This window comes from Streptomyces noursei, assembly GCF_001646665.1.
Taxonomy (GTDB): Bacteria; Actinomycetota; Actinomycetes; order Streptomycetales; family Streptomycetaceae; genus Streptomyces; species Streptomyces lavendulocolor.
In genome coordinates, this window is sequence record NZ_LWBU01000395.1 from 1 (window position 1) to 57,671 (window position 57,671).

Here is a 57,671-nt window from a genome sequence, read left to right on the forward strand (position 1 = left end):
CATGGTGACCGACGACAACGCCGCGAGCGCGCGTGCAGGGCGCCGCGGGCCAGGCGAGACTTTGCGGACACGACCTAGGACCCGGGGGCAGCTTCCCCGTCCCGGGCGAGCGGCTGGGTGAGCTGGACGAGGTTGCCGACGGTGTCGTCCAGCACCGCCGACAGCACCGGCCCGTGCTCCGTGGGCGGCTGGGTGAACCGCACACCCAGCCCGCTCAGCCGCTCGTGCTCGGCCCGCAGGTCGTCCACCCCCAGCACGATGCACGGCAGCCCGGCCTCCCGCAGCCCCCGGCGGTACTGCTCCGCCAGGGGGCTGTCCCCGGGCTCCAGCAGCAGCTCCACGTCCTGGCCGGGGGCGACCACCGTGATGAAGCGCGCCCCGCCGAGATCGAGGTTCGTCCGGGTCTCGAACCCCAGCACGTCCCCGTAGAAGGCGTGAGCCCTCTCCTCGTCGTCGACGTACACGCTGGTCATCGCAATTCTGATCATGGTGCTCCTCCTGCCCGGCCGAGCGCCGCGCACAACCCCGTACGACCGCCGCTCATGACCGTGCACGAGCCGGACGAGCCGCACGGGCCGCGTACGTCCGATGATGCCCGCCGCCACCGGCAGCGGGCGCGCCGGACGGCGCCGGGAGCACCGGGGTCCGGGCCGCCGGGGCCCTAGGGGGTGTCTCGCCGATCATGCCGGGAGCCCGGCACGATCGGCGAGACGCCCCCTAGATACCCAGCTGCTTCGTGCCGTGCAGCCGCTCCACGGCGTCCTTGTCCCCCTCCACCTCGACGTCCGCCGCGTCCTGGCGGCCGAACACGAACATCGTCAGCTCACCCGGCTCGCCCGTCACCGTCACCACCGGCGTGCCCCGGTGCGCGACCGTGGTCTGGCCGTTGGGACGGCGCAGCACCAGGCCCACCGGCACCTTGCGGCACAGCATGCGCGCCGCCTTCTCCAGACGGACCCACAGGGCCTCCGCGAACACAGGGTCCAGCTCACGCGCCGTCCAGCCACGCTGCGCCCGGCGGACGTCCTCGGCGTGGACGTAGAACTCGACCGTGTTGGCGCCCTCGTCCACCTGCTTGATCGAGTACGGGGACATCCGCGGCGGACCCGTCCGGATCAGCTGGACCAGTTCGTCGTACGGCTTCGACGCGTACTCCGCCTGCACCTGCTCCAGGCGGTTGCGCAGGGGCGCCAGCAGTATCCCGGCGGCGGCGTCCGGCCGGCGCTCGCGCACCACCACATGGGCCGCCAGGTCCCGCGTCTTCCACCCCTCGCACAGGGTCAGGGCATCGGGGCCCGCCGCCTCCAAGAGGTCGGCGAGCAGGAGCCGTTCACGCTTGGCATGGGTCGACATGGGGGCCAGGGTACGGCCGGACCCCGTGGTCCGCCCAGTGGACGCACCACCGGGAAGCCCCCGCCGTCACGGCACAATGGCCACATGACCAGCAACCTTGACCCGGCCATCGCCGCCCGTCTCAAGCGCAGCCCCGACGGGCTGGTCCCGGCCATCGCCCAGCAGTACGACACCGGCGAGGTGCTCATGCTGGGCTGGATGGACGACGAGGCCCTGCACCGCACCCTCACCACCGGCCGCTGCACCTACTGGTCCCGCAGCCGCCAGGAGTACTGGGTCAAGGGCGACACCTCCGGGCACGTGCAGCACGTCAAGTCCGTCGCCCTCGACTGCGACGCCGACACCGTCCTGGTCAAGGTCGACCAGGTCGGGGCCGCCTGCCACACCGGCGCCCGGACCTGCTTCGACGCCGACGTCCTCCCGCTGGGAAGGTAGCGCCATGGATCTCGAGACCTTCCGCAAGCTGGCGGCCGACCGCCGCGTCATCCCCGTCAGCCGCCGCCTCCTCGCGGACGGCGACACGCCGGTCGGCCTCTACCGCAAGCTCGCCGCCGAACGCCCCGGCACCTTCCTCCTGGAGTCCGCCGAGAACGGCCGCTCCTGGTCCCGCTACTCCTTCATCGGCGTACGCAGCTCCGCGACCCTCACCGCCCGCGACGGCAGGGCCCACTGGCTCGGCACCCCGCCCGTCGGCGTCCCGGTGGACGGCGACCCGCTCCAGGCGCTGCGCGCCACCGTGGAGGCCCTCCACACCCCACGCGACCTCGCCTCCGGGATGCCGCCCTTCACCGGCGGCATGGTCGGGTACCTGGGCTACGACATCGTGCGCCGTCTGGAGCGCATCGGCGATCACGGCCGTGACGACCTGCGGCTGCCCGAGCTGACCATGCTGCTCACCTCGGACCTCGCCGTGCTCGACCACTGGGACGGCACGGTGATCCTGATCGCCAACGCCATCAACCACAACGACCTCGACACCGGCGTCGACGAGGCGTACGCGGACGCCGTCGCCCGCCTCGACGCCATGGCCGCCGACCTCGCCGAGCCGCTGCGCACCGAGCCCGCCGCCCTCCCGCCCTCCGAACTGCCGCCGTACACCGCCCTGTGGGGCGGCACGGCCTACCAGGAGGCCGTCGAGGACGTCAAGGAGCGCATCCGGGCCGGCGAGGCCTTCCAGGTCGTGCCCTCGCAGCGCTTCGAGACCCCCTGCGCGGCGAGCGCCCTGGACGTCTACCGGGTGCTGCGGGCCACCAACCCGTCCCCGTACATGTACCTCTTCCGCTTCGACGGCTTCGACGTCGTCGGGTCCAGCCCCGAAGCCCTGGTAAAGGTCGAGGACGGGCACGCCATGGTGCACCCGATCGCCGGCACACGCCCGCGCGGGGCCACCCCCCAGGAGGACCAGGCCCTCGCCGACGAGCTGATCGCCGACCCCAAGGAGCGGGCCGAGCACCTGATGCTCGTCGACCTCGGGCGCAACGACCTCGGCCGCGTCTGCGAACCCGGCTCCGTCGAGGTCGTCGACTTCATGTCGATCGAGCGGTACTCGCACGTCATGCACATCGTCTCCACCGTCACCGGCCGCGTCGCCGAGGGCCGCACCGCCTTCGACGTCCTCACCGCCTGCTTCCCCGCCGGCACCCTCTCCGGCGCGCCCAAGCCGCGCGCCATGCAGATCATCGAGGAACTGGAGCCCACCCGGCGCGGGCTGTACGGCGGCTGCGTCGGCTACCTGGACTTCGCGGGCGACTCCGACACCGCCATCGCCATCCGCACCGCCCTGCTGCGCGACGGCACGGCCTACGTCCAGGCGGGCGCCGGTGTCGTCGCCGACTCCGACCCGGTCGCCGAGGACACCGAGTGCCGCAACAAGGCGGCGGCGGTCCTGCGGGCCGTCCACACCGCCAACCGGATGAAGGACGCATGACGGCATAAGGGATAGTGGGTCACGTGAGTGCCGCATCCGTACCCCAGCCCCGTGCCACCCGCGCGGACGAGACGGCGGCCGCTTCGGGCGGCCGCCGCAGCCTCGCCGCCGCCCTGCTCCTCGGCGCCGTGGGCGCGGCCGTCGTGCTGCTCGCCTCGGGCCAGACCTGGGCCGAGGGCACCGTCGCCGTCGGCGGCGGCACCGTGCCGCTCGACGCCGCCGGCGGCGACATCACCGGCGTGCCGACCGCCCTCGCCATCGTGGGACTCGCCGCCCTCGTCGCCGTCTTCGCGGTACGCCGCGCCGGCCGGTTCCTCGTCTCGCTGCTGCTCACCCTGAGCGGAGCCGGCGCGGCCGTCGCCGCGTACCTGGGCGCCTCCGACCGCTCCGCGCTCGACGAGAAGGCCGCCTCGACCACCGGGGACGCCGCCGCCCGCATCGGCACCCTCACGCACACCGCCTGGCCCTACGCCACGGCCGCCGCCGCGCTGCTGATCCTCGCCGCCGGACTGCTCGCCCTCCGCTACGGCCGCGGCTGGCCCGCCATGTCCGGGCGGTACGAGCGCGAGGCCGGCCCGCGCGCGGCCCGAGGCGGCCGCCGGCCCGCCCCCGCCGACTCCGAGCGGCCCGAGGACCTGTGGAAGGCCCTGGACCGCGGCGAGGACCCCACACGCGAGTCCTGACGCCCCCGCACTGGGTGACCCCCGGATCACCCCGCACGCGCGCGTACGGGACAATGACGCTGAGCGTCCGCACCCGGCGGGGCCGTACACAGAGCAACAGCAACGAGGAGCAATTCATGGCGGGCAGCGACCACGGACACACCCCGGCCGCCTGGACCGGAGTCACCATCTCCTTCATCGGCTTCTGCGTCGCCGGTGCCTTCATGGTGGCGGCCAACCCGCTCGGCTTCTGGGCGGGCATGGCCCTCATCCTGCTCGGCGGTGTCGTCGGATTCGCGATGAAGCTCGCCGGCCTGGGTCAGAAGCCGACGCCGGAGCTCGACCGGGCCCGTGCAGAGGCCGCCCGCAAGGACCACACCCCGGAGACCGGCCGCGCGGACGTCCACGCCTGAGCCGTACGGGTGCATCCCGGCACGAGGCGCGGTCCGGCACCAGCCGGGCTGCGCCTTCGCGCATGAGCGGCGACAATCACCCGGTGGACCCCAAGCCGTCGCCCGCCGCCCCCGCCCCGCCGCCGCCCACCGTTCCCGCCGCGTCCCCGCCGGCTCCCGCCGCTCCGGCCGCGGCCGCGTCGCCGGCTGCCCCCGATGCCGTCCCGGAGCCGGGCCGTGCGCCGCTCCCGCAGCCCGTGCCGGGCCCGCACGGGTCGCGGCGGCCTTCGCTCGTCCGGCGGATCGCACCGCCCCTGGGTGTGCTCACCGGAGTCGTCGCCGCCTTCGCGTACGTCGGCGCGGTCGACCCCAACGAACCCGGGCACTACCCCGTCTGCCCGCTCTTCCGCCTCACCGGCATCCTCTGCCCCGGCTGCGGCGGCCTGCGCAGCGCCCACGCCTTCGCGCACGGGGACCTCGTCACCGCCCTCGGCGCCAACGCGGTCGCCGTCGCCGGGTACCTGCTCTTCGCGGTGGCCATGGTGTTCTGGCTGGTGGGAGCCGTACGGGGGGTGTCCGTGCGCCTCACCGCCGGGCCGGTGTGGTGGTGGTCCGCCGGAGTGGTGGTGGCACTCTTCTCCGTCGTCCGGAACCTGCCGTTCGGTGCGGCGCTCGCCCCGTGAAACCGCAGCTCACAGCGGTGCGCTCGGCCGGATGAGGACTCTGGGCCCCGGTACGGATACCATCGAGGTGACTGATCCTGATCCGACATGACCGTCCCGGAAGGGGGCCTCTCGCGTGAGTGTGCTCGACGAGATCATCGACGGCGTTCGCGCCGACCTCGCAGAGCGACAGGCGCGGGTATCCCTCGACGAGCTCAAGGAGCGGGCGGCCAAGGCGCCCCAGGCCAAGGACGGTGCCGCCGCGCTGCGCGGCGACGGCGTCAAGGTCATCTGCGAGGTCAAGCGCTCCAGCCCCTCCAAGGGCGCGCTCGCCGCGATCGCCGACCCCGCCGGGCTCGCCGCGGACTACGAGGCGGGCGGCGCCGCCGTCATCTCCGTCCTGACCGAGCAGCGGCGCTTCGGCGGCTCCCTGGCCGACCTGGAGGCCGTGCGCGCCAAGGTCGACATCCCGGTCCTGCGCAAGGACTTCATCGTCACGGCCTACCAGCTGTGGGAGGCCCGGGCGTACGGCGCCGACCTCGCCCTGCTGATCGTCGCCGCCCTGGAGCAGCCCGCCCTGGAGTCGCTGATCGAGCGGGCCGAGTCCATCGGGCTCACCCCGCTGGTCGAGGTGCACGACGAGGACGAGGTCGAGCGGGCCGTCGACGCGGGCGCCCGGGTCATCGGCGTCAACGCGCGCAACCTGAAGACCCTCAAGGTGGACCGCACCACCTTCGAGCGGGTCGGCCCCGAGATCCCCTCCGGCATCGTGAAGATCGCCGAGTCGGGCATCCGCGGCCCGCACGACCTGATCGCGTACGCCAACGCGGGCGCGGACGCCGTGCTCGTCGGCGAGTCCCTGGTCACCGGCCGCGACCCCAAGTCCGCGGTGGCCGACCTGGTCGCCGCCGGCGCCCACCCGGCCCTCCGGCACGGACGGGGCTGAGCCCTCCCCATGACCGCCGCCGCCCGCCCCGTCGCCGCCGCGACGCCGCACCGGACGCCCTCGCGCCCGGCGCAGGCGCCGGCCGCCGCGCACGGGTGCCCGGCGGACGGCACCACGCCCGCGTACCCGGGCCACGGCACGGACGGCACCACCCGGGCGTACCCGGGCCACGGCACGGACGGCCCCACGCGCGCGTACCCGGGCCGTGACACGGACGGCGCCCCGCGCGCGTGCCCCGGCTCCGCGGCCAGCCTCGGCGCGCGTGCCCTCGACCGGCCCGGCACGGCCACCCCGCCCGCGTACCTCACGGTCCCGGCGGACGCCACCGCCTCGCGCGACCCCTATGCCCGGCTGGCCCGTGGCTGCCGCCCGCGCGGCTGCCGCGCCCCGGCCCGCCGCGTGCACGGGCGCCGCGTCCGCTACGTCATCGGCGACGAGCCCGGCCAGGTCAACGGCATGCGATGGCGGGCGCGCACCGCGCGCCACCCCCACCGCTGACCCACAGCCCTCCGTCCCGCGGCACCACGCGGCCGCACGGACGGGCCGTCGGCGGTCGACGGGCGGTGCCGGCGCACACCGTGACCACCGTCAAGCCAAGACGTCCGGGGGCGCGACCGCCCCCGCAGAGGAGCATGTCGCATGCCCAGCGAGTTCTTCATTCCCGACCCCGAGGGACAGGTCCCCAGCGCCGAGGGCTACTTCGGTGCCTACGGCGGCAAGTTCATCCCCGAGGCGCTCGTCGCCGCGGTCGACGAGGTCGCCGTCGAGTACGACAAGGCCAAGAACGACCCCGCGTTCGCCGCCGAACTCGACGACCTGCTGGCCAACTACACCGGCCGCCCCAGCGCCCTCACCGAGGTGCCCCGGTTCGCCGAGCACGCGGGCGGCGCCCGCGTCTTCCTCAAGCGTGAGGACCTCAACCACACCGGCTCGCACAAGATCAACAACGTGCTGGGCCAGGCCCTGCTCACCAAGCGCATGGGCAAGACCCGGGTCATCGCCGAGACCGGAGCCGGTCAGCACGGCGTCGCCACCGCCACCGCCTGCGCCCTGTTCGGCCTCGAATGCACCATCTACATGGGCGAGATCGACACCCAGCGCCAGGCGCTGAACGTCGCCCGGATGCGGATGCTCGGCGCCGAGGTCGTCCCGGTCAAGTCCGGCAGCCGCACCCTCAAGGACGCCATCAACGAGGCGTTCCGCGACTGGGTCGCCAACGTCGACCGCACGCACTACCTGTTCGGCACGGTCGCCGGGCCGCACCCCTTCCCCGCCATGGTCCGCGACTTCCACCGCGTCATCGGCGTCGAGGCCCGCCGCCAGATCCTCCAGCGGGCCGGCCGGCTGCCCGACGCGGCCGTCGCCTGCGTCGGCGGCGGCTCCAACGCCATCGGCCTCTTCCACGCCTTCGTCCAGGACACCGACGTGCGCCTGGTCGGCTGCGAACCCGCCGGCCACGGCGTGGAGACCGGCGAGCACGCCGCCACCCTCACCGCCGGGGAGCCCGGCATCCTGCACGGCTCCCGCTCCTACGTCCTCCAGGACGACGAGGGCCAGATCACCGAGCCGTACTCCATCTCCGCCGGGCTCGACTACCCGGGCATCGGCCCGGAGCACTCGTACCTCAAGGACAGCGGCCGCGGCGAGTACCGCGCGGTGACCGACGACGCGGCCATGCAGGCGCTGCGCCTGCTGTCCCGCACCGAGGGCATCATCCCGGCCATCGAGTCGGCCCACGCCCTCGCCGGCGCCCTGGAGCTGGGCCGGGAGCTCGGCGAGGACGGGCTCATCGTGGTCAACCTCTCCGGCCGCGGCGACAAGGACATGGACACCGCCGCCCGCTACTTCGGCCTGTACGGCACCGATGCCGCCCCGGTCGAGGCCGACGCCTCCGCCGACGACGGCGCCGCCGAGATCCAGACGGACACCACGATCCAGGGGGGAACCAAGTGAGCGGCAACATCCACCTCCTCAGCGAGACCCTGGAGCAGGCCAAGGCCGAGAACCGGGCCGCGCTCATCGCGTACCTCCCGGCGGGCTTCCCCACCGTCGACGGTGGCATCGAGGCCGTCAAGGCGGTCCTCGACGGCGGCGCCGACGTGGTGGAGATCGGCCTGCCGCACAGCGACCCGGTCCTGGACGGCCCCGTCATCCAGACCGCCGACGACATCGCCCTGCGCGGCGGCGTGCGGATCGCCGACGTCATGCGCACCGTCCGCGAGGCGCACGAGGCCACCGGAAAGCCGGTCCTCGTCATGACGTACTGGAACCCCATCGACCGGTACGGCGTCGAGCGCTTCACCGCCGAACTCGCCGACGCGGGCGGTGCCGGCTGCATCCTCCCCGACCTGCCGGTCCAGGAGTCCGCGCTCTGGCGCGAGCACGCCGACAAGCACGGCCTGGCGACCGTCTTCGTCGTCGCGCCCAGCAGCAGGGACGAGCGGCTCGCCACCATCACCGAGGCCGGCTCCGGCTTCGTCTACGCCGCCTCCCTGATGGGTGTCACCGGCACCCGCGAGTCCGTCGGCGAGGAGGCGGCCGACCTGGTGCGCCGCACCCGCGCCACCTCCGGCCTGCCGGTCTGCGTGGGCCTCGGCGTCTCCAACGCCGCCCAGGCCGCCGAGGTCGCCGGCTTCGCCGACGGGGTCATCGTCGGGTCCGCGTTCGTCAAGCGGATGCTCGACGCCGACGACCACGCCGCGGGCATCGCCGCCGTACGGGAACTGGCGGGCGAACTCGCCCGCGGAGTACGGCGAGTTCCGTAGCTCGTACGGGTGGAAGTGGACCGGGGAGGCGCGCGGGCGCCTCCCCGGTTCGTTGCTGTGGGCGTGAGCGAGAAGAACAGTGCAGGCAAGCGGAGCGCGCGGACGCGGCTCCAGGAGGAACGCGAGCGCCAGAAGGCCCGCGACAAGCGCAGGCGCACGCTGATCGTCTCGGCGGCCGTCGTCGGTGTGCTCGGGCTGGCCGCGGTCGTCGGGCTCATCGCCGCCAACACCGGCGACAAGGGTGACGGCTCCGGCTCCGGTCCCGTCGCCGCCCCCACCGGCGCGACCGGGAAGGACCAGCTGGCCATCCCGGTGGGCGCCACCGACGCCCCCTCCACGCTCACGATCTGGGAGGACTTCCGCTGCCCGGCCTGCGCCCAGTTCGAGAACGCCGCCCGGGCCACCATCCACCAGCTGACCGACTCCGGCCAGATCAAGGTCGAGTACCACCTCGCCACGATCATCGACGGCAACATGGGCGGCAGCGGCTCCCTCAACGCGGCGAACGCGGCGGCCTGCGCGCAGGACTCCGGGAAGTTCGTCGCCTACCACGACGTGCTGTACCAGAACCAGCCCCCCGAGCCGGACGACGCCTTCGCCCGGGACGCCAAGCTCTTCGAGCTGGCGGCGAAGGTGCCCGGCCTCGACACCCCCGCCTTCCGCTCCTGCGTCAGCGGCGGCACGCACGACGGCTGGGTGAACAAGTCCAATGAGGCGTTCCGCAGCGGTGACTTCCGCGGCACGCCGACGGTGCTGCTCAACGGGGAGTCGATCTTCCCGAGCAAGGGCGACGAACAGATCTCCATCGAGAACCTGAAGAAGTGGGTCGCCGAGGCGAACAAGGGCAAGAAGCCCGGCACGGCGTTCCCGTCCCCTGCCGCCCCCGCCTCGCCGGGGACGCCCGCGTCCCCCACCTCCGGCTGAGCCCGGCGGGCCCGCCGCTGTTATCCACTCTTTGCCGGGCGGGTTGCCCCGTCTCCCGCCCGGCAGGGTAGCGTCGGACCTGCCATGGACCTTGCCTACATTCCCAGCCCGTCTACCGGTGTGATCCATCTCGGACCGGTACCGCTGCGCGGCTATGCCTTCTGCATCATCATCGGTGTCTTCGTCGCCGTCTGGTACGGCAACAGGCGCTGGCTCGCCCGGGGCGGCAAAGCCGGCACCGTGGCCGACATCGCCGTGTGGGCCGTGCCCTTCGGTCTCGTCGGCGGCCGGCTCTACCACGTCATCACCGACTACCAGCTGTACTTCAGCGAGGGTGAGAACTGGGTCGACGCCTTCAAGATCTGGGAGGGCGGCCTCGGCATCTGGGGCGCCATCGCGCTCGGTGCCGTGGGCGCCTGGATCGGCTGCCGCCGCCGCGGCATCCCGCTGCCGGCGTACGCGGACGCCATCGCGCCCGGCATCGCCCTCGCCCAGGCGATCGGGCGCTGGGGCAACTGGTTCAACCAGGAGCTGTACGGCCGGCCCACCGACCTGCCGTGGGCGCTGAAGATCAGCGAGGGCCCGAACCGCGAGGCCGGGCTCTACCATCCGACCTTCCTGTACGAGTCGCTGTGGTGCGTCGGCGTCGCGCTGCTGGTCGTCTGGGCGGACCGCCGCTTCCGGCTGGGCCACGGCCGGGCGTTCGCCCTGTACGTCGCCGCCTACTGCGCCGGGCGCGGGTGGATCGAGTACATGCGCGTCGACGAGGCGCACCACGTCCTGGGCCTGCGGCTGAACGTGTGGACCGCGATCGTGGTCTTCGTGCTGGCCGTGACGTACATCGTTCTGTCGTCGCGGCTGCGGCCGGGCCGCGAGGAGGTCGTGGAGCCGGGGGCGCTCGCGGACCTGGCGAAGGCCGACGCCGCGAAGGCGGAAGGTGCCGCGAAGACGGCCGACGCCGCGAAGACGGACGGTACGGCGAAGGCCGGCGCCGCCGCGGCCGACGCCGTGACGACCGACGCGGCGGAGGCGGACCCCGGGACGCCGGCCGGCCCGGCGGGGCGGAAGGGGACCGGCGCGAAGCCGGAGTCGGCCGAGAAGGGCTGACCAGTTCATGGTGCGGGGCGGCCGCCGGGACCCGAGGGTTCCGGCGGCCGCCCCCTTTCATGCGCGGTGCGCCCTGGCCAGGGACAGGGTGCGGTGGGCGGCGGCGGCGACCGCCGCGTCGACGAAGCGGCCGTCGGGCAGGGCGAGGGCGCCCGCGTCGGCGGCGCCCGCCTTGACGATCTCCTCCGCCGCCGCGACCTCCTCGGCGGTCGGCAGGTAGGCCCGCTCGATGACCGGCAGCTGCCGGGGGTGGATCGCCGCACGCCCCAGGAAGCCGAGCGCCCGGCCGTGGGCGCAGGACGCGGCGAGGCCGTCGAGGTCGCCGATGTCGGGGTGGACGGACTGGGCGGGCGGTGGCAGGTTTGCCGCCCGGGCGGCGACCACGACGCGGCTGCGCGGCCAGTCGAGGCCCCGGTCGTCGCGTACGCCCAGGTCGGCGCGGAGGTCCGCCTCGCCGAGGGCGATGCCGCGGACGGCCGGGTGGGCGGTGGCGATGGCGTGGGCGTGCTCGATCGCCAGGGCGGATTCGAGCAGGGCGTGCAGCGGGACGCCGGGGGCGAGGTCCGCGATCCGCCGGATGTCAGTGCCGTGTGTCACCTTGGGAACACGCAGTGCGGCGAGGCCGGGCAGGGGGGCCAGCGCCGTGATGGCCGTGGTGTCGTGTGCGCTGGGGAGGCGGACGTGGACCGGTACGGGGTGGGGCGAGGAGAGCAGGTCGGCCGTGGCGGCGAGGGCGTAGCCCCTGCGGTCCGCGGGGACCGCGTCCTCCAGGTCGACGATCACGACGTCGGCGCCCGAGGCGAGGGCCTTGCCGACGACCTCCGGCCGGTCGCCGGGGGCGTACAACCAGGTCAGTGGCCACGTCTCGGGGGCGGAGGCCGGGCCGCTCACAGCGCGCCCTCGGAGCGGAGGCGGGCGATCTCGGACTCGGTCAGGCCGAGGTCGGTGAGGACGGCGTCGGTGTCGGCGCCGTGGGGCCGGCCGGTCCAGCGGATAGAGCCGGGGGTCTCGGAGAGGCGGAAGAGGACGTTCTGCATACGGACCGGGCCGAGATCGGGGTCGGCGACCTCGGTGACCGTGTCGAGCGCCTGGTACTGGGGGTCGGCCAGCACGTCGCGGACGTCGTAGATCGGGGCGATCGCCGCCTCTGCCTTCTCGAACGCGGCCATGGCCTCGTCGCGGGTGTGCCGGGCGATCCAGCTGCCGACCGCCTCGTCGAGGACGTCCGCGTGCTGGGCGCGGGTGGTGCCCTCGGCGAACCAGGGCTCGGCGATCAGTTCGGGCCGGCCGACCAGGCGCATCACGCGCTCCGCGACGGACTGGGCGGAGGTGGAGACGGCGAGCCAGGAGCCGTCGGCGGTGCGGTAGGTGTTGCGGGGGGCGTTGTTCCGGGAGCGGTTGCCGGTCCGGGGCTGGACGTAGCCGAGCTGGTCGTACCAGAGGGGCTGGGGGCCGAGGACCATGAGGATCGGTTCGATGATCGCCATGTCGACGACCTGGCCGTGGCCGGTGGTGGCGCGGGCCTGGAGGGCGGTCATCACGGCGTACGCGGTGGCCAGGGCCGCGATGGAGTCGGCGAGGCCGAAGGGCGGGAGCGTCGGCGGGCCGTCGGGTTCGCCGGTGATCGCGGCGAAGCCGCTCATGGCCTCGGCGAGCGTGCCGAAGCCGGGACGGCGGGCGTACGGGCCGTACTGCCCGAAGCCGGTGACCCGGGCCAGCACCAGCCGCTCGTTGGCGGCGGAGAGTTCGGGCCAGCCGAGGCCCCACTTCTCCAGGGTCCCGGGGCGGAAGTTCTCGACGACCACGTCGGCGGTGGCGGCGAGGCGGAGCAGGGTGGCCCGGCCGCCGGGGGTGGACAGGTCGAGGGTGATGGTGCGCTTGTTGCGGCCGAGGAGCTTCCACCAGAGCCCGACGCCGTTCTTGGCGGGACCGTGGCCCCGGGACGGGTCGGGTCTGCGGGGGTGCTCGACCTTGATGACGTCGGCACCGAAGTCGCCGAGCATGGTCGCCGCCAGCGGGCCGGCGAAGAGGGTGGCGAGGTCGAGGACCCGCAGCCCCTGGAGCGGGGGCGCGGCCGGGGAGGAGGTGGTGGTGGTCATGCGGTGTCGATCTCCGTGCGGTACGGCATCGAGGACGAGGCGCCGGGACGCTGGACGGACAGGGCGGCGGCGGACGAGGCCCAGGCGAGGGCGTCGGGGACGGGGGTCCCCTCGCCGAGCGCGACGGCCAGGGCGCCGACGAAGGTGTCGCCCGCCGCGGTGGTGTCGACGGCCCGGACCCGGGGGGCGGGGACGGTGACCGGGTCGGCGCCGCGGGCCGCGTACAGGCTGCCGGCGGCGCCGAGGGTGATGACGACCTCCGGGACGTGGCGGAGCAGCGCCTCGGCGGCCGCGTGCGGGTCGGCGTGGCCGGTGAGGGTCGCCGCCTCGTGCTCGTTGGGCACCAGCAGGTCGGTGGCGGCGAGCAGTTCGGGGGGCAGCGGCTGGGCGGGGGCGGGGGTGAGGATCGTGCGGACGCCGTGGCGGCGGGCGGCCTCGGCGCCGGCGACGACGGCGGAGAGGGGGAGTTCCAGTTGGAGGAGCAGGGCGGTGCCGGTGGCGATGAGGGTCTCGTCGCCGGGGGCCAGCGAGGTGACGGTGCCGTTGGCGCCGGGGACGACGACGATGGCGTTGCTGCCCTCGTCGTCGACGACGATGTGGGCGGTGCCGGAGGGGCCGTCGACGGTGCGGAGCAGGTCGGTGTCGACACCGGCGCCGGTGAGCCCGGCCCGCAGCCGGGTGCCGAACTCGTCGGAGCCGACGGCGCCGATCATCGACACCTCCGCCCCGGCGCGGGCGGCGGCGACCGCCTGGTTGGCGCCCTTGCCGCCGGGGACCGTGCGGAACTCGCGTCCCGTGACGGTCTCGCCGAGCTTGGGGGCGCGGCTCACATAGGCGACGAGGTCCATGTTGGTGCTGCCGAGCACCACGATGTGGGTCATGTGCGGTGTGCCTCCTGGCGGGTGAGCCGGTGGGTGAGGGTGGCGAGGGTGTCGAATCCGGTGCCGTCGAACGGGGGGACGGAGGTGGCGAGGCGGTTCTTGAGGGGAGCGGTCCAGCGGTCGGGGATCCTTTCGGGCCGGCCGGCCAGGAGACCGGCGACGGAGCCTGCGGTGGCACCGTTGGAGTCGGTGTCCCACCCCCCGGAGACGGCACGGCAGACGGAGAGGCTGAAGTCGCCGTCGGCGTGGGTGAGCGCGGCGGCGAGGAGGGCGGCGTTCGGCACGACGTGTACCCAGTGGTAGGAGCCGTAGGCGGTGTGGAGCCGGTCGGCGACGGTGTCGAAGTCGGGGTGCGCGCGGGCCGTCGCGATGCCGAAGCGGACCGCGCGGGACAGCCGTGAGTCGGGTGGGACGACCGTCAGCCCGGTGGCGAGCGCCCGGTGGACGTCGGCGGTGCCGGAGGCGGCGGTGGCGATGACGGCCGCGGTGAACATGGCGCCGTACACGCCGTTGGCGGTGTGGGTCAGGGTGGCGTCCCGGTGCGCCTGTTCGGCGGCGGCGGCCGGGTCGCCCGGGTGGGTCCAGCCGTGGACGTCCGCGCGGATCTGGGCGCCGATCCACTCGCGGAACGGGTTGCGGTGGCTGGCGGTGAACGGCGGTTCCAGGCCGCACAGGAGGTTGCGGTAGGCGACGCGCTCGGCTGTGAAGGTGCGGCCGGCCGGAAGTTCGTCCAGCCAGAGGCGGCCGACGTCGGCGGTGCGGAAGCCGGGGCCGTACCGCTGGAGGAGCAGGAGATTGAGGAGGGGGTAGTTGAGGTCGTCGTCCTCCGGCATGCCGTCGATGTTCTCGGCGAGGGAGGTGGTGGCGGAGCGGCGGTTCCAGGGGTGGGCGGCGGCGAGCGCCGGGGGGAGGCCCTTGGCGGTGAACCACGTGGTGAGCGGCCAGTTGCCGGTGGCGCGGGCGAGGGCCCGGATGGCGGGGAGCGGAAGCTTCTCGACCGGCTTGCCGAGCAGGCACCCGGCGGCCCGCCCCAGCCAGGCGGCGTGCAGCCGCGCGGTCGCGTCGGCCGGCGGTCCGGGTTCCGGTGCGGGTGGGGCGTGGGGTGCCACCGGTGCGTCCGGTCCCGGTGGTGCTTGTGGTGCTTGTGGTGCTTGTGGTGCTGGTGGTGCGGTGGGTGCGGGTGGTGGTCCGGGCGGAGGGGATGCGGCGGACGCCGGCGCGGGGGGTGCCGCGGGGGTGGCGGGCCAGTCCCGGCAGAGGCGCCTGATGTGCGGAAGGGAGGTGGGTTCGGCCGGGGACAGGGGGACGGGCAGAGCGGCCAGTTCGTCGAGGAGGCGTTCCGCGAGGGCCCTGAGGTGCGGGGGCGCGGGGACCGCAGAGGCGCCCGCCGCCGCGGGGGCGGGGGAGCCGCCGGCCGCGCGCCAGCGGGCGGCGACGGCCGAGGCGTCCCGGCCGTCCTCGGCGGCCTGGCGCAGTTCGTGACCGACCAGGTCCTCGGGCTGCACCCAGGTGAGACGGACGTTCACCGGGGCACCCCGGGCACGGGGGAGAGCGCGACGAACGCCCGCTCGTGGGCCCGGCGCCGGGCCGTGTCGCGCATGAAGACCTCGTGGGCCACCTCGGCCAGCACCGCGGCCGGGGCGTGCAGGTCGAGCCGGCTGGCCTCCGCGACCTGTTTCGCCCAGACGGCGGGGACGGCCGCCTCCCCGTGCAGCGCGCCCGCGATCGCCCCCGCCATGGTGGCGATCGAGTCGCAGTCCCGGCCGTAGTTGACGGCGCCCAGCACCGTGCGGCGGTAGTCGCCCTCGCCGACCAGCAGCATCCCGAGGGCGACGGGGAGTTCTTCGACGGCGTGCAGCCGGGAGGGGCGGCGGGCGCCGAGGGACGGCGAACGGTAGTCCGGGCCGACCGTGTCGAAGGGGGCGACCGCCTCGCGCAGCGGGCGCAGGGCCGACTCGAAGTCGGTGTGTCCGGCGGCGGCTTCCGCCACCGCCTCGATCGCCGAGCGGGTGCCGTCCTTGGCCAGGCCCAGCGCCGTGCCGACGACGGAGGCCGGATCCGCGCCGGGCGCGCAGGCCGCGGCGACCGCCGCCGCGAACACTCCGGCGGCCTCACGGCCGTAGGAGGACTGGTGGGCACCGGCGATGTCGAGGGCCTCGGCGTACGCCCGCTCCGGGTTGGCCGCGTTGACCAGGCCGACGGGTGCCATGTACATCGCCGCACCGCAGTTGACGATGTTCCCGGTGCCTGCCTCGCGCGGATCGACGTGACCGTAGTGGAGCCGCGCGACCAGCCACTTCTCGGCGAGGAAGATCCGCTGGAGGGGCAGTGCCTCGGCCTCCAGCTCCGGGATCCAGCGCGGGGTGGAGATCAGGTCGGGTACGAGGTGGTCGGCCACCGCGTAGGCGTCGAGATGGTCGCGGACGGTGTCGTAGACCCGGACCAGCGCGTGGGTCATGAGGGTGTCGTCGGTGACGTGTCCGTCGCCCTTGTGGTACGGGGCGATGGGGCGGGCGGTGCGCCACGCGTCGCCGTTCCAGGGGCCGACGATGCCGGTGACGCGGCCTCCGTGGCGCTCGGCGATCCGGTCGGGGCTGTAGCCCTCGACCGCCCCGCCGAGCGCGTCACCGACGGCTGCTCCGACGAGGCTGCCGGTGATCCTGTCCTCGAGTGTGGGTTTCGGCGTCATGTCGGAATTGTCCACCCGGGGTGGCGAGTTCCGTGTGTGCGAGCTGCCCGGCGAGTTCCACCAGGTCCGTGCCCCTGAGCCGGGGCAGGGCGCAGCCCGCGAGCGTGCGGCAGGCGTCGCGCCAGGTCGCGGGCACCGCGTCGCCGCCGCTGAGCGCTCCGGTCAGGGCGCCCGCGAGGGCCGGCGCGGAGTCGGCGACCCGGGACAGGCAGGCGGCCGCCGGCACCGCCGCGGTGACCTCGCCGCGGGCCGCGGTGGTCAGGGCGAGGGCGACCGGGACGGTCTCGGCGGCGGCGATCCCGTAGCTGTAGACGTGGTCGACGATCTGGTGCTCCAGCAGCGGGACGAGCGCGAAGGCGCCGTCGGCGGTGCGGGCGAGCCCGGTGGCGTGCCGGGCGTTGCGGCCGATCTCGGTGGCGGGCGGCAGCTGGGCGAGGGCGGCGTCCACGGCGTCGTCGGCCGTCGCCCCGCCGAGCGCCGCGGCGACGGCGGCGGCCATGGCGCGGGCGCCGTGCACGCCGTCGCCGTCCTGGGTGTAGCGGGCGTCGAACTCGGCCAGTTCGGCGGCGGCGCGGGGGTCCCCCGGGTGGGCGACCGCCAGGACGGCGGCGCGCACGCAGGCCGCGTCGTCGAAGTAGTGCGGGTTGTCGTGGCCGGTCGCGGGCGGGCGCAGACCGGTGGCGAGGTTGCCGAGGCCGGCGCGTACGGAGATGCGGGCACGCAGGGGCAGGACGGCCGACTCGACCTCGGGCGCGCGGTCGGACGCCGCGGCGATCTCGGCGGCCAGGGAGTTCCAGGCGAGGTCGACCGCCGCGCACAGGCGGCGGGCGGGCGGCAGGGAGCGGAACAGCTCCCCGGCCGCGGTGAGCAGGGTCTCGGCGGTGAACACCGCCCACTCGGCGTCGTCGGAGGGGCCGAGGCGCAGCGGCTCGGGCGGCTGGTTGAGGGCGATCGGGACGGGGAGGGTGGTGGTGGCGTTCTGCTCGGCGAAGGTGTCGAGTTCCCGGGTGAGGCGCCGGGTCCACTCGGGCATGCGGGCGGCGCGGTGCCGGGCGGCGGGCCACCCCGCGGCGTCCCCGGAGGCGAGGCCGAGCAGGAGGCCCTCGATGCGGCGGGGTGCGGACGCCGGGGTGGTGCGGGCCGTGCCCCTCGTGCCGGCGGGGCCGGTACGCCGTCCCTTGCGGGCGGGGAGGCCGCGGTCCTCGGCGGCGGGCGCGGCGCCCGGGGCGGCGGTGACGGGTGCGGTTGCCGGGGCGGGCGTGAGGCGGGGGGAGGGGGCGGGGGCGGTGCGCGGAGCGGTGGCGGCGGATGACGCGGGGTCCGGGGCGGGGTCCGGGGCGGTGGCCGGGGCGGGGCCCGGGGCGGCGGCGTGCTGCGCGGGCGGGCGGCCGGAGCCCCGCGTGCCGTCGCCGGCGGGGCCGTCCACCGGGCCGGGCGGGGCGGTGGCGCGGGCGGTACGACCGCTCCCGGCCGGGTGCGTCCCTCCCGGCGGGGGCGGGCCCTCCCGTCCGTGCGGTGCCTCGTCGGCGGGGGCTCCGGTCGGCGGGGCTTGCGGGGGCGTGGGCGGCATCAGGGGGCCTCCGTCTCGTCGTACGGGGTGAGCAGCTCCGCGACGTCCAGCACGTGGTAGCCGCGCATCGAGGGCAGGCAGCTGCCGCGTACGGGGCCGATGGCGGCCGCCCAGTCCGCGGGGATCGCCGTGGCGCCGGACATCGCGCCGGCCAGGGCGCCCGCCACGGCGGCGGTGGTGTCGGCGTCCCGCCCCATGTTGACCGCCGTCAGGACCGAGGTGACGAAGTCGCCGCGGGCCGCCGCGAACGCGCCGAACGCCAGCCCCACGGCCTCCGGCGCCAGGTCCGTCCAGGGGTAGCCGCCGATGACCACGGCCGAACGGACCGCCCGCTCCCGCGCCAGCGGGTCGGGCTGGACGCGCTGCGCCGCCACCACCGCGCGGCGCATGGAGCGGGCCGTCCAGGAGTCCATCGGCACCACCGACAGCGCGGCCGCGATCACCGAGGCGGGTCCGGCGCCCGACATGGCCGCCGCCACGCCCGCCGCGACGGCCTGGCCCCCGTAGATGCCCTCGCCCTCGTGGCTGACCGTGCCGTCGATCGCGACCAGCCGCGCCGCCTCCGCCGGGCGGCCCGCCGCGAAGACGCCGAAGGGCGCCGCCCGCATGGCCAGCCCGTCGCTCCAGGCGTGCCGGTGCTGGGCCGAGATGGGGGCGGCCAGTCCGCGCCGGAGGTTCTCCAGCGTGCCGCGCTCGCTGAACCCGGCGCCGCGGAACGGGCCCTCGTCGAGGTCGGCGATCCACCGGTGCCAGGCCTTCTCGACCTGCGGGACGGTCAGCGCCGACCCGTGCCGGGCGAGCAGCAGCCCCGAGAAGATCGCGTACTCGGTGTCGTCCGTGCCTGCCGGGTCCTCGCTGACGAAGCCCTCGATGCGGCCCCAGCGGCGGCGGATCTCCGAGGGCCGCATGTTCTCGGCCGGGGCCCCGAGCGCGTCACCGACGGCCAGCCCCAGCAGCGCCCCCCGCGCGCGGTCGAGCACTGTCGCCGCGTCGGCGCGAGCAGCGGGATCGCGGACGATCGGCTCCGTCGGCTCCATCGGCGTGGCCCTTCCGTGCGCACCGATCCGATTCCTGGATGTGTGCCACGCCCGGCGTGCGGGTTGTCGGTGCGCACCGCGGTGTCACCCGCCTGCCGCAGCCGCCCGGCGCGCATGTCCGGGGGCAGCCGGGGAGTTCCGCGAGCCGCCGGTGGGCGGGCCGGGCAGCGCTCCGGGCAGCGGGCGGGGAAGCAGGCGGCGAACCGGGCTCGGGACCACCCGGACGGAGCGGCCCAGGAGCGCCGGGGGAGTCCCCGTGGAACCGGATCGCGCCCCCGGAGGACAGGCCGGGATCCGCCGGGCCGGAGCGCCGGGTAAGTAAAGCCTGCCTTGCTGGCGCGCCCCTTACATGGCGCGTATTTTCGAAGGTGTCGGGGGGAGCGGGGTCATCCGGACCCGCTGCCGACACAAGGCGACAAGGGGATAGTTGTGTCCATCATCGAGACCGGGGCGACGCTTCACGAGGCGCACCGCGACAACCACACCCACCGCGACGTGAACGGCGGCTGGCTCCGCCCCGCCGTGTTCGGCGCGATGGACGGTCTCGTCTCCAACCTCGCCCTGATGACCGGTGTGGCGGGCGGCGCGGTGTCCCAGCAGACCATCGTGATCACCGGCCTGGCGGGGCTCGCGGCCGGCGCGTTCTCCATGGCCGCCGGCGAGTACACCTCCGTGGCCTCGCAGCGCGAGCTGGTGCAGGCGGAACTGGACGTGGAGCGGCACCAGTTGCGCAAGCACCCGGTGGACGAGATGGAGGAGCTGGCGGCGCTGTACGTGGCGCGCGGCGTCGAGCCGGCGCTCGCCCGCGAGGTCGCCATGCAGCTGTCGAGGGACCCGGAGCAGGCGCTGGAGATCCACGCCCGCGAGGAGCTGGGCATCGACCCCGACGACCTGCCCTCGCCGGCGGTCGCGGCCCTGTCGTCCTTCGGGTCGTTCGCGCTGGGCGCGCTGCTGCCCGTCCTGCCCTACCTGCTGGGCGCCACCGCCCTGTGGCCGGCGGTGCTGCTCGCGCTGCTCGGGCTGTTCGCGTGCGGCGCCCTGGTGGCGCGGGTGACCGCACGCAGCTGGTGGTACAGCGGTCTGCGCCAGCTGGCCCTCGGCGGTGCGGCGGCGGCCGTCACCTACGGGCTGGGCGCCCTGTTCGGCGCGGCCGTCTGATCCGTACCGGATCGTCGCCGCTCAGCCCCCTCGACAGGCGATCGAGGGGGCTTCGCCGTACCGTTGCCGTACCGTTGAGGAACCGACGAAGGTGTTGTGACGAACGTCCAATAGCTCTATCCGCCCTCCGATGAGACACTATGCAGCGCGGCACATAAGTAGCCGTAAACCGGCGGTTTCGAAGCCCTCACCACAGGGCATGAGCCGTAGACGCTGCGGGCAACGAAGCCCGGGCACCCCCACAGGTCACTGCGTGTCGATCTCCCGACGGTCCGTCCGCCTGTCAGGCTTGTGAAACCCCGCCGCCATCAGCGGTGTCCGCATGTTGGAACGAGCTTTCCGCTTTTCGAGAAGCACTCCATCATGTAACCTGCACGAAATTTTGCGGAGGGCCAACGTCGTCCCTCTGGTACTCGCACTCCCGGACCTCCTCCGGGAGATGCCCCCAGCCACGACGACGACGGGAGAGCCGATGCGTTCCGACGCCTGGTCGCCCATGGACGGTCGCCCCGCCCCGCAGGGTATGTACGACCCCCGCAACGAGCACGACGCCTGCGGTGTCGGCTTCGTTGCCACCCTCACCGGTGTCGCCAGCCACGCGCTGGTGGAGCAGGCGCTGACCGTTCTGCGCAACCTGGAGCACCGGGGCGCCACCGGCTCCGAGCCCGACTCCGGCGACGGCGCGGGCATCCTGTTCCAGGTGCCGGACGCGTTCCTCCGCGAGGTCACCGACTTCGCCCTCCCGGCAGCCGGCGAGTACGCCGTCGGCATCGCCTTCCTCCCCGCGGACGACGCCGCACAGGCCGTCTCGCGGATCGAGACGATCGCCGCCGAGGAGAACCTCACCGTCCTCGGCTGGCGCGAGGTCCCCGTCGCCCCCGAGCTGCTCGGCGCCACCGCCCGCTCCACCATGCCCGCCTTCCGCCAGCTCTTCGTGAGCGACGGCGGTACGAGCACCGGCATCGACCTGGACCGCAAGGCGTTCGTGCTGCGCAAGCGCGCCGAGCGCGAGGCCGGGGTGTACTTCCCCTCGCTCTCCGCCCGCACCATCGTCTACAAGGGCATGCTCACCACCGGGCAGCTGGAGCCGTTCTTCCCGGACCTGTCGGACCGCCGCTGCGCCACCGCCGTGGCGCTCGTCCACTCCCGGTTCTCCACCAACACCTTCCCGAGCTGGCCGCTGGCCCACCCGTACCGCTTCGTCGCCCACAACGGCGAGATCAACACGGTCAAGGGCAACCGCAACTGGATGCGGGCCCGTGAGTCGCAGCTCGTCTCGAACCTCTTCGGGGCCGAGAAGCTGGACCGGATCTTCCCGGTCTGCACGCCGGACGCCTCCGACTCCGCCTCCTTCGACGAGGTGCTGGAGCTGCTCCACCTCGGCGGCCGTTCGCTGCCGCACAGCGTCCTGATGATGGTCCCCGAGGCGTGGGAGAACCACGACTCCATGGACCCGGCCCGGCGCGCCTTCTACCAGTACCACTCCACGATGATGGAGCCCTGGGACGGCCCGGCGTGTGTCACCTTCACCGACGGCGTCCAGGTCGGCGCGGTTCTCGACCGCAACGGTCTGCGCCCCGGCCGCTACTGGGTCACCGACGAGGGCCTCGTCGTGCTGTCCTCCGAGGTCGGCGTCCTCGACATCGACCCGGCCAAGGTCGTCCGCAAGGGCCGCCTCCAGCCCGGCAAGATGTTCCTCGTCGACACCGCCGAGCACCGCATCATCGAGGACGACGAGATCAAGGCCGCCCTGGCCGCCGAGCACCCCTACCAGGAGTGGCTGGAGAGCGGGATCATCGAGCTCGAGGACCTCCCCGAGCGCGAGCACATCGTCCACACCCACGCCTCGGTCACCCGCCGCCAGCAGACTTTCGGCTACACCGAGGAAGAGCTGCGCGTCATCCTCGCGCCGATGGCCCGCACCGGCGGTGAGCCCCTGGGCTCCATGGGTACGGACTCGCCGATCGCCGCGCTCTCCGAGCGCCCGCGCCTGCTGTTCGACTACTTCACCCAGCTGTTCGCGCAGGTCACCAACCCGCCGCTGGACGCCATCCGCGAGGAGCTCGTCACCTCGCTGCACTCGTCGCTCGGCCCCCAGGGCAACCTGCTGGAGCCGACCGCCGCGTCCTGCCGCAGCGTCACCCTGCCGTTCCCGGTGATCGACAACGACGAGCTGGCCAAGCTCATCCACATCAACGCCGACGGCGACATGCCCGGCATGACGGCCGCCACGCTCTCCGGCCTCTACCGGGTCTCCGGCGGCGGCGATGCCCTTGCCGCCCGCATCGAGGAGATCTGCGCCGAGGCCGACGCCGCCATCGAGGGCGGCGCCCGCCTGATCGTGCTCTCCGACCGGCACTCCGACGCCGAGCACGCGCCGATCCCGTCGCTGCTGCTCACCTCGGCGGTCCACCACCACCTCATCCGCACCAAGCAGCGCACCCAGGTGGGCCTGCTGGTCGAGGCCGGTGACGTCCGCGAGGTCCACCACGTCGCGCTGCTCATCGGCTACGGCGCCGCCGCCGTCAACCCGTACCTCGCCATGGAGTCGGTCGAGGACCTGGTCCGCGCCGGCACCTTCGTCGAGGGCCTGGAGCCCGAGCAGGCGATCCGCAACCTGATCTACGCCCTCGGCAAGGGCGTCCTGAAGGTCATGTCCAAGATGGGCATCTCGACCGTCGCCTCCTACCGCGGCGCGCAGGTCTTCGAGGCCGTCGGCCTGGACGAGGCCTTCGTCGAGAAGTACTTCAACGGCACCGCCACCAAGATCGGCGGCGCCGGCCTGGACGTCGTCGCCAAGGAGGTCGCCGCCCGCCACGCCAAGGCGTACCCCGCCTCCGGCGTCCCCTCCGCGCACCGCGCGCTGGAGATAGGCGGCGAGTACCAGTGGCGCCGCGAGGGCGAGCCGCACCTGTTCGACCCCGAGACGGTCTTCCGTCTCCAGCACGCCACGCGCTCCGGCCGCTACGACATCTTCAAGAAGTACACGGACCGGGTGAACGAGCAGTCCGAGCGCCTGATGACGCTCCGCGGTCTGTTCGGCTTCAAGTCCGACCGCCCCTCGATCCCGGTCGAGGAGGTCGAGCCGGCGTCCGAGATCGTCAAGCGCTTCTCCACCGGCGCCATGTCGTACGGCTCCATCTCCCAGGAGGCGCACGAGACCCTCGCCATCGCCATGAACCAGCTGGGCGGCAAGTCCAACACCGGTGAGGGCGGCGAGGACCCGGAGCGCCTGTACGACCCGGCGCGGCGCTCGTCGATCAAGCAGGTCGCCTCCGGCCGCTTCGGCGTCACCTCCGAGTACCTGGTCAACGCGGACGACATCCAGATCAAGATGGCCCAGGGCGCCAAGCCCGGCGAGGGCGGCCAGCTGCCCGGCCACAAGGTCTACCCGTGGGTCGCCAAGACCCGGCACTCCACCCCGGGCGTCGGCCTGATCTCCCCGCCGCCGCACCACGACATCTACTCCATCGAGGACCTGGCCCAGCTGATCCACGACCTCAAGAACGCCAACCCGGCCGCCCGCATCCACGTGAAGCTGGTGTCCGAGGTCGGCGTCGGGACCGTGGCCGCGGGTGTGTCCAAGGCCCACGCGGACGTCGTCCTCATCTCCGGCCACGACGGCGGTACGGGCGCCTCCCCGCTCACCTCGCTCAAGCACGCGGGCGGCCCCTGGGAGCTCGGCCTCGCCGAGACCCAGCAGACCTTGCTGCTCAACGGCCTGCGCGACCGGATCGTCGTCCAGACCGACGGCCAGCTCAAGACCGGCCGCGACGTCGTCATCGCCGCGCTGCTCGGCGCCGAGGAGTTCGGTTTCGCGACCGCGCCGCTCGTCGTCTCCGGCTGCGTCATGATGCGCGTCTGCCACCTGGACACCTGCCCGGTCGGCATCGCCACCCAGAACCCGGTGCTGCGCGACCGCTTCTCCGGCAAGGCCGAGTACGTCGTCAACTTCTTCCGGTTCATCGCGGAGGAGGTGCGCGAGCTCCTCGCGGAGCTGGGCTTCCGCACGCTGGAGGAGGCCGTCGGCCACGCCGAACTGCTCGACACCGAGCGGGCCGTCACGCACTGGAAGGCGCAGGGCCTCGACCTGGAGCCGCTGTTCTACGTGCCGGAGCTGCCCGAGGGCGCGGTGCGCCACGCCCTGGTCGAGCAGGACCACGGCCTGGAGAAGGCGCTCGACAACCAGCTCATCCAGCTGGCCGCCGAGGCGCTCGGCGCGTCCTCCGCCGAGGAGGCCCGCCCGGTCCGCGCCCAGGTCGCGATCCGCAACATCAACCGGACGGTCGGCACCATGCTCGGCCACGAGGTGACGAAGAAGTTCGGTGGCGCGGGCCTGCCCGACGACACCATCGACATCACCTTCACCGGCTCGGCCGGCCAGTCCTTCGGCGCCTTCGTGCCGCGCGGCATCACGCTGCGCCTGGAGGGCGACGCCAACGACTACGTCGGCAAGGGCCTGTCCGGCGGCCGTGTGATCGTCCGCCCCGACCGGGGCGCCGACCACCTGGCCGAGTACTCGACCATCGCGGGCAACACCATCGCGTACGGCGCGACCGGCGGCGAGATCTTCCTGCGCGGCCGCACCGGCGAACGCTTCTGCGTCCGCAACTCCGGCGCGCTGGTGGTCTCCGAGGGCGTGGGCGACCACGGCTGCGAGTACATGACCGGCGGTCACGCGGTGGTGCTCGGCGAGACGGGCCGCAACTTCGCGGCCGGTATGTCGGGCGGCGTCGCGTACGTCGTCGACCTCGACCCGGACAATGTCAACTCCGGCAACCTCGGCGCGGTCGAGGCCCTGGACGAGACGGACAAGGTGTGGCTGCACGACGTCGTGCGCCGCCACCACGAGGAGACCGGCTCGACCGTCGCCGAGAAGCTCCTTGCCGACTGGGACACCGCGGTGGCCCGGTTCAGCAAGATCATCCCGACCACGTACAAGGCAGTGCTCGCCGCCAAGGACGCCGCTGAGCTCGCCGGTCTCTCCGAGCAGGAGACCACCGAGAAGATGATGGAGGCGGCGACCAATGGCTGACCCCAAGGGCTTCCTGACCACCGGGCGCGAGGTCGCCAAGACCCGTCCCGTGGCCGAGCGCGTCAAGGACTGGAACGAGGTCTACGTCCCCGGCTCCCTGCTGCCGATCATCAGCAAGCAGGCCGGCCGGTGCATGGACTGCGGCATCCCGTTCTGCCACAACGGCTGTCCGCTGGGGAACCTGATCCCCGAGTGGAACGACTACGCCTACCGCGAGGACTGGTCCGCCGCGTCCGAGCGGCTGCACGCCACGAACAACTTCCCCGAGTTCACCGGGCGGCTGTGCCCCGCGCCCTGCGAGGCGGCGTGCGTGCTGGGCATCAACCAGCCCGCCGTCACCATCAAGAACGTCGAGGTCTCGATCATCGACAAGGCGTGGGACTCCGGTGACGTCACCCCGCAGCCGCCGGAGCGGCTGTCCGGCAAGACCGTCGCCGTCATCGGCTCCGGCCCGGCCGGCCTCGCCGCCGCGCAGCAGCTGACCCGCGCCGGCCACACGGTCGCCGTGTACGAGCGGGCCGACCGCATCGGCGGCCTGCTGCGGTACGGCATCCCCGAGTTCAAGATGGAGAAGGTGCACATCAACCGGCGCATCGAGCAGATGCGCGCGGAGGGCACCAAGTTCCGCACCGAGATCGAGATCGGCGTCGACATCGACGCCGCGAAGCTGCGCAGGCGGTACGACGCGGTCGTCATCGCCGCCGGTGCCACCGTCTCGCGCGACCTGCCGGTCCCGGGCCGGGAGCTCAAGGGCATCCACTTCGCCATGGAGTACCTGCCGCTCGCCAACAAGGTGCAGGAGGGCGACTTCGTGGCGCCCCCCATCACCGCGGAGGGCAAGCACGTCGTCGTCATCGGCGGCGGCGACACCGGCGCGGACTGCGTGGGCACCGCCCACCGCCAGGGCGCGGCCTCCGTCACGCAGCTGGAGATCATGCCGCGGCCGGGCGAGGAGCGGAACGCGAACCAGCCGTGGCCGACCTTCCCCATGCTGTACAAGGTCACCTCGGCGCACGAGGAGGGCGGCGAGCGGGTCTACTCCGTCTCCACCACCCACTTCGAGGGCGACGAGGACGGCAACGTCCAGTTCCTCCACCTCGTCGAGGTCGAGTTCAAGGACGGCAAGCTGGAGCAGAAGCCCGGCACCGAGCGGAAGATCCCGGCCCAGCTGGTCACCCTCGCCATGGGCTTCACCGGCACCGACCAGGCCAACGGCCTGGTGCAGCAGTTCGGCCTGGAGCTCGACGAGCGCGGCAACATCGCCCGCGACGCCGACTTCGCGACCAACGTCGACGGCGTGTTCGTCGCCGGTGACGCCGGCCGCGGCCAGTCGCTGATCGTCTGGGCCATCGCCGAGGGCCGCTCCGCGGCGCGCGGCGTGGACCGCTACCTGACGGGCGCCAGCGAGCTGCCGGCCCCGATCCGCCCGACGGACCGCGCGCTCACGGTCTGACGCCCCGCCGGCCGGGCGGTCGCCGCGGGGACACCCGCGAGCCGCCCCGGCCGGCACGGCTCCCGGAGCCGGGCGCACCGTGCAGGGAGCCCGCCCGTCCGCCACCGCGCCAGGTGCCCGGCCGGGCGCCCGCGAACAGGTCTCCCCTCCACGGGCCGGGAGCACCCCCCGTCCGGGCGGGGCTCCCGTGGCACCGGGGCGGGGGCGGGCGCGGTAGAGTCGGGGTGCCGAGAACCGGCCGGCCCGCACGGGCCCGGCGGCTCGGACCCCTCAGACGTCCCGTACAACGGCGTGCGGAACACAGCAGCGCCTGCCGTGTCCCCGACCGGACCTTCGGCAGGCGCTGCGCCATGTCCGGCGCGCGCGGTGCCGGTGTGCGCGTCGCATGCGCCCTGTCGGGCGCGGGCCCGCTTCTCTACGATCGGTTCTCCGATCGGGGGAGGGGGAGTGCCCATGGCGTCGTCGGCGCGGACGAACCGCACGAACCGGCTGGAGGCCGCGGTCGCCTTCTGCCTGCGCAACTTCGAAGTGGTCTTCGCGGCCGGCATCGGCCTCACCGTCGGCATCCTCGACATCTTCGGCGACCGGCTCATCGAGTCGGACTTCGCCTCCGGCGCCACCCTCGTGGTCCTCGGCGCCCTCGCCGTCGGCTCGCTCTCCGAGCGCACCCGCCGCCCGCACGCCATCCAGGAGGCCATGGCCGGCACCCGCCGCGCCATCGAGGACCTCACCATGGTCCGCTCCCTCGCCGGCAACGAGGTCCGGGAAGCGCTCCGCGAAGCCCGCCAGGGCACCAACATCTGGTACTTCAAGGGCGGCACCGGCACCTACCTCCGGGCCGTCACGCTCCCGCAGTGCGTACGCGCCGCCAAGGAGAACCGCTCCCAGCTCAACGTCAAGATCGAGATACTGAACCCGGCGGACGAACGGGCCTGCAACGCCTACGCCCAGTTCCGCCGGATGTTCTCCGGCACCCGCCCCCACAACGCCGACCTGTGGACCGCCGACCGCACCCGCAAGGAGTCGTACGCGACCGTCCTCGCCGCCTGCTGGTTCCGCATGCAGCTGAGCACGCTCGACATCAGCGTCCACCTGTCGTCGACCGTGCCGACCCTCCGCTTCGACCTGTCGGACTCCGGCCTGATCATCACCCAGGACGACCCCTCGCGGGTCAACCTCCTGGTCAGACGCGGACAGCCGCTGTACGACTACTACCTGACCGAGCTGCACCAGAGCCGCGAGCAGGCCACCACGCTGGACCTGCGCGACGCCACCCTGCTCAGCCTGTCCCCGACCGTCGACGAGGTGCGCGCCCTGTTCGACGCGCTGGCGCTGCCGCTGCCCCGGACCTTCACCGACGCCGACGTGGGCGAAGTCATCGCCAAGGCCCTGCACGCAGAGGACCCCTACGGGAGGTGAACCGCCGGCCATGGACGCCCCCGACGACCCGATGCGCGCCCACGTCGACACCTTCGTACCGGTCCTCGAGGAGATCGCCGCGGGCAAGCGGGACCTGCCCGCCGTCCGCCATCCGCTGGGCTTCCTGTGCCTGCCGCTGCTCAGGGAGGGCGCCGACGGCGTCTGCCTCCACCTCTTCGGCGCCGGCCGCCCCACCGCCGAGGTCCCCCCGCTCCACGCCCACAGCTGGGAACTGCGCAGCCACGTCCTGTACGGCGAGGTCGGCAACGTACGGGTGCGGGTCCGGGACGACGCCGACACCCCCACCCACCGCGTCTTCGAGGTGCACAGCGGCGCCGACGGCGTGGACGAGATACGGCCCACCTCCCGGCTGGTGCGCGGCGAGGAGGGCCCCGTCCGCACCAGCCCGGCGGGCGAGACGTACGCGCTCGGCGCGGGCGAGTTCCACACCACCGTGGTGACACCGGGCCGTTCCGCCGCCACCCTCGTCCTGGGACGGTCCCTGCCCGGCGGACGGGACCTCTCGCTCGGCCCGCTCGACGGGCGGCCCCGCCGCACGGTCCGCCGGCTGTACGGACCGAGGCCACCGTCCGTGCCGTGCGCACGGCCCTGGGGAGGATCCATGCACAACGCCGCGCCTGACACCGCCCGCCGCCCCCCGTTCACGGCCGAGCGCCGGGTCGCCGTCGCCGCTGCCGAGGCGACCGGACGGCTGCTGCGGGGCCACTTCGCCGACGCCAGGGCCGTACGCACCAAGGGAGCGCACGGCGACGTCGTCACCGACCTCGACCTGGCGGCCGAGGAGCTGATCCTCACCCGGCTGCGGCGGCACTTCCCGCGGGACCGGATCCTCTCCGAGGAGGCCGGGCTGCTGGACACCGGCAGCGGCCGCACCTGGCTGGTCGACCCGCTGGACGGCAGCAACAACGTGGCGATCGGGCTGCCCGCGTACGTCGTCGGCATCGGCCTGTGCGTCGGGGACACCCCGGTCGTCGGCGTCGTCCACGAGCCGGTCACCGGCCGCACCTGGCACGCCGTCACCGGACAGGGCGCCCACGACGACGACGGTACGCGGCTGCGCGGCCCGCACAGCCGCCTCCCCGGCCCCGGGCCCGTGCTCGCCTGGACCCAGGGCCACGCCGTGGACCGCGCCGACCGCACCGCGGCCGCCCTGCGCGGCACCCTGGAGCGGCGCTGCCGGCGCGTCCTGCAACTGTGGGCCCCGCTGCTGGGCTGGAGCCTCCTCGCGCGGGGCACCATCGACGGGTTCGTCGGCTACCGCGCCGAGGGCGTCGACCTGCCCCCCGGGGCACTGCTCGCCGCCGAGGCCGGCGCGGAGCTGCGCACCCTGCGCGGCGCGCCCTTCCGGCCCCGCTTCAGCGGCCCCGACTCCGGGCGCAGCTTCGTCGCCGCCCGGGCCGAGACCCTCGGCTACGTCCTCGAAGAGGTCGCCGCGGCGCTCCGGACGACCACCTGACCGCCACGCCACGGCTCCACCGGGGCGTCCCGGCCGTCAGGACGTCGCCGCCAGCGCCACCGTCGCCGCCACCGTGCCGGACGCCGCCAGCACCAGGCTCGTCCCCATGAAGCGGCCCAGCGCGATACGGGTCCCGTGCCACCGGCAGCGCTCGAACCACAGCAGCGTCGCCAGCGACGCCCACGGGGTGACCAGCGGGCCCACGTTGACGCCGATCAGCAGCCCCAGCAGCTGCTCGTGGTTGGCCGGCGGCACCACCGCCTCACCGGCCACGTACGCCGGGAGGTTGTTGAGCGCGTTGGAGAACCCCGCCCCGACCGCCGCCGTGCGCAGCACCCCCAGCGGGCCCTCCTGCGCCCCGATCGCGGACGCCAGCAGCCGGTCCATGCCCAGCGCGCCGGCCGTCTCCACCACCAGGAACATCCCCGGCACCAGCACCAGCAGCCGCCACGGCACCAGCGACCACCGCAACTCCTCGCGGCGGCGCCGGGCGAACGCCGCGGCCACCACCAGCGCCGCCGCCGTCGACGCCACCCACAGCGGGACCAGGTCGGCCAGCAGCACCAGCAGGAACCCGCCGCACACCACCGCGCACACCCGCAGCAGCACCGGGTCGGCGGGGCGCGGCGGCTCCGGCGGCAGGTAGCGGTCCTCGCCCCGGGCCCCGCGCCGCCAGTAGAACACCCACAGGCACACCATCGTGGCCGCGATCGCCGCCACCTGCGGCGGCCACATCACGGCCGCCATCCCCGACGGCGACAGCGCCACCCGGTCGGCGGCCAGCAGGTTCGTCAGGTTCGACACCGGCAGCAGCAGGCTCGCCGTGTTCGCGAGCCACACCGTCGTCATCGCCAGCGGCACCGCCGCGATGCCCACCCGCGTCGCCAGCGCCAGCATCACGGGCGTCAGCAGCACCGCCGTCGTGTCCAGATTGAGCGTGATCGTGGTGACCGAGGCGAACACCACGCACAGCCCGAACAGCAGGACGTAACTGCCCCTCCCGGCCCGCGCCACCCACGTGGCCACCACGTCGAAGACCTCGGCCTTCCCCGTCAGTTCCGCCAGGACGATCACCGTCGCCAGGAACACCAGCAGCGGCCCCACCCTGGCCAGCACGTCCGCGGCCGGACCGGACGGCAGCAGCCCCGTCGCCACCGCGAGCAGCCCCAGTACCAACAGCGCCCCGGCCAGCCAGTCCAGCGGATGCAGACGTCTGAGGAAGGTCACGGCCATCAGCATAGGTTTTCCCCCGGACAGCGCACCCGGCCGAGGCCTAATGTGGACACATGCCGACGGGTGACGAAGCGGGGCAGTGCACGACCGGGTTGGACTTCTTCATCAGCTACTCACCGGCCGACGAGGCATGGGCGTCCTGGATCGCCTGGACCCTCGAAGAGGCCGGATACCGCACCGTCGTACAGGCCTGGGACTTCGTACCGGGCAGCAACTTCATCGACTTCATGGACCGCGGCGTCAGCGAGTCCGCCGCCGTCGTCGCCGTCCTCTCCCGCCACTACGAACGCTCCACCTACGGCCGCATGGAGTGGACCGCCGCCCTGCGGGCCGACCCCGAGACGCCGGAACGGCGGCTGCTCACCGTCCGCGTGGACGACATCCCCGTCGAAGGGCTGCTCGCCACCATCACCTACGTCGACCTCGTCGGCGTCCGGGACGCCGCCGCCGCCCGCTCCCTCCTCCTGGCCCGCGTCGAGCAGGCCCTCGACGGCCACGCCCGCCCCGCCCGCCGCCCCGGCTACCCCGGCGACGCGGCCACCGCCCGCAGCACCGGCCGCCCCGTCACCCCCGAGGCCCGCCTGCCCGCCCAGCGGTGGATCGGCGGCCCCGGCTGGGCCGGCCGCCGCCGCCCGCAGAAGGCACCCCGCTACCCGCAGGGCGCGCAGGACCCCGCCGCGCAGGACGCCGTGACCCTCCTCCACCTCGCCGGCCCCGACTTCGGGCGCGGCCGCGAACCGGAGGCCCTGCGGCGCGAGATCCGCGGCGACCTCATCGTCCTGCGCGACAGCGGCGCACCCGCCCCCGACCTGCTCGTCGTCACCGGCGACCTCACCGCGTCCGGCAGCCCCCGCGAATGCGACCAGGCCCTCGCCTTCCTCACCTCCTTACGCTCCCTGCTCGACCTGCCGCCGCAGCGCGTCGTCGTCGTCCCCGGCGCCCAGGACGTCAACCAGGCCGCCTGCCGCGCCTACTTCCACACCTGCGAGGCCGACGAGATCGCCCCGCAACCCCCGTACTGGCCCAAATGGCGCCACTACACCCGGCTGTTCCGCAGCTTCTACCACGGCCTGGACACCGTCTTCGACAGCGACCAGCCCTGGACCCTCTTCCCGGTGCCCGAACTGCACACCGTCGTCGCCGGGTTCAACTCCTCCCTCGCCCACAGCCACCGCCTGGAGGACCAGTACGGCCACATCGGACGCGACCAGGCCGCCTGGTTCGCCGAGGCGCTGCGCCCGTACGAGGAGGAGGGCTGGCTCCGCGTCGGCGCCCTGCGCCACCCCCTCACCCGCGGGACGCGCCCCGGCGACGCCGACGGCGGCCCCGGCGCCCTCGTCGACACCGACACCCTCACCGAACTCGCCGGCCCCCGCCTCCACCTGCTGCTCCACGGCCCCACCGGCGGCCCCCGCACCACCGGCACCGTCCCCAGCCACACCCGCCTGCCCGGCACCGGCGCCGACCCCGCCGCCGGCCTGCCCCTGCTCGGCGCGGCCGCCCCCGCCCGCTTCCAGCTCCTGCGCATCGCCGCCGACGGCATCACCCGCTGGTACGACCGAGGCCGCACCGGACCGGAGGCGTTCCCCGGCCGCTGGCCCCGCGCCGGCCGGATCTTCCCCGCCGCCGAACCGCCCGCCGCCCCCGCCGGCCCCGGCCCCGCCGACCGGCCCGCCCCGCACGGCGACCCCCCGGACTCCCTGACCGAACGGGTCAAGGAGGTGTGCCTGGCCCGCCGCGACGGCGTACGGCTGCGGGACGTGCCCCGCCGCACCCCCGGCGACATGGCCCAGATCATGGCCACCTGGCGGGAGGAGGGCGTCGTCCGCCAGGCGCGGATCGCCGTCCACCCCGGCACCCCCACCGACGACCAGCTCGACCGGTTCGCCGCCCAACTGCACGCCTCCGGCCCCGGCGTGGAGGCCGAGATCGTCCACGACGGCCCCGCCCCCGCCGCCGCCCTGCGCGACCGCGCCGTCCGCCACGGCATCCGCGTCCGCAGCTTCCCCGAGTTCCAGGGCCTGCTCGACCTGCGCGGCTACGTCACCGCCCAGACCGGCCGCCTCCTCGCCAGCGACAGCTACGCCCCCGTCCGCTACCTCCCCCAGCGCTACCGCGACGCCGACCGGCCCGACGGCGACCCGGGCGCCGAGCACGACAACCTCGTCGAGGACCTGCTGGAACTGCTGGAGGCCGACCACGGCCGCTTCGTCCTCCTCCTCGGCGACTTCGGCCACGGCAAGACCTTCGCACTGCGGGAACTCGCCCGCCGCATCCCCGAGGAACTGCCGCACCTCACCCCGATCCTCATCCCGCTGGGCACCCTGGACCGCGCCCACAGCCTCGAAGGGCTCGTCGCCGCCCACCTCGCCGGCCACGACGTCGACACCATCGACCTGCGCGCCCTGCGCTACATGCTCGCCCAGGGCCGCGTCGTCCTCCTCTTCGACGGCTTCGACGAACTCGTCAACCGCGTCAGCTACGACCGCGCGGCCGACCACCTCCAGGTCCTCCTCGACGCCGCCGTCGACAACGCCAAGATCGTGGTCTCCAGCCGCACCCAGCACTTCAAGTCCCACGAACAGGTCCTCACCGCCCTCGGAGAACGCGTCGGCCTGCTGCCGCAGCGCCGGATCCTGTCCGTGCAGGGCTTCACCTCCGACCAGATCCGCTCCTACCTCGCCAAGACCTACGGCGACGAGGAGGCCGCCGAACGCCGCCACCGCCTCCTGCGGAACATCCCCGACCTGCTCGCCCTGTGCCGCAACCCCCGGCTGCTGTCCTTCGTCGCCCAGCTCGGCACCGACCGGCTGCGCGCCGTCGCCGGAGCCGGCCGCGCGCTCAGCCCCGCCCGGCTCTACGAGGACGTCTTCACCTCCTGGCTCCAGTACGAGGCCGACCGCGGCAGCAAGGGCCCCGGCTCCCCGCCCGGCCTCGCCCTGCCCGAACTGTGGGCCGCCGTCACCGCCCTCGCCCGGCGCCTGTGGGAGTCCGGCCGCACCGCGCTGCGCCTGGACGAACTCACCGACGCCGTCGCCGGCACCCTCAGCCGCCTCACCGAGACCCCCCGGTCCGCCCTGGAACTCGGCCACGCCGTCGGCGCGGGCAGCCTCCTCGTCCGCACCGACGAGGGACTGTTCCACTTCATCCACGGCTCCGTCGAGGAATGGCTCATCGCCCGCGAGGCCGCCCGACACCTCGACCGGGGCCAGTACGGACTCCTCCACGCCCGGCCCCTCAGCCGCCTCGCCGTCGAGTTCCTCTGCGACCTCGCCGACCACGAGCGGTGCGCCCGCTGGGTGCGCGACACCCTGGAGGGCCGCACGGCGGCGGGCGAGACCGCCCGCGCCAACGCCGTCCGCATCGGCGACCGGCTGCGCGTACCCGCCCACGCCGACCTGCGCGGCGCCCGCCTCGCCGGCGAGGACCTCTCCCACCGGGACTTCTCCGGCGTCGACCTCACCGGAGCCGACCTCACCGACACCCGCCTCGTCGGCGCCAACCTCCAGCAGGCCGACCTCACCGGCGCCCGCCTCGCCGGCGCCCGCCTCGACCGGGCCGACCTGCGCGGCGCGAACCTCACCGACGCCGACCTCCGGCGCGCCCGCCTCACCCGCACCGACCTGCGCGACGCCCGCCTCACCCGCAGCCGCTGGCACCGCGCCGCCCTCATCGACCCCGTCGTCGACGACACCACCCGGGCCGCCCCCGAACTGGCGACCGCCGCCATCGCCCCCGGCATGCCCGTCGAGGCGGGCTTCCGCCCCTCGTCCGTCGGCGTCCCCTACGGCTACGGCATGCGCACCGGCCGGCTCCCCGAGCCGATCGCGTACAGCCCCGACGGCGAACTCCTCCTCGTCGGCAGCGAGGACGGCGGCATCCTCGTCTGCGACACCGCCGACGGCCGCGCCCTGCGCACCCTCCAGGGACACCAAGGGCGCGTGTACGCCGTCAAGCACGGCCCCGGTGTCATCGCGTCCGGCGGCTCCGACGGCGTGGTCCGCCTCTGGGACCCCGTCTCCGGCGCGTGCCGCCACCGGCTCGACATCCACCCCGACGGGGTGTGGCCCGTGACGCTCGGCCCGGACGGCACCCGGCTCGCGACCGGCGACGCCGAGGGCCTGGTCACCGTCTGGGACGTCGCCACCGGTGAGCCCCTGCACCGGCTGCCCGGCCACCGCGCCCCCGTCTACACCGCGGTCTTCAGCCCCGACGGCCGCACCCTCGTCACCGGCGACGCCGCCGCCTGCGTACGGATGTGGTCCCTGGCGACCGGGCGCTGCGAGCGGGAACTGCCCGGCCACGGCAGGGCCGTCTACCGCGCCCGGTACAGCCCCGACGGCACGCTCCTCGCCACCGGCGACAAGGACGGCACCGTCCGCGTCTGGAACGCGGACGACGGCCGGCCCCGCCAGGAGTTCACCGGCCACACCGGGCGGGTCTACACCCTGGACTTCCACCCCGGCGGACGGCTGCTCGCCAGCGGCTGCACCGACGGGCAGGTCCGCCTCTGGGACCCGGTCGTCGGCACCCCGCTCGGCAGCCTGGAGCGCTGCCCCGGCGCGATGTACCAGGTCGCATTCAGCGCCGACGGGAAACTGCTCGCCGGCTGCGACAGCGACGGCACGGTCCGGCTGTGGACCGTCACCAGCACACCCCGGCAGGGGCACGTCGTCACCCTGCACGCCCGCCGCCCCACCCCGCACCGGGGATCCGCCTGGGCGTGCGCCTTCCACCCGCACGAATCCCAGCTGCTGACCGTCGGCAACGACGGCGGCGCCCAGATCTGGGACGCCGCCACCGGCCAGGGCAAACGAATCCTGCGCGGCCACGGCAGGCGCGTCACCGGCGTGGCGTTCAGTGCCGACGGCACCCGCCTCGCCTCCTGCGGCAGCGACGGGGCGGTACGCCTCTGGGACACCCGCACCGGCTCGCGCACCGGGGAACTCACCGGGCGCGGCGACCGGCTCGTCTCCGCCGCGTTCAGCCCCGCCCGGCCCGTCCTCGGCACCGCCAGCAACGACGGCGGCGTCCACCTGTGGAGCCAGGACGGCGAGTTCCTGCGCGAACTGGACGCCGAGACCGAGCACATCTGGGCCCAGGCCTTCAACCACGCGGGCGACCTGCTGGCCACCGCCAACGACGACGACACCGTCCGCGTCTGGTTCCGCTCCACCGGGGCCCGCGTCGCCACCCTCGACCGGCACCGCGGCCGGGTGCGCTCCATCGCCTTCCGCGCCGACGGCGACCTCCTGGCGACCGGCTGCGACGACAGTCTCGTACGCCTCTGGCAGGCGCGCGAGGGCCGCCTGCTGGCCGAACTCCCGGGCCACGAGGACCGCGTGTACGGCGTCGCCTTCGGCCCCGGCGACGCCTGGCTCGCCAGCGTCTCCTGGGACGGCACCGCCATCGTCCGGCACGGCGCGGACACCGGGCCGGGGCTCCGGCTGCGCGCCGGCGGCGGCAAACTGTGGACGGTCGCCGCCCACCCCACCCGGCCGGTCCTCGCCACCGCGGGCGACAACCGCGTCGTCGTGCTCTGGAACGCCGACACCGGTGCCCGGCTCGCCGAACTCGCCGGCCACACCGGCCGCGTGCTGTCCGTGGCGTTCAGCCCCGACGGCACGGCACTGGCCAGCGGCGCCGAGGACGGCACGGTACGCCTGTGGAACCTCCCGCCCGGCGGCGGCGCCTCCTCGCCGCGCGCCACCCTCATCGGCGTGCCGGACGGCTGGGCCGCCCTGACGCCGTCCGGCGGCTACAAGTGCGAGGGCGACCTGGCGGGCGAGTTCTGGCACGTGGTGGGCATGTACCGGTTCCAGCCGGGGGAGTTGGACGCCTTCCTGCCGGGGGTGCGCAGACTGCCCCTCGGCGAGGAACTGTGACGGTCGCATAGTCTCGCCGTATGCCGATCAGCCTGCAGAAGATCGAAGAGACCGCGCCGGCTCTGGTCGGCCTCTACAAGAGCGCGGGCATCTCGCTGCGCAAGCACGGGCTGAGCGGCGAACGCGCCGCCGTCTACCTGGTGATCGACTACTCGGGCTCGATGAAGCCGTACTACGGCGACGGCAGCGTCCAGGCGCTCGCCGACCGGGTGCTGGGCCTGTCGGCCAACCTCGACGACGACGGACGCGTCCCGGTGGTCTTCTTCTCCACGGACGTGGACGCCGAGACCGAGATCGCCCTCGCCGACCACCGGGGCCGGATCGACCGGATCGTCGCGGGCCTGGGGCACATGGGGAAGACCAGCTACCACCTGGCCATGGACGCGGTCATCGACCACTACCTGGACAGCGGCGCCACCGCCCCGGCCCTGGTGGTCTTCCAGACGGACGGCGGTCCCGTCAACAAGCTCGCCGCCGAGCGCTACCTGTGCAAGGCCGCCCGGCTGCCGCTCTTCTGGCAGTTCATCGGCTTCGGCGACCCCGCGAGCCGCCAGTTCGACTTCCTCCGCAAGCTCGACGAACTCGCTGTCCCCGCCAAACGCCGCGTCGACAACGCCGGCTTCTTCCACGCGGGCACCGACCCGCGCCGCGTACCCGACGCCGAGCTGTACGACCGGCTGGTCGCCGAGTTCCCCGCCTGGCTCGCCGCCGCCCGCGCCCAGGGCATCGTGCGGTGACGGGGGTGCGCGTGCTGCGGGCGGCCGGGCGGCCGGCGGTGCCGTGGAAGAACGGCGGCGGCGTCACCCGGGAGATCGCCGCCCTCCCCGAGGACGCGGGCACCGACGGCTTCGACTGGCGCGTCAGCCTCGCGGACGTCCACCGGGACGGGCCGTTCTCCGCCTTCCCCGGTACGGAGCGCGTCCTCACCGTCGTCGACGGCGCGGGCATGGACCTCGACGCCGGGGGGCGCCGGCTGCGTGCCGCGCCGTACGCCCCGTGCCCCTTCCCCGGCGACGTCCCGACGTACGGGCGGCTCCTCGCCGGGCCGGTCGTCAACCTCAACGTGATGCACCGGCGCGGGGCGGTCGCGGCGGACGTCACGGTCGTCCGGGGCGGGTACGCCGTCGCCGTACCGGCGGACGCGACCGTGCTGGTCGTCGCCCTCGACGGGCCGGCGCGGGCGGCGGGCGCGGAACTGGGGCGGTACGACGCGGTGTTGTGCCCGGCCGGGCGGGCGGAGGTCCGCACGGAGGGGTACGCGGCGGTCGTCACGCTCCGCCGGACGGGCTGAGCCGGCCGTGTGATTGTGCCCCGACCGTCGTGAGCGGGCGGGACCGGCGGGTAGGGCTGCACCTCGGGGCCGGCCACCGGACAGGAGACACTCATATGCGCCGTGCAGGTTTCACCGTCGCCGCCACGACCGCGTTCACGCTCGCGGCCGCCGGGCAGGGCTGGGCGAGCACCACCAGTGGCGACATCACCACCAGCTGGGGGGACCGCAGCCGGATCCAGCTGACCTGGGTCGACCGGAACTCCTTCCGCGACGGCACGCTCGCCGTCGCCGACCAGACGTGCGACGAGCGGTCCCTCTACGTCACCCTCACCGTCCGGACGGGCTCCGGCGCCACCCTCGCGTCGGACGACAGGCACAACACCCGGGGCTGCGGCACGACCACCGACTTCCGCGGCATCGGCGCCACGGACGCGGGCGGCATCAAGAGCGTCACGATGACCCTGTGCCGCCGGGCGGCCGGAACGACCGACCACTGCGAGACGCGGTACACGAGCTTCAACCCGTACAACCCGTCCTTCTCGTTCTGAGACCGCCGACCGCCCTCGGTGCGCAGAGGACGCCGGATGCCCGATACCCGACAGAGGGTGTCGGGTATCGGCGGTTCCATGGGCTCATGACTTCCTGCACCTGGGCCGGTTTCGAGGCGGCGGAGCCCGACTTCGCCCGCACCGCACGCCGGCGCTTCGCGGCGTACACCCACCACGTCCTGGCCACCCTCCGCAAGGACGGCTCCCCGCGCGTCACCGGCCTGGAGGTGACGTTCCGCTCCGGTGAGCTGTGGCTCGGCATGATGCCGGACTCCCGCAAGGCCCACGACCTCCGGCGCGACCCCCGCTTCGCCCTTCACGCCAACCCGGGCAGCGGCACCGGCATGGGCGGCGGCGACGTCCGGATCTCCGGCCGGGCCGTCGAGGTGACCGACCCGGAGACGGTGGCGCGGCTCGCCGCGGAGACGGGAGCGCCGCAGCCCTTCCACCTCTTCCGGGCGGAACTCACCGAGGTGGTCCGCACCTGCGTCGAGGACGACCTGCTGGTGATCCGGTCCTGGCGCCCCGGCGGCCCGCTGCGCACCGTCAGCCGGACCTGAGTCCCCGTCCGGCGTCCCTCCGGGACCCGTCCCGGCCGCACCGGTACGTCCGCCGCGCGCCCCCGCGCGGCGGGCGCGTCCTGTTGCGAAGGGGCCGCCGGGATGGTGTGCTACGGTTGTTCACGTTGCAGTTTTGGTACCCATGAACTTTATGTGCGCCTGACGGGAATGTTCCTCAGGCGCATTATTGTTTTACCGGCTTTCTCCGGATGGGGCCCCGACACCATCAGGAGAAAATTATGGCCACCGGTACCGTGAAGTGGTTCAACTCGGAAAAGGGCTTCGGCTTCATCGAGCAGGACGGCGGCGGCGCCGACGTCTTCGCCCACTACTCCAACATCGCCACCTCGGGCTTCCGTGAGCTCCAGGAAGGCCAGAAGGTGACCTTCGACGTCACGCAGGGCCAGAAGGGCCCGCAGGCGGAGAACATCCTCCCCGCCTGATCACCGGATACGCAGCACCGGTATCTCGCAGCCGGGACCCGCACCATGCAGCCGCAGGTGCGGGTCCCGGCTTGTGCTGTGCTCAGGCCCAAGGAAGGCAATGTATGACGACGACTCGACCCGAACGCCCCGCCCGTAAGCGCCCCGCGAGGAACGGCGCCGCGAACCCCGCGCGCTCCGGAAACGGCAGGGCCGCCGGAAACGGCAGCGCCCCCGCCCGCGGCACGGGCAACCGCGCCCCCATAGCGCCCCCGCGCGACTTCGCGCTGCCGGAGACCGCCACGCCCGCGCTGCCCGCGGTCGCCGCCTTCGACGACCTCGACATGCCGGCCGCCCTCCTCAAGACGCTCACCGCCCAGGGCGTCACCGAGCCGTTCCCGATCCAGGCCGCGACCCTGCCGAACTCCCTCGCGGGCCGCGACATCCTCGGCCGCGGCCGCACCGGCTCGGGCAAGACCCTCGCCTTCGGCCTCGCCCTGCTCGCCCGCACGGCCGGCCGCCGCGCCGAGCCGAAGGCCCCGCTCGGGATGGTCCTGGTCCCCACGCGCGAGCTCGCGCAGCAGGTGACCGACGCCCTCACGCCGTACGCGACCTCCGTGCAGCTGCGGATCGCCACCGTCGTCGGCGGCATGTCGATCGGCCGCCAGGCGGGCGCCCTGCGCCGCGGCGCCGAGATCCTCGTCGCCACCCCGGGCCGCCTCAAGGACCTGATCGAGCGCGGCGACTGCCGGCTGGACCAGGTGTCGGTCACCGTCCTCGACGAGGCCGACCAGATGGCCGACATGGGCTTCCTCCCGCAGGTCACCGCGCTGCTGAAGCAGGTCGAGCCGGACGGCCAGCGCATGCTGTTCTCCGCCACGCTCGACAAGAACATCGACCGGCTGGTGCGGATGTTCCTCACCGACCCGGTGGTCCACTCGGTCGACCCGTCGGCCGGCGCGGTCTCCACCATGGAGCACCACGTCCTGTACATCGCGGACGAGACCGACAAGAAGGCCGTCACCGCCCGCATCGCGGCCCGCGACGGCCGGGTGATCCTCTTCCTGGACACCAAGCGCTCCGTGGACCGGCTGGTCAAGCGGCTCCTCGCCAGCGGCGTACGCGCCGCCGGACTGCACGGCGGCCGCTCGCAGCCGCAGCGCAACCGGACCCTGGACCAGTTCAAGAACGGTCAGGTCACCGCGCTCGTGGCCACCAACGTGGCGGCCCGCGGCATCCACGTCGACGACCTCGACCTCGTGGTGAACGTCGACCCGCCCACCGACCACAAGGACTACCTGCACCGCGGCGGCCGCACCGCCCGTGCCGGTGAGTCCGGCAGCGTGGTCACCCTCGTCCTGCCCGAGCAGAAGCGGGACATGAGCCGGCTGATGTCCCACGCGGGCATCACGCCGCGCAGCGCCCGCGTCAAGTCGTCCGACGAGGAGCTGGCCCGGCTCACCGGCGCCCGCGAGCCGTCCGGCACCCCGGTCACCATCGAGGTCCCGCAGCCGGCGCAGCCCGCCGCGCAGGGCGACGGCAAGCCCGGCCGGCGCCGCCGCCCCCGCCGCAGCGGCCAGGGCACCGGCGCCCCCGCCGCGGCCGGCGCCAACGGCGGCGCGCAGGCGGGCGCCCCGCGCCGCCGCACCGCGGCCACCGGCGGAACCCGCACCGGCGGCACCGGCCGCTCCTCGGCCGCCGGCCGCTCCGGCGGCACGGGCCGCGGCGGCCGCCGCACCGCCGCCTAGCGGACACGTCCCGCGGCCGGGACCCGCACCATGCAGCAGCAGGTGCGGGTCCCGGCCTGTGCGCGGCGCCCCGGCTCCGGCCGGCAGGGCCCGGAACACCGCGACACGCGGCGTCCCGGGCCCTCCGCCGTAGGCGCCCCCGCGCCGGTCCCGGGCCCCGGTCCGGGCCCCGCGCCCCGGCTCCGCGCCCGCCCTCGGCTCCACGCCCGCCCCCGGCTCCGGGCTCCGCGCCCGGGCCCCGACCCTGGTCACATCACAGACTCCGGCCCCGCGCCTGGCCCGGTCCGGGCCCCCGCCCCCGGCTTTGGCCGCCGCCCGGGCCCCCCTCCCGGCTCCGCGCCGCGCGCCCCGCCGTCCCGGCGCCCGTCAGTCACGGGCGTCCCTTCCGGCGGTGGTCAGGTGCCGGTCGAGGAACCCGCACACGAGGCCGCGCACCGCCGGTACCGACCGGGCCGGGTCCACCGCGCCGACCAGCCGGATCCGCTCCGCCCGGGTCATCAGCCCGGCGGCCTGCAGCCGGGGCGCCATCGCCGCGTAGTCGGTGAAGACGCCGTGCGCGGCGTCGTCGAGCCGCCGGCGCACCACCCGCCCGCCCGGGCGGGCGAACACCGCCGACCAGGACGCCTCCAGGCCCCGCCGGTCGGGGAAGCCGTCGGTGTTCACGAGCAGCAGCGGGCGGTCCACACCGCACCGGGCGACCGGGAACGGCTCACCCGGCCGGCCGGGCGCCTGCGGCGGGTGGTCCAGGTGGCCCTCCAGGTCGACCGCGGCGGCGACGCGCCCGTCCTCGTACAGCGCCTGGGCCGCCGCGGTGCCGCCCGCCGAGTGGCCGTAGACGCCCACCCGGCGCAGGTCCAGCGCCCGGCCGAGGTGTTCCGGCAGCGCGCGTCCCGCGGCGTCGGGGTTGCCCCCGGCGACCAGCACCGCGAGCCGGTCGAGCACGAACCGGAGGTCCGCCACGCGAGTGCCGATCATGGTGCGGTAGAGGGCGGGATCCGTCCGCCGGGGGTCGCCCCGCAGGACGGTCGGGCGGAGCGGGCCCCGCCGGTACGCCGTCGTACCGGGGAACTCCACCTCACTGGCGTCCCCGGGATGGTCGACGGTCACCACCACACGGCCCCGGCTCGCCAACTCCTCGGCCACCACGGTCCCCAGCGTGCGGGCGTCTCCGCCGCCGGGGCTGTAGAGCACCACCGGCCGCCGTACGGGCAGAGCGGGGGCGCCCACGCGCGCGTGCGTCAGGGTGGCCGCCCAGTCCACCCCCGCGTCGGGCAGTTCCGGGTGCACGCGGAAGGGGACGAGCCCGGCGAACGACTCCGCGGCGGACGCGGTCATCTGAGGGGCGCGCGGCCGGCCCCGTACCGTACGCGCCGGATAGAGGACGGTGACCATCAGTTCCCGTACCGGCAGCGCGGCGTCCCACGGGTCACGACGGGCGCGGTCGACGAGGTACAGCGTGGTGACCCCGACCGGGTACGGCCCGGTCGGCGCCGGCAGCCGCAGGACGAGCCCCCGCCCCGCCGCCGCGGCGCTCCCCGCTTCCGCCGCCGCCCGCGCCCTCGCCGTACCGCCGAACAGCAGCATCGAGGCCGCGACCGCGACCGACCTCGCGACCGTCCGCCGGTCCGTTCCGGCATCGCCCATGACTCTCCCCTGACGTGTGGTCCGCTGTGATCCGTGACCGCATGCTGGCGTGACGCGGGGATTCCGGGCGATCGTTGAGGCTCTGGCCGAAACGATGGCGCCCCGGCGCCGGGGAGTTCAGTGATCCGGATCCACTTCACCGCCGCCGACTTCGCGCGGGTGCGGTTCGCCGCCCGCCCGGCGCCGCTGCAGGAACTCAACGCGGCCTTCATGACGATGTTCCGCCCCGCGCCCCGCCCCGGCGGGGACCTGCTCACCGGCCGCTGGAGGCAGCGCGCGCTCCGCTCCCTGCCGCCCGCGGTCGCGCCGCTGGCCGACCTGGTCCCGGCGGCGGCCCGGCCGCCCGTGTTCCTCGACGTGTTCGCCACCGGCCTGACCGACGCGCTGGACGCCGTCGCCGGGACGCGCCCCGCGCTGCTCCGCGCCGAGCTGGAACGCGTCCACGCCCACCGCACCGCCCCCGCCCCGCCCTGGGTGCGCGCCCTGCACCAGGGCGACGCCGCCGCCCGGCGCCTGGTGCGCCACGCGCAGCGGTCCGCGTTCGACGCCGTACTGGCGCCGGTGTGGGACGTGGTTCAGGACCTGCACCGGGCGGAGTTCACCCGCCACGCCCTGACCGCGGCCGAGCACGGCACCGGCGCCGCACTCGACGGCCTCCTCCCCGGCGCCCGGCTGGCCGGCGCCGTCTGGGAGTGCGAGGGCCCCGGGGAGCGGGTCGTCGAACTGGGCGGGCGCGGCCTGGAGCTCCGGCCGACCTTCCACTGGACCGGCCCGCCCCTGCTCGCCGAGCCGCCCGGCCACCCGCCCGTCCTGACCTATCCGGCCGGCTCCGGCCCGCCGCCCGCACCGCAGGGGGGCACCGGGACGGCGGACGCGCTCGCCGGGGTCATCGGCCGCACCCGGCTCGAAGCCCTGCTCGTCCTCGCCGAGGAGCACACCACCCGGGGCCTCGCCCGGCGGCTGCGCGTCAGCGAGGCCACCGCCTCCGCGCACACGGCGGCGCTGCGCGCGGCGGGCCTGGTCGCCTCGGAGCGGGCCGGCAGGTCGGTGCTCCACCGGCGTACCGCGCTGGGCGGCCTGCTGGTGCGCGGGCGGGCCGGCGAGGGCTCCGTACCCTCTTCGCCATGACGCTCACCCTCACCGTCCTCGGTACCGCCTCGCCGCACCCCGCTCCCGGGCGTCCCTGCTCCGGATACCTCGTGTCCGGCGGCGGGGCCCGGGTGTGGGTGGACGCGGGGCCCGGGACGTTCGGGGAGGTGCAGCGGCACACCGACCCGGCCCGGCTCGACGCCGTCTGGATCTCCCACCTGCACGCCGACCACAGCGCCGACCTGCTCGCCGCCCTGTACGCCTTCGCCTACGGCGGCCTCACCCCGCCGGCGCCGGTCCCCGTGTACGCGCCCGCCGGCTGCGCGGAGCGGATCGCCGGGTTCCTCGGGCGCCCGGACCCGGCGCCGCTCGCCGCCGTGTTCGACTTCCGCGACCTGCACGACGGTCACGAGGCCCGCCACGGCGGGCTGCGGCTGACCTCCCGGGCGGTGGCCCACGACGCCGAGGCGTACGGGCTGCGCGTCGAGGGCGGGGGAGCGGTCCTCGCGTACTCCGGCGACAGCGGGCCCTGCCCGGGGCTCGGCGAACTCGCCGCGTCGGCGGACCTGTTGCTGTGCGAGGCCGACACCGACCGGCACGCCGGCGGCGGGGCGCCGGTCCACCTGACGCCCGAGGACGCCGGCCGGCTCGCCCGTGACGCGGGCGTGCGGCGCCTGCTGGTAACCCACGTCGGTCCCGGCCTCACCCGGGAGGACGCGACACGGCGGGCGGCGGCGGTGTACGGGGGCCGGACGGACACGGCGTACGAGGGAGACGTTCACCGTCTCGCCAACTAAGTGGCGGACCGGTCAACATCCCTGGAATTCGCCCCACTTGACGTTGACGTGCCCACGTCTACACGCGTCATCATCGGCGTATGCGAATCCCCCCACGCCTCACCCTGCTCGGCGCCGCCTCGGCGCTGCTGGCCACCCTGTTCGCCGGACCGGCCGGCGCGGCCCCGGCCGCCGGTGCCCCCGCCGCCCCGTACGCGGCCGCGGCGGTCGGCGAGATCTGCTCCTCCCGGCTGCCGGCCCAGGCGCACGACACCCTCGACCTCATCGAGGCCGGCGGCCCCTACCCCTACCCCCAGGACGGCACGGTCTTCCAGAACCGCGAAGGCATCCTGCCGAGCCGGACGTCCGGCTACTACCACGAGTTCACGGTCGTCACCCCGGGCGCCGACACCCGCGGCGCGCGCCGCATCGTCACCGGCGACGCCGAGCGGGAGGACTACTACACCGCCGACCACTACGCGTCGTTCGACCGCGTCGACCACGGTTGCTGAACCGGACGCCGCCGTGACGACCGTGTACGTCATCGAGGGCAGTGAGGTCACCGGCCCCGGCGGCTTCTGGCGGGCCGTCGGCGAGGCCGTGAACGGCCCCGGCGGCTACTTCGGCCGCAACCGCGACGCGTTCGCGGACTGCCTGAGCGGCGGCTTCGGCACGCCGGAGGACGGCGACTTCGTCCTCGAGTGGCGCGATCACGCCGTCTCGCGCCGTGCCCTGGGCCCGGACCTGTTCGACGAGCTCGTGGAGATCGTCCACGAACGGGCCCCGGGCACGCTCCGGCTCCGCTGACCGCAGGGGCGGCCGTCCCCGGGAGCGTCCGGCCCCCGGGGCCCCGCTCGCCCCGGGTGCGTTCCGCCGGTCACGGCGGGGCCCGCTCCGGGGCGGACGGACGGTTGCTGCCGGCTGTCGGCCGCCCGCGGTGGGCCGCGGGCGTCGGCCGGGACGGTCAGCGGCGGCGGGGCAGGGTGTGCGCCAGGCGCCGCCTGTCGCGGGCGTCCCGTACGTGCACCAGGGCGGCCTCGGCGACCTCGCGCACCGCGCTGCCCGGCTCCTCGCTGCCGAGGATGCGCGCCAGCGCCTGCGGGGCGCGGTCGTCGCCGCGCTCGGCCAGGCCCCGGGCGGCCTCGGCGGCCGTGCCGGCGTCGGGGTCGTCCAGCCGGGCGGCCAGGGCCTCCCGCAGGGCGGGGGAGTCGTCCGGCACCCGCCCGAGCGCCAGGGTCGCCCAGTCGCGCACCTCCCGGTCCCCGTCGCGGCTCAGCCCGATCAGCACCTCCACCCCTCGCGGTGTCCGGCCGGCACCAGCCCGGTGAGCGCGACGGCCACCCCGCGCCGCACACCGGCGTCGGGGTGCGCGGCGTGCCGCAGGACCTCCGGCAGCGCCGCCGGGTCGCCGAGCTGCCCGAGCGCCCCGACCACGGCGGCCACCGGCTCGGCGTCCCGCTCGGCCCGCGCCATCTCCCGCAGGACCGGCAGGACCCGCTCCGCGCCGGCGCCGAGCCGGCCGAGGACGTCCGCCGCGAGCGCCCGGCGCAGCGGGTCGTCGCTCGCGGCCCAGCCGAGCGCCGCCTCCAGCGTCTCCCCGTCGCCGCGCCCGCACAGCGCGGTCACCGCCTCGGTCCAGTCGTCCCGCGCGGGGTCGCCGCAGCGCAGGGCCCGACCGGCCAGCTCCTCCGGGCCGGTGCGGACGCCCAGCGCGGTCTCCAGCAGCGTGGCGATCGCCGCGTGCCCGGTCTGCTGCTCGGCTCCCGGCCCGGGCACGCCGTCGCGCAGCAGCTCCACCACGACGGTCACCCCGCCGTCCTCCGGCACCCGCCGGACCACCACCTCGTACCCGTCGGGCCCGTACGCCTCGGCGAGGTCGCGCCGCAGCGCCTCCGCCACGTCCGTCCCGGCCCACCGCAGCGCCTCGCGCAGGGCCTGCTCCGCTCCGGGCGCACCGCGCTCCAGCAGGGCCCGCACCACCGAGGGGGAGCCGCGCCGGGCGGCGGTGACCAGGGGCGGCTCCGTGCCGTTCCCCGTCCCGGGCAGGCCGGGGTCGGCGCCGTGCTCCAGCAGGGCCTGCACGGTGTCGGTGAACCCCTGGCGCACGGCCCACCCCAGCGCGGTGAACCCGAACGCCTCGCGCCGGTCCACCTCCGCGCCCGCGGCGAGCAGGGCGCGCACCGCCCCGGTGTGGCCGTGGCACGCGGCACCGCACAGCGGCAGGTCCCCGCCGTCCGCCCCGCTCGCACGGTCGGGGTCCGCCCCGGCGGCGAGCAGCAGCCGGACGATCCCCGCGCGGCCGTTCACCGCGGCCAGGTAGAGGGCGGTGCACCCGTCGTCGTCGGCCGCGCCGGCCGGGACCCCCGCCCGCAGCAGCCGCACCACCGCGTCCTCGTCGCCGCCGTGGACGGCTTCGAAGAGGGCCTGCGTGTCCTTGGTCATGGCCCGAGCTTCACCCGGCGTCCGTCCGGCCGCCAAGCGGATTTCGGGGGCGGGGCCCTACGTGTCGCACTCCAGCACCGTCCGGCACAGCCCGCACCGGGCCCGTACCCGGCCGCGTACCGGAATCCGGATGCGCTGGTGGCAGGTGGGGCAGGGGAAGGAGACCCGCAGTGCGGCGTCCGGGCCGCCGCCCTCGAAGGCGTACGGCAGGCCGGTCGCGGCCCCCGGGTGGTCCTGGGCGTGGCGGCGGTCCTTGGCGTAGCGGTGCCGGCCCGCCCAGCCGGCCGCCGTCAGCGGGGGCTGCCGCCCGTCGTGCAGGGCCACTTCCCGGCCGTCGGTGTAGGCCGCGTACGCCTGCGCGCTGGTGAACCAGGGCGACGGGTCCTCCCCGAACACCAGCGCCCGCTTGGCCAGGACGTATCCGAACTCCTCCGGGGTGAGGTAGCCCAGCTTCTGGCTCGTCGCCCCGTCCTCGCGGTAGGCGTCGAGCAGCAGCCAGCCGGCCCCCAGGTAGGTCGTCACCGTGTCGGTGAGGATCTCGTTGTCCCGCGTGCCGGGGAAGCCCAGCCCGAGCCGGTGCAGCAGCACATGGGTGATCTCGTGCGCGAGGGCCGCCCCGATGTCCCGCCGGTGGGTGCGGAAGCGGTCGTTCAGCTCGACGAAGTACTCGGGTCCGGCGGCCAGTTCGACGCCGGCCGCGTGGGTCATCTCCCGGAAGCTGACGATCATCCGGGCGTCCGGCAGCCGCAGCTGCTGCACCAGCGCGTGGGCCACCCGCTGCGCGCCCAGGTGGAGGTCGTCGCCGTCGGCGAAGGACACGTCGGCGGGGGCGACGCTGGTGGCGTACGCGTGCAGCCCCTCGCGGGTCAGCCGGCGGTACAGGGCGGTGATCGCCGCCCGCACGGTGCCGAGGTGCGGGTAGCCGTGCACGACCTCGCTGCCGTTCGCCACGTCCTGCCCCCATGTGCGACGTCGACCTTCCTCCACTGTAGAGGGCATGCCCCGGCCGGGCGGGGGCGGCGGGGCGGTGGGGGATGGCCGAAAACGCGGCCTTGTGGTCCTCGCGGCGGCCTCCGGATAATCCGGGACACGCCTTGACGGGCTCATGTCATTGAGCTGCCCGGGATACGGGCCCGTCGTGCGCGCACGGCACAACCCCCCACGAAAGGCAGACAGTTGACCAACATCCTGCGCACCCTCAAGAGATCCGCGGCGGCCGGCGCCGTCGTCCTCGCCGCCGTCAGCCTCCAGCCCACCAACGCCTCCGCCGCCCCCCAGCCGGTCGTCGGCGGCACCCAGGCCGCACAGGGCGAGTTCCCCTGGATGGTCCGGCTCTCCATGGGCTGCGGCGGCTCGCTGCTCACCCAGCAGATCGTGCTGACCGCCGCCCACTGCGTCAGCGGCTCCGGCAACAACACCAGCATCACCGCCACCGCCGGCGTCGTGGACCTCCAGAGCGCGAGCGCCATCAAGGTCCGCTCCACCAAGGTCCTCCAGGCGCCCGGCTACAACGGCAAGGGCAAGGACTGGGCCCTGATCAAGCTCGCCCGGCCCATCAACCTGCCCACCCTGAACATCGCCACCGACACGGCGTACAACAGCGGCACCTTCACCGTCGCCGGCTGGGGCGCCACCCGTGAGGGCGGCGGCCAGCAGCGCTACCTGCGCAAGGCGACCGTGCCGTTCGTCTCGGACGCCTCCTGCCAGCAGTCGTACGGCAACGAGCTGGTCCCCGGCGAGGAGATCTGCGCCGGCTACACCCAGGGCGGCGTCGACACCTGCCAGGGCGACTCCGGCGGCCCGATGTTCCGCCGCGACAACGCCGGAGCCTGGATACAGGTCGGCATCGTCAGCTGGGGCCAGGGCTGCGCGCGCCCCGACTACCCCGGCGTGTACACCGAGGTGTCCACCTTCGCCTCCGCCATCAAGTCCGCGGCGGCGACCCTCTAGGAAGAGTCCCGCCGGTGGTGCCGGTCCGACCCACGGGACACCCCACCGGCACCACCGGCACGTACGAAAGGGGCAGGCCCGGCGGGGCCTGCCCCTCCCGCGCGGTGGCCGCCCGCCCGCCGACCTCGCGCCCCGCCGCCCCGCCGCCCCGCCGCACCGGGCGCCCGCCCGGCTCCTCACACCAGGCGTACGGAGGTCCCGGCGCCCTCCAGCTCCAGCACCCACACCTCGTTGGCGCCCTCCCGGAGCGCGGGCCCCGGCACGAACAGCGACTCCTGCGGCCCCACCCCCCAGAACCGGCCCAGGCAGAACCCGTTCACCCACACGAACCCCCGGGTCCACCCGGGCAGCTCCAGCGCCGCGTCCCCCGCACCGGCCAGCTCCACCACCGCCCGGTACAACCCCGGACACCCGGGCCCCGCCCCGTCCGCCACGGAGCCGCCCGCCCCCGAGTCGTCCGCCACGTCCCGGAAGGGGACCCTCGCCACCCCGTCCGCCGTGAACGCGTCCAGCCGCAACCCCCGCGCCCGCACCCCGTGCAGGTACTGCCGCTCGTGCAGCAGCCCGCCGGTGATCCCCTTCTCCTCCGCCAGCCGCGGCCCGTAGCCCACCCGCCCCAGCGACTCCACCCACAGCTCCACCTCCGCCGGCCCCGCCACCGGCTCCGCCAGCACCACGTGCTCCCCCTCCAGCACACCCGCCCGCACCCCGTCCACGTACACCACCGCACGGTCCCGCAACCCCGCCACCGACAGCGGATACGGCCCGCGCGGCCCGGGGACGCGGAACCGGTAGCGCACCAGCCCCCGGTCCACCCCCAGCTCCTCGAAGGACGGCGGCACCGGCCCCTCCCGCTCCTCGCCGCCCAGCACCTCCAGCACCCCCTCCAGCGGCGCCCACCGCGCGAACCGGACGACCACCCGCCCCGCCAGCCGCGGCGGCGGCGCCGGCGCCGGCGGCAGCGGGCCGTCCGCGTACCGCGCCAGCACCTCCCGGAACGCCCAGAACTTCGCCGTCGGCAGCCCCGCCTCGTCGACCGGCGCGTCGTAGTCGTACGACGTCACCGTCGCCTCCAGCGGACCGTCGTGCAGCGGACCCGACCGGTTCGCGCCCGCCCACCCGCCGAAGGACGTCCCCCCGTGCGCCATGTAGACGTTGACCGACGCCCCGCACTCCAGGACCTCCGCCAGCGCCGCCGCCGCGTCCCCCGCGTCCCGCACCGCGTGCGCCTCGCCCCAGTGGTCGAACCAGCCGCACCAGAACTCCATGCACATCAGCGGCCCCCGCTCCCGGTGCCGCCGCAGCGCCTCGAACGCCGCCCGCGCCCCCGACCCGAAGTTCACCGTCGCCAGCACCCCCGTCACCGACCCACCCGTCAGCATGTGGTCCTCCGGCCCGTCCGACGTGCACAGCGGCACACTCACCCCGCACGCGACGAGCAGGTCCGCGACCCACCGCGGATGGTCCCGGTCCGAGCCCCAGCTCCCGTACTCGTTCTCCGCCTGCACCAGGACCACCGGGCCACCCCGGTCGACCTGCCGCGCCACCACCTGCGGCAGCAGCGTGCGGAACCAGCGCGTGACGTGCCCCAGGTACTCCGCGTCCCGCGTCCGCACCCGCCGCCCCAGCCGCCCCGTCAGCCAGTGCGGCAGCCCACCGTTCTCCCACTCCGCGCAGATGTACGGACCCGGCCGCACGATCGCCCACAGGCCCGCCTCCCGCACCGCGTCCAGGAAACGCCCCACCGCCGCCACGTCCCGGTGGCGCCCCGGCTCCGGCTCGTGCAGGTTCCACGGCACGTACGTCTCCACACAGTTCAGGCCCATCGCCCGCAGCATCGCCAGCCGGTGACCCCACTGCCCCTCGTGCACCCGGAAGTAGTGCAACGCCCCCGACAGCAACCGCACCGGCCTCCCGTCCAGCAGGAAGTCCCGGTCGCCCACCGTGAAACCGGCCACGCACCCCACCCCCTCTTCCGGCCACCCGCACCGCGCCCCACTGTCGCCCCCTGGCGGCCGGCCGGTCCATGGACAAAGATCGGCGCCGGTTGGACGGACACGAACCCGCGACGACGCGCCGGGGAGGCCGCGGATGTACCACACCTGGATGCGCTTCTTCACGCCCGGCCCCCTGCACCGGCGGCTCGGCCTCGTCTGCCTCGGCGTCGGACTCCAGCACGGCGCCCTCCCCGCGGTCGGCCCCCGCACCCTCGACCACCATGTCGCCGTGGTGATCGACGCCGGCCGCGGCTGGTACCGGTTCCCCGACGGGCGGCGCACCCCCGTCACCGCACCCGCCCTCCTCTGGCTCACCCCCGGCGTACCCCACCACTACGCCCCCGACCCGGCCACCGGCTGGGACGAGGGCTTCGTCGACTTCACCGGACCGGTCACCGCCACCTACACCGAACTCGGCTGCATCGAACCCGACCGCCCCGTCGTCCCCCTCACCGACGCGGGGCCCGCCCGCTCCGTCATCGGCCGGATCGCGCGTGCCGCCCGGCGCGGCAACCCCCTCCTGGAGGTCGAGACCTCCGCCGCCGTCCACGAACTGCTCGTCACCCTGCGCCGCACCCGCGCCGACACCACCCCCGACGGCACCCCCGTCCTCACGGCCCTCGCCCGCGACGCCTGCCGCCCCCTGACCGTCGCCGAACACGCCGCCCGCAACGGCATGACCCCCGCCGAGCTGCGCACCGCCGTACGCCGCGGCGCGGGCTGCAGCCCCAAGGACTACCTGCTCGGCATCCGCCTGGGCCGCGCCAAGGAACTCCTCGCCGGCACCGACCTGCCCGTCGCGGCCGTCGCCCGCCGCGTCGGCTACGACGACCCCGCCTACTTCTCCCGCCTGTTCACCCGCCGTGTCGGCACCGCACCCGTCCGCTTCCGCCGGCAGCAGGGACGCGCCGTACCGGGCGGCTGGAGCACCCGGATCCCGGATGCCGAACACCCGCCGACGATCATCACGGGACACGTCTAAGCTCGCTCCCCATGAGCACCAGCGAGACCGAGGACTCCGTACACGCCGAGCTGACCCGCCTGCGCGAGAGCATCGACAACATCGACGCGGCGGTCGTCCACATGCTGGCCGAGCGCTTCAAGTGCACCCAGCAGGTCGGCCACCTCAAGGCCCGCCACCACCTGCCCCCGGCCGACCCGGCCCGCGAGGCCCGCCAGATCGCCCGGCTGCGGCAGCTCGCGGAGAGCGCCAACCTCGACCCCGCGTTCGCCGAGAAGCTGCTGAACTTCATCATCGCCGAGGTGATCCGCCACCACGAGACCATCGCCGGCGGCGCCCGGACCACCTGACCCGCACCACCCGGACGGCACCGGCGCACGACCCCGCCCGCTCAGCCCTGAGATGAACACCCGTGCCCCGGCCCCGCCCCATCGGGCAGCATGGCCCCATGCCCGTACTGACGCGCGACGAAGCGCAGACCCGAGCCCGGCTCCTCGACGTCCACCGCTACACGGTCGGCCTCGACCTGACGACCGGGGAAGAGACCTTCGACTCCACCACCGTCATCCACTTCACCGCCCGCACCGGCGGCACCACCTTCGTCGAGCTCAAGCCGGCCACCCTGCGCTCCGTCACCCTCGACGGCGCACACCTCGACCCGGAGACCCTCGCCGACAACCGGCTGCCCCTCACCCTCACCGAGGGCGAGCACACCCTCCGCGTCGACGCCGCCATGCGCTACTCGCGCACCGGCGAGGGCATGCACCGCTTCACCGACCCCAGCGACGGCGAGACCTACGTCTACACCCAGCTGTTCATGGAGGACGTCCAGCGGGTCTTCGCCGCCTTCGACCAGCCCGACCTCAAGGCGGTCTTCGACGTCTCCGTCACCGCCCCCGACCGCTGGACCGTCCTCGCCAACGGCGTCACCACCCACCAGGGCGACGGCCGCTGGCAGGCCGCCCCCACCCCGCTGATCTCCACCTACCTCGTCGCCGTCGCCGCCGGCCCCTGGCACTCCGTCCGCACCGAGCACGCCGGCCTGCCCTTCGGCATCCACTGCCGCCGCTCCCTCGCCCCGTACCTCGACGCCGACGCCGACGAGATCCTCGACGTCACCCGCCAGTGCTTCGACCGGTACCACGAGAAGTTCGACGAGCCCTACCCCTTCGACTCCTACGACCAGGCCTTCGTCCCCGAGTTCAACGCGGGCGCCATGGAGAACCCCGGGCTCGTCACCTTCCGCGACGAGTTCGTCTACCGCTCCGCCGTCACCGTCACCGAACGCCAGACCCGCGCCATGGTCATCGCCCACGAAATGGCCCACATGTGGTTCGGCGACCTCGTCACCCTCAAGTGGTGGGACGACATCTGGCTCAACGAGTCCTTCGCCGAGTACATGGGCTACCAGATCATCAACGAGGCCACCAGCCGCTTCCCCGACACCTGGATCGACTTCGGCGTCGCCCGCAAGGCCTGGGGGTACGACGCCGACCAGCGCCCCTCCACCCACCCCGTCGCCCCCGACCCCGAGGCCGTCCCCGACACCGCCTCCGCGATGCTCAACTTCGACGGCATCTCCTACGCCAAGGGCGCCTCCGCCCTCCGCCAGCTCGTCGCCTGGCTCGGCGAGAAGGACTTCCTGGCCGGCATCAACACCCACTTCACCCGCCACAAGTTCGCCAACGCCACCCTCGCCGACTTCATCGACAACCTCGCCTCCGCCACCGACCGCGACGTCCACACCTGGGCCGAGGCGTGGCTGCGCACCACCGGCGTCGACACCCTCGCACCGGCGTACGACCGGACCACCGGCACCCTCACCGTCACCCGCACCGGCAGCCGGCCCCACCGCATCACCGCCGGCGTCTACGACCAGGACCTCGGCGACACCCGCCGCCTCGTCCTGCGCGACCGCCTGGAGATCGACGTCCCCCAGACCGCCCCGGTCAACCTCCCCGGCCCCCGCCCGGCACTCGTCGTCCTCAACGACGGCGACCACACCTACGCGAAGATCCGCCTCGACGAGCACTCCGAGGAACGCGCCCTGCGCACCCTCTCCGGCATCCCCGACCCCCTCACCCGGGCCGTCGTGTGGAACGCCCTGCGCGACATGGTCCGCGACGGCGAACTCGAACCCGTCACCTACCTGGAGACCGCCCGCGCCCACCTCCCCGAGGAGAAGGACCTCGCGATCGTCCAGGGCGTCCTCGGCTTCGCCTCCGCCCACATCGCCGACCGCTACGTCACCGCGGAGGACCGCCCCGCCGCCCTCGCCCTCATCACCGACCTCACCCGCGACCTCATCCGCCGCACCGAGGACGGCAGCGACCCGGGCCTGCGCCTCACCGCCGTACGCCACTACATCGACGCCACCGAGCGCGACGGCACCCTCCACGGCTGGCTCGACGAGGGCGGCGTCCCCGGCGGTCCCGAACTCGACCCCGAACTGCGCTGGCGCATCCTCGCCCGGCTCGCCGTCCTCGGCGCCACCGACGAGGCCGCCATCGCCGCCGAACTCGACCGCGACCCCAGCGCCACCGGCCAGGAGGGCGCCGCCCGCTGCCGGGCCGCCCTGCCCACCGCCGAGGCGAAGGCCGCGGCCTGGGAGCGCATGTTCACCTCCGACGACCTCTCCAACTACCTGTTCACCGCCACCGCGCAGGGCTTCTGGCAGCCCGAACAGGCCGAGCTGGTACGCGAGTACGTGCCCCGCTTCTACCCCGACGCGACCGCGCTGGCCGACCGGCGCGGCCCCGCCATCGCGGAGGCGGCCGGACGCCACGCCTTCCCCGCCCACGCCGTCGACGCCGCCCACCTCCGCCTCGCCGAACAGCACCTCGCGGCCGACGACCTCCTCCCGGCCCTCCGCCGCAAGCTGATCGACCAGATCGACGACCTCCGCCGCGCCCTCGCGGTCCGCAAGGTCTGACCCCCGGCCCCGCCCCGCCCCGCCCGACGACCGGCCCACGGCCGGCGACCCGGGCGGGGCAGCCCGGCGGGGCCTCCGGGCGGGGCCGCCGGGCCGGAGCGCACCCGCACCCCCCGCCCCCACGCACCGGCAACCACCGCACCGCCCCCATAGCACGCCCGGCGCGCCCCGCAACCCCCTCGTCCCCCTTTCGGGTAGCGATCGCCCCACGGCGCAACCACGCCCCGCCGCACCGCGCCACGCTGGGCGACATGAGCAGCAGCCCCCGGACCGCCCCGTCGAGCACCCAGTGGAGCCCACCACCCCTCGCCGGAGGCCCCGAGGGCGCCGACGCGCTACGGCCGCTCCTGGACACCGTGCTCGACGCCCTCCGCGACGGGGCCACCACCCGCGGCGGACCCGTACCGGCCGGCGGACCCCGGGAGACCACCGCCCGGCTGCGCGACACCCTCGCGGACGTCCTGCCCGACCGCGGCGCCGGCGCCGAGGAAGCCCTCCGCGCCCTCGTCACCGCCCTCGCCCACGGCGCGGCCGACCCCGCCCACCCGCACTGCGCCGCCCACCTCCACACCCCGCCCCTCGCCCTGGCCGCCGCGGCCGACCTCGCCGCCTCCGCCCTCAACCCCTCCCTCGACTCCTGGGACCAGGCCCCCGCCGCCTCCGCCCTCGAAACGCTCGTCACCCGCGCCCTCGCCACCGAGACCCACCCCACCGGACCCGCCCCCGACGCCGTGGTCACCACCGGCGGCACGGAGTCCAACCAACTCGCCCTGCTCCTCGCCCGCGAGGACCACGGCCCCACCCTCCAGACCGTCTGCGGAGCCAACGCCCACCACTCGCTCCACCGCGCCGCCTGGCTCCTCGGCCTCCCCGAACCCGTCACCGTCCCCGCACCCGACGGCACGATCGACCTCACCGCCCTCGCCGCCGTCCTCACCGACCTCCGCGGCCCCCTCCTCGTCACCGCCACCGCGGGCACCACCGACACCGGCAGCATCGACCCCCTCCCCGAGATCGCCGACCTCTGCGACCGGCACGGCGCCGCCCTCCACATCGACGCCGCCTACGGCGGACCCCTCCTCTTCAGCCACACCCGCCGCCACCTCCTCAGCGGCCTCGACCGCGCCGGCACGGTCACCCTCGACCTGCACAAACTCGGCTGGCAACCGGTCGCCGCCGGCCTCCTCGCCGTACCCGACACCAACCGGCTGCGCGCCCTGCACCACACCGCCCCCTACCTCAACGCCGACGACGACACCCGGGCCGGCCTCCCCGACCTCCTCGGCCGCTCCCCGCGCACCAGCCGCCGCCCCGACATCCTCAAGATCGCCGTCACCCTGCGCGCCCTCGGCCGCACCGGCCTCGGCCGGCTCGTCGACCGCGTCTGCGACACCGCCCAGCACCTCGCCGACCTGGTCGACACCGACCCCTGCCTCGACCTGTACGCCCGCCCCACCCTCAGCACCGTCCTCTTCCGCCCCGCCGGCGCCCCCGACCACACCGTCGCCGAGACCCGCCGCGACCTCCTCACCCGCGGCCACGCCGTCCTCGGCCGCGCCCGCGCGGGCGGGCGCCTCTGGTTCAAAGCCACCCTCCTCAACCCCCACACCACCCCCGACGACCTCCGAGAACTCCTCGCACTCACCGCACTCGTGGAAGGCAGCACCACCCGATGACCGGCAGCACACCCCAGCTCGACCCCGACCACCCCCACGACCTGGTCGGCATCGGCATCGGCCCGTTCAACCTCTCCCTCGCCGCCCTCGCCCACGGCGTACCCGGAGGGCTCGCCACCGCCTTCTACGAACAGCGCCCCGCCTTCCACTGGCACCCCGGACAGCTCATCGACGGCACCACCCTCCAGGTCCCGTTCCTCGCCGACCTCGTCACCCTCGCCGACCCCACCAGCCCCTGGTCATTCCTCAACTACCTCCGGGGCCGCGACCGCCTCTACCCCTTCTACTTCGCCGAGCGCTTCCACACCCACCGCACCGAGTACGACGCCTACTGCCGCTGGGTCAGCGACCACCTCCCCGGCCTCCACTTCGCCCACCGCGTCGACGCCGTCCGCTGGAACCCCGAACGCGACCTGTTCGAAGTCGACCACACCCGCCTCGGCCCCGACGGGGAAACCCAGGCCCCCGGCCGCACCCACACCCGCCACATCGCCCTCGGCGTCGGCACCGAACCCCACGTCCCCGAACCCCTCCGCCCCCTCACCGAACAGCCCGACGTCCCCGTCATCCACTCCGCCGACTACCTCCACCACCGCGACCGGCTCCTCGCCGCCGAGCACGTCACCGTCATCGGCTCCGGCCAGTCCGGCGCCGAGATCTTCCTCGACCTCCTCCGCACCCGCCCCACCGGAGCCGAGAAGATCCACTGGCTCACCCGCACCGAGGCCTTCGCCCCCATGGAGTACTCCAAACTCGGCCTCGAACACTTCACCCCGGACTACACCCGCTACTTCCACGCCCTCCCCGAACACGTCCGCGGCGACCTCCTCCCGCGCCAGTGGCAACTCCACAAGGCCATCGACGCCGACACCATCGCCGCCATCCACGACGAGCTCTACCGCCGCACCCTCCACGGCGGCTGGCCAGACGCCGTCCTCACCCCCGGCGTCCGCGTCCGCACCGCCGGCCGGCTCGCCAC

At 74.8% G+C, this 57,671-nt stretch carries 47 protein-coding genes and 1 pseudogene (1 of these 48 running past the window's edge); 33 read left to right on the forward strand and 15 right to left on the reverse strand.

Features of this window, described 5'->3' with window-relative positions; all coding sequences use genetic code 11:
* Window positions 1-74 precede the first annotated feature (74 nt).
* Both A4V12_RS31990 and A4V12_RS31995 read right to left on the reverse strand, forming a co-directional pair.
* Window positions 75-488 (reverse strand): glyoxalase/bleomycin resistance/extradiol dioxygenase family protein, encoded by a 414-nt coding sequence (locus tag A4V12_RS31990; RefSeq protein WP_064072994.1) that lies wholly within the window; start codon window positions 486-488, stop codon window positions 75-77.
* 229 nt (window positions 489-717) lie between these two features.
* Window positions 718-1,353 (reverse strand): TIGR03085 family metal-binding protein, encoded by a 636-nt coding sequence (locus tag A4V12_RS31995; protein ID WP_064072995.1) that lies wholly within the window; start codon window positions 1,351-1,353, stop codon window positions 718-720.
* Between the two features lie 84 nt (window positions 1,354-1,437).
* Here A4V12_RS31995 and hisI point away from each other — a divergent pair, with 84 nt between their 5' ends.
* The 11 genes and pseudogenes from hisI (at window position 1,438) to lgt (ending at window position 10,738) form a co-directional block, all read left to right on the forward strand.
* Window positions 1,438-1,788, forward strand: a complete 351-nt coding sequence (hisI, locus tag A4V12_RS32000; RefSeq protein ID WP_064072996.1) for a phosphoribosyl-AMP cyclohydrolase — start codon at window positions 1,438-1,440, stop codon at window positions 1,786-1,788.
* Between the two features lie 4 nt (window positions 1,789-1,792).
* Window positions 1,793-3,280, forward strand: coding sequence for an anthranilate synthase component I (locus tag A4V12_RS32005; protein ID WP_064072997.1), 1,488 nt, complete (start codon window positions 1,793-1,795; stop codon window positions 3,278-3,280).
* 14 nt (window positions 3,281-3,294) lie between these two features.
* Window positions 3,295-3,963 carry a TIGR02234 family membrane protein gene (locus tag A4V12_RS32010; RefSeq protein WP_079137540.1) on the forward strand — a complete coding sequence of 223 codons (669 nt, stop codon included), beginning with the start codon at window positions 3,295-3,297 and terminating at the stop codon, window positions 3,961-3,963.
* A gap of 116 nt (window positions 3,964-4,079) precedes the next feature.
* Complete coding sequence (locus tag A4V12_RS32015) at window positions 4,080-4,355, forward strand: HGxxPAAW family protein (RefSeq protein WP_064072999.1); 276 nt, start codon at window positions 4,080-4,082, stop codon at window positions 4,353-4,355.
* Between the two features lie 62 nt (window positions 4,356-4,417).
* Window positions 4,418-5,017, forward strand: coding sequence for a DUF2752 domain-containing protein (locus A4V12_RS32020; RefSeq protein WP_064073000.1), 600 nt, complete (start codon window positions 4,418-4,420; stop codon window positions 5,015-5,017).
* 115 nt (window positions 5,018-5,132) lie between these two features.
* Complete coding sequence (gene trpC, locus A4V12_RS32025; RefSeq protein WP_064073001.1) at window positions 5,133-5,942, forward strand: indole-3-glycerol phosphate synthase TrpC; 810 nt, start codon at window positions 5,133-5,135, stop codon at window positions 5,940-5,942.
* Window positions 5,943-6,254: 312 nt separating this feature from the next.
* Window positions 6,255-6,440: pseudogene (trpM, locus tag A4V12_RS40060) on the forward strand (tryptophan biosynthesis modulator TrpM); the annotation flags it as partial.
* A gap of 141 nt (window positions 6,441-6,581) precedes the next feature.
* Window positions 6,582-7,895: a tryptophan synthase subunit beta gene (gene trpB / locus A4V12_RS32035; RefSeq protein WP_064073003.1), complete on the forward strand. Its 1,314-nt coding sequence runs from the start codon at window positions 6,582-6,584 to the stop codon at window positions 7,893-7,895.
* Complete coding sequence (gene trpA / locus A4V12_RS32040) at window positions 7,892-8,707, forward strand: tryptophan synthase subunit alpha (protein WP_064073004.1); 816 nt, start codon at window positions 7,892-7,894, stop codon at window positions 8,705-8,707. Before trpB ends, trpA begins: the two co-directional genes overlap by 4 nt.
* A 63-nt stretch (window positions 8,708-8,770) precedes the next feature.
* The gene (locus tag A4V12_RS32045) at window positions 8,771-9,631 is read left to right on the forward strand and encodes a DsbA family protein (protein WP_064073161.1); all 861 of its coding nucleotides are present in this window, start codon (window positions 8,771-8,773) and stop codon (window positions 9,629-9,631) included.
* Between the two features lie 84 nt (window positions 9,632-9,715).
* Window positions 9,716-10,738, forward strand: coding sequence for a prolipoprotein diacylglyceryl transferase (gene lgt / locus A4V12_RS32050; protein ID WP_064073005.1), 1,023 nt, complete (start codon window positions 9,716-9,718; stop codon window positions 10,736-10,738).
* Between the two features lie 57 nt (window positions 10,739-10,795).
* Here the strand turns inward: lgt and A4V12_RS32055 are convergent, their stop codons facing one another.
* The 7 genes from A4V12_RS32055 to A4V12_RS32085 form a co-directional block, all read right to left on the reverse strand.
* Window positions 10,796-11,629: an HpcH/HpaI aldolase/citrate lyase family protein gene (locus A4V12_RS32055; protein WP_064073006.1), complete on the reverse strand. Its 834-nt coding sequence runs from the start codon at window positions 11,627-11,629 to the stop codon at window positions 10,796-10,798.
* Window positions 11,626-12,837, reverse strand: coding sequence for a CaiB/BaiF CoA transferase family protein (locus A4V12_RS32060; RefSeq protein WP_064073007.1), 1,212 nt, complete (start codon window positions 12,835-12,837; stop codon window positions 11,626-11,628). The genes A4V12_RS32055 and A4V12_RS32060 overlap by 4 nt, the downstream gene beginning before the upstream one ends.
* A complete protein-coding gene (rbsK, locus tag A4V12_RS32065; RefSeq protein ID WP_064073008.1) occupies window positions 12,834-13,718 on the reverse strand; it encodes a ribokinase in 885 nt (294 codons plus the stop codon). Before rbsK ends, A4V12_RS32060 begins: the two co-directional genes overlap by 4 nt.
* Window positions 13,715-15,244, reverse strand: coding sequence for an ADP-ribosylglycohydrolase family protein (locus tag A4V12_RS32070; protein ID WP_064073009.1), 1,530 nt, complete (start codon window positions 15,242-15,244; stop codon window positions 13,715-13,717). The genes rbsK and A4V12_RS32070 overlap by 4 nt, the downstream gene beginning before the upstream one ends.
* Window positions 15,241-16,407, reverse strand: coding sequence for an ADP-ribosylglycohydrolase family protein (locus A4V12_RS32075; protein ID WP_064073010.1), 1,167 nt, complete (start codon window positions 16,405-16,407; stop codon window positions 15,241-15,243). Before A4V12_RS32075 ends, A4V12_RS32070 begins: the two co-directional genes overlap by 4 nt.
* Window positions 16,343-17,515 (reverse strand): ADP-ribosylglycohydrolase family protein, encoded by a 1,173-nt coding sequence (locus tag A4V12_RS32080; protein WP_079137551.1) that lies wholly within the window; start codon window positions 17,513-17,515, stop codon window positions 16,343-16,345. Before A4V12_RS32080 ends, A4V12_RS32075 begins: the two co-directional genes overlap by 65 nt.
* Window positions 17,516-17,976: 461 nt before the next feature.
* The gene (locus A4V12_RS32085; RefSeq protein WP_234372417.1) at window positions 17,977-19,014 is read right to left on the reverse strand and encodes an ADP-ribosylglycohydrolase family protein; all 1,038 of its coding nucleotides are present in this window, start codon (window positions 19,012-19,014) and stop codon (window positions 17,977-17,979) included.
* A 429-nt stretch (window positions 19,015-19,443) separates the two neighbouring features.
* Here A4V12_RS32085 and A4V12_RS32090 point away from each other — a divergent pair, with 429 nt between their 5' ends.
* The 5 genes from A4V12_RS32090 to A4V12_RS39855 all read left to right on the forward strand — a co-directional run bounded on the left by A4V12_RS32090 (window position 19,444) and on the right by A4V12_RS39855 (window position 29,556).
* A complete protein-coding gene (locus tag A4V12_RS32090) occupies window positions 19,444-20,172 on the forward strand; it encodes a VIT1/CCC1 transporter family protein (RefSeq protein ID WP_064073011.1) in 729 nt (242 codons plus the stop codon).
* A gap of 472 nt (window positions 20,173-20,644) precedes the next feature.
* A complete protein-coding gene (gltB, locus tag A4V12_RS32095) occupies window positions 20,645-25,207 on the forward strand; it encodes a glutamate synthase large subunit (RefSeq protein WP_064073012.1) in 4,563 nt (1,520 codons plus the stop codon).
* The gene (locus tag A4V12_RS32100) at window positions 25,200-26,660 is read left to right on the forward strand and encodes a glutamate synthase subunit beta (RefSeq protein WP_064073013.1); all 1,461 of its coding nucleotides are present in this window, start codon (window positions 25,200-25,202) and stop codon (window positions 26,658-26,660) included. The genes gltB and A4V12_RS32100 overlap by 8 nt, the downstream gene beginning before the upstream one ends.
* A gap of 453 nt (window positions 26,661-27,113) precedes the next feature.
* Complete coding sequence (locus tag A4V12_RS32105; protein ID WP_064073014.1) at window positions 27,114-28,079, forward strand: hypothetical protein; 966 nt, start codon at window positions 27,114-27,116, stop codon at window positions 28,077-28,079.
* Between the two features lie 10 nt (window positions 28,080-28,089).
* Window positions 28,090-29,556, forward strand: coding sequence for an inositol monophosphatase family protein (locus A4V12_RS39855; RefSeq protein WP_350498035.1), 1,467 nt, complete (start codon window positions 28,090-28,092; stop codon window positions 29,554-29,556).
* Between the two features lie 36 nt (window positions 29,557-29,592).
* On the opposite strand, the gene A4V12_RS32115 is transcribed toward A4V12_RS39855, so the two are convergent.
* Window positions 29,593-30,789 carry an SLC13 family permease gene (locus A4V12_RS32115; protein ID WP_423549424.1) on the reverse strand — a complete coding sequence of 399 codons (1,197 nt, stop codon included), beginning with the start codon at window positions 30,787-30,789 and terminating at the stop codon, window positions 29,593-29,595.
* Window positions 30,790-30,842: 53 nt separating this feature from the next.
* Between A4V12_RS32115 and A4V12_RS32120 the strand changes: the two genes are divergently transcribed.
* From A4V12_RS32120 to A4V12_RS32150, 7 genes are all read left to right on the forward strand, one after another.
* Complete coding sequence (locus A4V12_RS32120) at window positions 30,843-36,674, forward strand: TIR domain-containing protein (protein ID WP_064073016.1); 5,832 nt, start codon at window positions 30,843-30,845, stop codon at window positions 36,672-36,674.
* Between the two features lie 20 nt (window positions 36,675-36,694).
* The gene (locus tag A4V12_RS32125) at window positions 36,695-37,411 is read left to right on the forward strand and encodes a vWA domain-containing protein (protein WP_064073017.1); all 717 of its coding nucleotides are present in this window, start codon (window positions 36,695-36,697) and stop codon (window positions 37,409-37,411) included.
* On the forward strand, window positions 37,408-37,965 hold the full coding sequence (locus tag A4V12_RS32130; RefSeq protein WP_234372419.1) for a HutD/Ves family protein: 558 nt from the start codon (window positions 37,408-37,410) through the stop codon (window positions 37,963-37,965). Before A4V12_RS32125 ends, A4V12_RS32130 begins: the two co-directional genes overlap by 4 nt.
* Window positions 37,966-38,060: 95 nt before the next feature.
* Entirely contained in the window at window positions 38,061-38,495 is a 435-nt protein-coding gene (locus A4V12_RS32135) for a hypothetical protein (protein WP_064073019.1), read from the forward strand.
* An 86-nt stretch (window positions 38,496-38,581) separates the two neighbouring features.
* Complete coding sequence (locus tag A4V12_RS32140) at window positions 38,582-39,055, forward strand: pyridoxamine 5'-phosphate oxidase family protein (protein ID WP_064073020.1); 474 nt, start codon at window positions 38,582-38,584, stop codon at window positions 39,053-39,055.
* Between the two features lie 239 nt (window positions 39,056-39,294).
* Window positions 39,295-39,498 carry a cold-shock protein gene (locus tag A4V12_RS32145; RefSeq protein ID WP_005318814.1) on the forward strand — a complete coding sequence of 68 codons (204 nt, stop codon included), beginning with the start codon at window positions 39,295-39,297 and terminating at the stop codon, window positions 39,496-39,498.
* Between the two features lie 104 nt (window positions 39,499-39,602).
* Window positions 39,603-41,225, forward strand: coding sequence for a DEAD/DEAH box helicase (locus A4V12_RS32150; protein ID WP_064073021.1), 1,623 nt, complete (start codon window positions 39,603-39,605; stop codon window positions 41,223-41,225).
* Between the two features lie 366 nt (window positions 41,226-41,591).
* Here the strand turns inward: A4V12_RS32150 and A4V12_RS32155 are convergent, their stop codons facing one another.
* Window positions 41,592-42,869 (reverse strand): hypothetical protein, encoded by a 1,278-nt coding sequence (locus A4V12_RS32155; RefSeq protein ID WP_064073022.1) that lies wholly within the window; start codon window positions 42,867-42,869, stop codon window positions 41,592-41,594.
* A 120-nt stretch (window positions 42,870-42,989) separates the two neighbouring features.
* On the opposite strand from A4V12_RS32155, the gene A4V12_RS32160 reads away from it, so the two are divergent.
* From A4V12_RS32160 to A4V12_RS32175, 4 genes are all read left to right on the forward strand, one after another.
* On the forward strand, window positions 42,990-43,997 hold the full coding sequence (locus A4V12_RS32160) for a winged helix-turn-helix domain-containing protein (protein WP_064073023.1): 1,008 nt from the start codon (window positions 42,990-42,992) through the stop codon (window positions 43,995-43,997).
* Window positions 43,994-44,755 (forward strand): MBL fold metallo-hydrolase, encoded by a 762-nt coding sequence (locus A4V12_RS32165; protein WP_064073024.1) that lies wholly within the window; start codon window positions 43,994-43,996, stop codon window positions 44,753-44,755. The genes A4V12_RS32160 and A4V12_RS32165 overlap by 4 nt, the downstream gene beginning before the upstream one ends.
* An 80-nt stretch (window positions 44,756-44,835) precedes the next feature.
* On the forward strand, window positions 44,836-45,246 hold the full coding sequence (locus tag A4V12_RS32170) for a ribonuclease domain-containing protein (protein ID WP_064073025.1): 411 nt from the start codon (window positions 44,836-44,838) through the stop codon (window positions 45,244-45,246).
* Between the two features lie 13 nt (window positions 45,247-45,259).
* Complete coding sequence (locus A4V12_RS32175; protein WP_064073026.1) at window positions 45,260-45,541, forward strand: barstar family protein; 282 nt, start codon at window positions 45,260-45,262, stop codon at window positions 45,539-45,541.
* A gap of 157 nt (window positions 45,542-45,698) precedes the next feature.
* On the opposite strand, the gene A4V12_RS39320 is transcribed toward A4V12_RS32175, so the two are convergent.
* From A4V12_RS39320 to A4V12_RS32185, 3 genes are read right to left on the reverse strand one after another with little or no spacing between them, the layout of a single operon-like run.
* The gene (locus A4V12_RS39320; RefSeq protein ID WP_234372420.1) at window positions 45,699-46,022 is read right to left on the reverse strand and encodes a HEAT repeat domain-containing protein; all 324 of its coding nucleotides are present in this window, start codon (window positions 46,020-46,022) and stop codon (window positions 45,699-45,701) included.
* Window positions 46,016-47,176 carry an ankyrin repeat domain-containing protein gene (locus tag A4V12_RS32180; protein WP_234372421.1) on the reverse strand — a complete coding sequence of 387 codons (1,161 nt, stop codon included), beginning with the start codon at window positions 47,174-47,176 and terminating at the stop codon, window positions 46,016-46,018. Before A4V12_RS32180 ends, A4V12_RS39320 begins: the two co-directional genes overlap by 7 nt.
* Window positions 47,177-47,233: 57 nt before the next feature.
* Window positions 47,234-48,127 carry a hypothetical protein gene (locus tag A4V12_RS32185; RefSeq protein ID WP_064073027.1) on the reverse strand — a complete coding sequence of 298 codons (894 nt, stop codon included), beginning with the start codon at window positions 48,125-48,127 and terminating at the stop codon, window positions 47,234-47,236.
* Between the two features lie 225 nt (window positions 48,128-48,352).
* On the opposite strand from A4V12_RS32185, the gene A4V12_RS32190 reads away from it, so the two are divergent.
* On the forward strand, window positions 48,353-49,126 hold the full coding sequence (locus A4V12_RS32190) for a S1 family peptidase (RefSeq protein WP_064073028.1): 774 nt from the start codon (window positions 48,353-48,355) through the stop codon (window positions 49,124-49,126).
* Window positions 49,127-49,302: 176 nt separating this feature from the next.
* Here the strand turns inward: A4V12_RS32190 and A4V12_RS32195 are convergent, their stop codons facing one another.
* Window positions 49,303-51,084, reverse strand: coding sequence for a glycoside hydrolase family 35 protein (locus A4V12_RS32195; RefSeq protein WP_064073029.1), 1,782 nt, complete (start codon window positions 51,082-51,084; stop codon window positions 49,303-49,305).
* Between the two features lie 133 nt (window positions 51,085-51,217).
* Here A4V12_RS32195 and A4V12_RS32200 point away from each other — a divergent pair, with 133 nt between their 5' ends.
* From A4V12_RS32200 to A4V12_RS32220, 5 genes are all read left to right on the forward strand, one after another.
* The gene (locus tag A4V12_RS32200) at window positions 51,218-52,105 is read left to right on the forward strand and encodes a helix-turn-helix domain-containing protein (protein WP_064073030.1); all 888 of its coding nucleotides are present in this window, start codon (window positions 51,218-51,220) and stop codon (window positions 52,103-52,105) included.
* An 11-nt stretch (window positions 52,106-52,116) separates the two neighbouring features.
* Window positions 52,117-52,434, forward strand: coding sequence for a chorismate mutase (locus A4V12_RS32205; protein ID WP_064073031.1), 318 nt, complete (start codon window positions 52,117-52,119; stop codon window positions 52,432-52,434).
* Between the two features lie 98 nt (window positions 52,435-52,532).
* The gene (gene pepN, locus A4V12_RS32210) at window positions 52,533-55,016 is read left to right on the forward strand and encodes an aminopeptidase N (protein WP_064073032.1); all 2,484 of its coding nucleotides are present in this window, start codon (window positions 52,533-52,535) and stop codon (window positions 55,014-55,016) included.
* A gap of 251 nt (window positions 55,017-55,267) precedes the next feature.
* Window positions 55,268-56,692: a pyridoxal phosphate-dependent decarboxylase family protein gene (locus A4V12_RS32215; RefSeq protein WP_064073033.1), complete on the forward strand. Its 1,425-nt coding sequence runs from the start codon at window positions 55,268-55,270 to the stop codon at window positions 56,690-56,692.
* Window positions 56,689-57,671, forward strand: the 5' portion of a protein-coding gene (locus A4V12_RS32220) for a lysine N(6)-hydroxylase/L-ornithine N(5)-oxygenase family protein (RefSeq protein ID WP_064073034.1). 430 nt of this gene lie beyond the right edge of the window; 983 of the gene's 1,413 nt are visible here — the first part of the coding sequence; its start codon is at window positions 56,689-56,691; its stop codon lies off the right edge, out of view. Before A4V12_RS32215 ends, A4V12_RS32220 begins: the two co-directional genes overlap by 4 nt.

Bases quoted from the DNA above. Each gene is read 5' to 3' on its own strand.
- A4V12_RS31990 (WP_064072994.1), bottom strand. From the start codon at position 488: ATGATCAGAATTGCGATGACCAGCGTGTACGTCGACGACGAGGAGAGG.
- A4V12_RS31995 (WP_064072995.1), bottom strand. From the start codon at position 1,353: ATGTCGACCCATGCCAAGCGTGAACGGCTCCTGCTCGCCGACCTCTTG.
- hisI (WP_064072996.1), top strand. From the start codon at position 1,438: ATGACCAGCAACCTTGACCCGGCCATCGCCGCCCGTCTCAAGCGCAGC.
- A4V12_RS32005 (WP_064072997.1), top strand. From the start codon at position 1,793: ATGGATCTCGAGACCTTCCGCAAGCTGGCGGCCGACCGCCGCGTCATC.
- A4V12_RS32015 (WP_064072999.1), top strand. From the start codon at position 4,080: ATGGCGGGCAGCGACCACGGACACACCCCGGCCGCCTGGACCGGAGTC.
- A4V12_RS32020 (WP_064073000.1), top strand. From the start codon at position 4,418: ATGAGCGGCGACAATCACCCGGTGGACCCCAAGCCGTCGCCCGCCGCC.
- trpB (WP_064073003.1), top strand. From the start codon at position 6,582: ATGCCCAGCGAGTTCTTCATTCCCGACCCCGAGGGACAGGTCCCCAGC.
- lgt (WP_064073005.1), top strand. From the start codon at position 9,716: ATGGACCTTGCCTACATTCCCAGCCCGTCTACCGGTGTGATCCATCTC.
- A4V12_RS32060 (WP_064073007.1), bottom strand. From the start codon at position 12,837: ATGACCACCACCACCTCCTCCCCGGCCGCGCCCCCGCTCCAGGGGCTG.
- rbsK (WP_064073008.1), bottom strand. From the start codon at position 13,718: ATGACCCACATCGTGGTGCTCGGCAGCACCAACATGGACCTCGTCGCC.
- A4V12_RS32075 (WP_064073010.1), bottom strand. From the start codon at position 16,407: ATGACGCCGAAACCCACACTCGAGGACAGGATCACCGGCAGCCTCGTC.
- A4V12_RS32085 (WP_234372417.1), bottom strand. From the start codon at position 19,014: ATGGAGCCGACGGAGCCGATCGTCCGCGATCCCGCTGCTCGCGCCGAC.
- gltB (WP_064073012.1), top strand. From the start codon at position 20,645: ATGCGTTCCGACGCCTGGTCGCCCATGGACGGTCGCCCCGCCCCGCAG.
- A4V12_RS32100 (WP_064073013.1), top strand. From the start codon at position 25,200: ATGGCTGACCCCAAGGGCTTCCTGACCACCGGGCGCGAGGTCGCCAAG.
- A4V12_RS32105 (WP_064073014.1), top strand. From the start codon at position 27,114: ATGGCGTCGTCGGCGCGGACGAACCGCACGAACCGGCTGGAGGCCGCG.
- A4V12_RS39855 (WP_350498035.1), top strand. From the start codon at position 28,090: ATGGACGCCCCCGACGACCCGATGCGCGCCCACGTCGACACCTTCGTA.
- A4V12_RS32115 (WP_423549424.1), bottom strand. From the start codon at position 30,789: ATGGCCGTGACCTTCCTCAGACGTCTGCATCCGCTGGACTGGCTGGCC.
- A4V12_RS32120 (WP_064073016.1), top strand. From the start codon at position 30,843: ATGCCGACGGGTGACGAAGCGGGGCAGTGCACGACCGGGTTGGACTTC.
- A4V12_RS32125 (WP_064073017.1), top strand. From the start codon at position 36,695: ATGCCGATCAGCCTGCAGAAGATCGAAGAGACCGCGCCGGCTCTGGTC.
- A4V12_RS32135 (WP_064073019.1), top strand. From the start codon at position 38,061: ATGCGCCGTGCAGGTTTCACCGTCGCCGCCACGACCGCGTTCACGCTC.
- A4V12_RS32140 (WP_064073020.1), top strand. From the start codon at position 38,582: ATGACTTCCTGCACCTGGGCCGGTTTCGAGGCGGCGGAGCCCGACTTC.
- A4V12_RS32145 (WP_005318814.1), top strand. From the start codon at position 39,295: ATGGCCACCGGTACCGTGAAGTGGTTCAACTCGGAAAAGGGCTTCGGC.
- A4V12_RS32150 (WP_064073021.1), top strand. From the start codon at position 39,603: ATGACGACGACTCGACCCGAACGCCCCGCCCGTAAGCGCCCCGCGAGG.
- A4V12_RS32155 (WP_064073022.1), bottom strand. From the start codon at position 42,869: ATGGGCGATGCCGGAACGGACCGGCGGACGGTCGCGAGGTCGGTCGCG.
- A4V12_RS32165 (WP_064073024.1), top strand. From the start codon at position 43,994: ATGACGCTCACCCTCACCGTCCTCGGTACCGCCTCGCCGCACCCCGCT.
- A4V12_RS32170 (WP_064073025.1), top strand. From the start codon at position 44,836: ATGCGAATCCCCCCACGCCTCACCCTGCTCGGCGCCGCCTCGGCGCTG.
- A4V12_RS32180 (WP_234372421.1), bottom strand. From the start codon at position 47,176: ATGACCAAGGACACGCAGGCCCTCTTCGAAGCCGTCCACGGCGGCGAC.
- A4V12_RS32200 (WP_064073030.1), top strand. From the start codon at position 51,218: ATGTACCACACCTGGATGCGCTTCTTCACGCCCGGCCCCCTGCACCGG.
- A4V12_RS32205 (WP_064073031.1), top strand. From the start codon at position 52,117: ATGAGCACCAGCGAGACCGAGGACTCCGTACACGCCGAGCTGACCCGC.
- pepN (WP_064073032.1), top strand. From the start codon at position 52,533: ATGCCCGTACTGACGCGCGACGAAGCGCAGACCCGAGCCCGGCTCCTC.
- A4V12_RS32215 (WP_064073033.1), top strand. From the start codon at position 55,268: ATGAGCAGCAGCCCCCGGACCGCCCCGTCGAGCACCCAGTGGAGCCCA.